Annotated in this window: 54 protein-coding genes (2 of these 54 only partly in view); 32 read left to right on the forward strand and 22 right to left on the reverse strand. The window is 71.2% G+C overall.

The window, feature by feature from the left end; translation table 11 throughout:
- Positions 1-1,213, reverse strand: partial view of a hypothetical protein gene (locus tag OG210_RS24585; protein WP_328325587.1) — the 5' portion only. It extends 581 nt beyond the left edge of the window; only the first 1,213 of its 1,794 coding nucleotides appear in the window; it begins with the start codon at positions 1,211-1,213; its stop codon lies off the left edge, out of view.
- A gap of 259 nt (positions 1,214-1,472) precedes the next feature.
- On the opposite strand from OG210_RS24585, the gene OG210_RS24590 reads away from it, so the two are divergent.
- On the forward strand, positions 1,473-3,059 hold the full coding sequence (locus tag OG210_RS24590; protein ID WP_328325586.1) for a Na+/H+ antiporter: 1,587 nt from the start codon (positions 1,473-1,475) through the stop codon (positions 3,057-3,059).
- A gap of 81 nt (positions 3,060-3,140) precedes the next feature.
- On the opposite strand, the gene OG210_RS24595 is transcribed toward OG210_RS24590, so the two are convergent.
- Positions 3,141-4,241 carry a mechanosensitive ion channel domain-containing protein gene (locus OG210_RS24595; protein ID WP_328335380.1) on the reverse strand — a complete coding sequence of 367 codons (1,101 nt, stop codon included), beginning with the start codon at positions 4,239-4,241 and terminating at the stop codon, positions 3,141-3,143.
- Between the two features lie 30 nt (positions 4,242-4,271).
- On the opposite strand from OG210_RS24595, the gene OG210_RS24600 reads away from it, so the two are divergent.
- Entirely contained in the window at positions 4,272-4,841 is a 570-nt protein-coding gene (locus OG210_RS24600) for a dienelactone hydrolase family protein (RefSeq protein ID WP_328325585.1), read from the forward strand.
- Between the two features lie 14 nt (positions 4,842-4,855).
- Here OG210_RS24600 and OG210_RS24605 read toward each other — a convergent pair whose 3' ends face one another.
- The 3 genes from OG210_RS24605 to OG210_RS24615 are packed head-to-tail and all read right to left on the reverse strand — an operon-like array spanning position 4,856 to position 7,779.
- Entirely contained in the window at positions 4,856-5,665 is an 810-nt protein-coding gene (locus OG210_RS24605) for a thioredoxin domain-containing protein (RefSeq protein ID WP_328325584.1), read from the reverse strand.
- Between the two features lie 51 nt (positions 5,666-5,716).
- Entirely contained in the window at positions 5,717-6,400 is a 684-nt protein-coding gene (locus tag OG210_RS24610; RefSeq protein WP_371538699.1) for a hypothetical protein, read from the reverse strand.
- A gap of 53 nt (positions 6,401-6,453) precedes the next feature.
- The gene (locus OG210_RS24615) at positions 6,454-7,779 is read right to left on the reverse strand and encodes a DUF2252 domain-containing protein (RefSeq protein WP_371540468.1); all 1,326 of its coding nucleotides are present in this window, start codon (positions 7,777-7,779) and stop codon (positions 6,454-6,456) included.
- A 146-nt stretch (positions 7,780-7,925) separates the two neighbouring features.
- Here OG210_RS24615 and dnaE point away from each other — a divergent pair, with 146 nt between their 5' ends.
- Positions 7,926-11,462: a DNA polymerase III subunit alpha gene (gene dnaE / locus OG210_RS24620; protein WP_328325582.1), complete on the forward strand. Its 3,537-nt coding sequence runs from the start codon at positions 7,926-7,928 to the stop codon at positions 11,460-11,462.
- Positions 11,463-11,537: 75 nt separating this feature from the next.
- Here the strand turns inward: dnaE and OG210_RS24625 are convergent, their stop codons facing one another.
- Positions 11,538-11,723 (reverse strand): hypothetical protein, encoded by a 186-nt coding sequence (locus OG210_RS24625; protein ID WP_328325581.1) that lies wholly within the window; start codon positions 11,721-11,723, stop codon positions 11,538-11,540.
- Positions 11,724-11,961: 238 nt separating this feature from the next.
- On the opposite strand from OG210_RS24625, the gene OG210_RS24630 reads away from it, so the two are divergent.
- The 4 genes from OG210_RS24630 to OG210_RS24645 all read left to right on the forward strand — a co-directional run bounded on the left by OG210_RS24630 (position 11,962) and on the right by OG210_RS24645 (position 15,906).
- Complete coding sequence (locus tag OG210_RS24630) at positions 11,962-13,227, forward strand: NYN domain-containing protein (RefSeq protein WP_328325580.1); 1,266 nt, start codon at positions 11,962-11,964, stop codon at positions 13,225-13,227.
- Positions 13,228-13,326: 99 nt separating this feature from the next.
- Complete coding sequence (locus OG210_RS24635) at positions 13,327-14,298, forward strand: ABC transporter ATP-binding protein (RefSeq protein ID WP_328335378.1); 972 nt, start codon at positions 13,327-13,329, stop codon at positions 14,296-14,298.
- 38 nt (positions 14,299-14,336) lie between these two features.
- Entirely contained in the window at positions 14,337-15,182 is an 846-nt protein-coding gene (locus tag OG210_RS24640; RefSeq protein WP_371540471.1) for an ABC transporter permease, read from the forward strand.
- 34 nt (positions 15,183-15,216) lie between these two features.
- Positions 15,217-15,906, forward strand: coding sequence for a hypothetical protein (locus OG210_RS24645; RefSeq protein ID WP_328325579.1), 690 nt, complete (start codon positions 15,217-15,219; stop codon positions 15,904-15,906).
- A gap of 32 nt (positions 15,907-15,938) precedes the next feature.
- Here the strand turns inward: OG210_RS24645 and ybaK are convergent, their stop codons facing one another.
- From ybaK to OG210_RS24665, 4 genes are all read right to left on the reverse strand, one after another.
- A complete protein-coding gene (gene ybaK, locus OG210_RS24650; RefSeq protein WP_328325578.1) occupies positions 15,939-16,472 on the reverse strand; it encodes a Cys-tRNA(Pro) deacylase in 534 nt (177 codons plus the stop codon).
- A 16-nt stretch (positions 16,473-16,488) separates the two neighbouring features.
- A complete protein-coding gene (locus OG210_RS24655; RefSeq protein WP_328325577.1) occupies positions 16,489-17,232 on the reverse strand; it encodes an LON peptidase substrate-binding domain-containing protein in 744 nt (247 codons plus the stop codon).
- 5 nt (positions 17,233-17,237) lie between these two features.
- Positions 17,238-18,296, reverse strand: coding sequence for a hypothetical protein (locus tag OG210_RS24660; RefSeq protein WP_371538702.1), 1,059 nt, complete (start codon positions 18,294-18,296; stop codon positions 17,238-17,240).
- Between the two features lie 277 nt (positions 18,297-18,573).
- Positions 18,574-20,166: an oxidoreductase gene (locus OG210_RS24665; protein WP_328325575.1), complete on the reverse strand. Its 1,593-nt coding sequence runs from the start codon at positions 20,164-20,166 to the stop codon at positions 18,574-18,576.
- 124 nt (positions 20,167-20,290) lie between these two features.
- On the opposite strand from OG210_RS24665, the gene hisD reads away from it, so the two are divergent.
- Genes hisD through hisF form a run of 8 tightly spaced genes read left to right on the forward strand, consistent with a single transcriptional unit; the run spans position 20,291 to position 26,022 of the window.
- Positions 20,291-21,613 (forward strand): histidinol dehydrogenase, encoded by a 1,323-nt coding sequence (gene hisD / locus OG210_RS24670; RefSeq protein ID WP_328325574.1) that lies wholly within the window; start codon positions 20,291-20,293, stop codon positions 21,611-21,613.
- Entirely contained in the window at positions 21,610-22,716 is a 1,107-nt protein-coding gene (locus tag OG210_RS24675; protein WP_328325572.1) for a histidinol-phosphate transaminase, read from the forward strand. Before hisD ends, OG210_RS24675 begins: the two co-directional genes overlap by 4 nt.
- A gap of 5 nt (positions 22,717-22,721) precedes the next feature.
- Positions 22,722-23,315, forward strand: coding sequence for an imidazoleglycerol-phosphate dehydratase HisB (gene hisB, locus OG210_RS24680; RefSeq protein WP_164265436.1), 594 nt, complete (start codon positions 22,722-22,724; stop codon positions 23,313-23,315).
- 2 nt (positions 23,316-23,317) lie between these two features.
- On the forward strand, positions 23,318-23,485 hold the full coding sequence (locus OG210_RS24685; protein WP_203599910.1) for a hypothetical protein: 168 nt from the start codon (positions 23,318-23,320) through the stop codon (positions 23,483-23,485).
- Positions 23,482-24,123 carry an imidazole glycerol phosphate synthase subunit HisH gene (gene hisH, locus OG210_RS24690; RefSeq protein WP_371538707.1) on the forward strand — a complete coding sequence of 214 codons (642 nt, stop codon included), beginning with the start codon at positions 23,482-23,484 and terminating at the stop codon, positions 24,121-24,123. Before OG210_RS24685 ends, hisH begins: the two co-directional genes overlap by 4 nt.
- A complete protein-coding gene (gene priA / locus OG210_RS24695; protein WP_328325570.1) occupies positions 24,123-24,860 on the forward strand; it encodes a bifunctional 1-(5-phosphoribosyl)-5-((5-phosphoribosylamino)methylideneamino)imidazole-4-carboxamide isomerase/phosphoribosylanthranilate isomerase PriA in 738 nt (245 codons plus the stop codon). Before hisH ends, priA begins: the two co-directional genes overlap by 1 nt.
- The gene (locus tag OG210_RS24700) at positions 24,857-25,270 is read left to right on the forward strand and encodes a RidA family protein (protein ID WP_328325569.1); all 414 of its coding nucleotides are present in this window, start codon (positions 24,857-24,859) and stop codon (positions 25,268-25,270) included. Before priA ends, OG210_RS24700 begins: the two co-directional genes overlap by 4 nt.
- A complete protein-coding gene (hisF, locus tag OG210_RS24705; RefSeq protein WP_328325568.1) occupies positions 25,267-26,022 on the forward strand; it encodes an imidazole glycerol phosphate synthase subunit HisF in 756 nt (251 codons plus the stop codon). The genes OG210_RS24700 and hisF overlap by 4 nt, the downstream gene beginning before the upstream one ends.
- A gap of 45 nt (positions 26,023-26,067) precedes the next feature.
- Here the strand turns inward: hisF and OG210_RS24710 are convergent, their stop codons facing one another.
- Positions 26,068-26,700 carry a TIGR03085 family metal-binding protein gene (locus OG210_RS24710; protein ID WP_328325567.1) on the reverse strand — a complete coding sequence of 211 codons (633 nt, stop codon included), beginning with the start codon at positions 26,698-26,700 and terminating at the stop codon, positions 26,068-26,070.
- Between the two features lie 92 nt (positions 26,701-26,792).
- Between OG210_RS24710 and hisI the strand changes: the two genes are divergently transcribed.
- From hisI to lgt, 11 genes are all read left to right on the forward strand, one after another.
- Positions 26,793-27,161, forward strand: a complete 369-nt coding sequence (hisI, locus tag OG210_RS24715) for a phosphoribosyl-AMP cyclohydrolase (RefSeq protein WP_328325566.1) — start codon at positions 26,793-26,795, stop codon at positions 27,159-27,161.
- Between the two features lie 42 nt (positions 27,162-27,203).
- Positions 27,204-28,706, forward strand: a complete 1,503-nt coding sequence (locus OG210_RS24720; protein WP_328325565.1) for an anthranilate synthase component I — start codon at positions 27,204-27,206, stop codon at positions 28,704-28,706.
- Positions 28,706-29,356 (forward strand): TIGR02234 family membrane protein, encoded by a 651-nt coding sequence (locus tag OG210_RS24725; protein WP_328325564.1) that lies wholly within the window; start codon positions 28,706-28,708, stop codon positions 29,354-29,356. The genes OG210_RS24720 and OG210_RS24725 overlap by 1 nt, the downstream gene beginning before the upstream one ends.
- A gap of 151 nt (positions 29,357-29,507) precedes the next feature.
- Positions 29,508-29,756: an HGxxPAAW family protein gene (locus OG210_RS24730; protein WP_328325563.1), complete on the forward strand. Its 249-nt coding sequence runs from the start codon at positions 29,508-29,510 to the stop codon at positions 29,754-29,756.
- 104 nt (positions 29,757-29,860) lie between these two features.
- Positions 29,861-30,376: a DUF2752 domain-containing protein gene (locus tag OG210_RS24735; RefSeq protein WP_371538713.1), complete on the forward strand. Its 516-nt coding sequence runs from the start codon at positions 29,861-29,863 to the stop codon at positions 30,374-30,376.
- 114 nt (positions 30,377-30,490) lie between these two features.
- A complete protein-coding gene (gene trpC / locus OG210_RS24740; protein ID WP_328325562.1) occupies positions 30,491-31,300 on the forward strand; it encodes an indole-3-glycerol phosphate synthase TrpC in 810 nt (269 codons plus the stop codon).
- Positions 31,301-31,306: 6 nt separating this feature from the next.
- The gene (trpM, locus tag OG210_RS24745) at positions 31,307-31,444 is read left to right on the forward strand and encodes a tryptophan biosynthesis modulator TrpM (RefSeq protein ID WP_371538716.1); all 138 of its coding nucleotides are present in this window, start codon (positions 31,307-31,309) and stop codon (positions 31,442-31,444) included.
- A gap of 64 nt (positions 31,445-31,508) precedes the next feature.
- Positions 31,509-32,756, forward strand: a complete 1,248-nt coding sequence (trpB, locus tag OG210_RS24750; RefSeq protein WP_371538719.1) for a tryptophan synthase subunit beta — start codon at positions 31,509-31,511, stop codon at positions 32,754-32,756.
- Complete coding sequence (gene trpA, locus OG210_RS24755; RefSeq protein WP_328325560.1) at positions 32,753-33,592, forward strand: tryptophan synthase subunit alpha; 840 nt, start codon at positions 32,753-32,755, stop codon at positions 33,590-33,592. The genes trpB and trpA overlap by 4 nt, the downstream gene beginning before the upstream one ends.
- A 72-nt stretch (positions 33,593-33,664) precedes the next feature.
- On the forward strand, positions 33,665-34,489 hold the full coding sequence (locus tag OG210_RS24760) for a thioredoxin domain-containing protein (protein WP_328325559.1): 825 nt from the start codon (positions 33,665-33,667) through the stop codon (positions 34,487-34,489).
- A gap of 85 nt (positions 34,490-34,574) precedes the next feature.
- Entirely contained in the window at positions 34,575-35,654 is a 1,080-nt protein-coding gene (lgt, locus tag OG210_RS24765) for a prolipoprotein diacylglyceryl transferase (protein WP_371538723.1), read from the forward strand.
- A gap of 24 nt (positions 35,655-35,678) precedes the next feature.
- Here lgt and OG210_RS24770 read toward each other — a convergent pair whose 3' ends face one another.
- From OG210_RS24770 to OG210_RS24815, 10 genes are read right to left on the reverse strand one after another with little or no spacing between them, the layout of a single operon-like run.
- Positions 35,679-36,554, reverse strand: coding sequence for a CoA ester lyase (locus tag OG210_RS24770; protein WP_328325557.1), 876 nt, complete (start codon positions 36,552-36,554; stop codon positions 35,679-35,681).
- A complete protein-coding gene (locus tag OG210_RS24775; protein WP_371540474.1) occupies positions 36,551-37,798 on the reverse strand; it encodes a CaiB/BaiF CoA transferase family protein in 1,248 nt (415 codons plus the stop codon). The genes OG210_RS24770 and OG210_RS24775 overlap by 4 nt, the downstream gene beginning before the upstream one ends.
- A gap of 41 nt (positions 37,799-37,839) precedes the next feature.
- Positions 37,840-39,270, reverse strand: coding sequence for an ADP-ribosylglycohydrolase family protein (locus OG210_RS24780; RefSeq protein ID WP_371538726.1), 1,431 nt, complete (start codon positions 39,268-39,270; stop codon positions 37,840-37,842).
- Entirely contained in the window at positions 39,267-40,424 is a 1,158-nt protein-coding gene (locus OG210_RS24785; RefSeq protein ID WP_328325554.1) for an ADP-ribosylglycohydrolase family protein, read from the reverse strand. Before OG210_RS24785 ends, OG210_RS24780 begins: the two co-directional genes overlap by 4 nt.
- Positions 40,421-41,614: an ADP-ribosylglycohydrolase family protein gene (locus tag OG210_RS24790; RefSeq protein WP_328325553.1), complete on the reverse strand. Its 1,194-nt coding sequence runs from the start codon at positions 41,612-41,614 to the stop codon at positions 40,421-40,423. Before OG210_RS24790 ends, OG210_RS24785 begins: the two co-directional genes overlap by 4 nt.
- Entirely contained in the window at positions 41,611-42,741 is a 1,131-nt protein-coding gene (locus OG210_RS24795) for an ADP-ribosylglycohydrolase family protein (RefSeq protein ID WP_371538729.1), read from the reverse strand. Before OG210_RS24795 ends, OG210_RS24790 begins: the two co-directional genes overlap by 4 nt.
- Before the next feature lie 51 nt (positions 42,742-42,792).
- Complete coding sequence (locus OG210_RS24800) at positions 42,793-44,118, reverse strand: sugar ABC transporter substrate-binding protein (RefSeq protein ID WP_371538732.1); 1,326 nt, start codon at positions 44,116-44,118, stop codon at positions 42,793-42,795.
- Positions 44,118-44,972 (reverse strand): carbohydrate ABC transporter permease, encoded by an 855-nt coding sequence (locus OG210_RS24805; protein ID WP_328325550.1) that lies wholly within the window; start codon positions 44,970-44,972, stop codon positions 44,118-44,120. Before OG210_RS24805 ends, OG210_RS24800 begins: the two co-directional genes overlap by 1 nt.
- Positions 44,969-45,928 carry a sugar ABC transporter permease gene (locus OG210_RS24810; RefSeq protein WP_328325549.1) on the reverse strand — a complete coding sequence of 320 codons (960 nt, stop codon included), beginning with the start codon at positions 45,926-45,928 and terminating at the stop codon, positions 44,969-44,971. Before OG210_RS24810 ends, OG210_RS24805 begins: the two co-directional genes overlap by 4 nt.
- On the reverse strand, positions 45,925-46,962 hold the full coding sequence (locus OG210_RS24815; protein ID WP_328325548.1) for a LacI family DNA-binding transcriptional regulator: 1,038 nt from the start codon (positions 46,960-46,962) through the stop codon (positions 45,925-45,927). Before OG210_RS24815 ends, OG210_RS24810 begins: the two co-directional genes overlap by 4 nt.
- Before the next feature lie 299 nt (positions 46,963-47,261).
- Between OG210_RS24815 and OG210_RS24820 the strand changes: the two genes are divergently transcribed.
- The 5 genes from OG210_RS24820 (at position 47,262) to OG210_RS24840 (ending at position 55,642) form a co-directional block, all read left to right on the forward strand.
- The gene (locus OG210_RS24820; protein ID WP_328325547.1) at positions 47,262-47,993 is read left to right on the forward strand and encodes a VIT1/CCC1 transporter family protein; all 732 of its coding nucleotides are present in this window, start codon (positions 47,262-47,264) and stop codon (positions 47,991-47,993) included.
- 390 nt (positions 47,994-48,383) lie between these two features.
- The gene (gene gltB / locus OG210_RS24825; protein WP_371538736.1) at positions 48,384-52,961 is read left to right on the forward strand and encodes a glutamate synthase large subunit; all 4,578 of its coding nucleotides are present in this window, start codon (positions 48,384-48,386) and stop codon (positions 52,959-52,961) included.
- A complete protein-coding gene (locus OG210_RS24830; RefSeq protein ID WP_328325545.1) occupies positions 52,954-54,432 on the forward strand; it encodes a glutamate synthase subunit beta in 1,479 nt (492 codons plus the stop codon). Before gltB ends, OG210_RS24830 begins: the two co-directional genes overlap by 8 nt.
- Positions 54,433-54,648: 216 nt before the next feature.
- Positions 54,649-55,224, forward strand: coding sequence for a HutD family protein (locus tag OG210_RS24835; RefSeq protein WP_328325544.1), 576 nt, complete (start codon positions 54,649-54,651; stop codon positions 55,222-55,224).
- 40 nt (positions 55,225-55,264) lie between these two features.
- Positions 55,265-55,642 (forward strand): VOC family protein, encoded by a 378-nt coding sequence (locus tag OG210_RS24840; RefSeq protein ID WP_327298203.1) that lies wholly within the window; start codon positions 55,265-55,267, stop codon positions 55,640-55,642.
- Between the two features lie 45 nt (positions 55,643-55,687).
- Here the strand turns inward: OG210_RS24840 and OG210_RS24845 are convergent, their stop codons facing one another.
- Complete coding sequence (locus tag OG210_RS24845) at positions 55,688-56,059, reverse strand: VOC family protein (RefSeq protein WP_328325543.1); 372 nt, start codon at positions 56,057-56,059, stop codon at positions 55,688-55,690.
- A gap of 474 nt (positions 56,060-56,533) precedes the next feature.
- Between OG210_RS24845 and OG210_RS24850 the strand changes: the two genes are divergently transcribed.
- A protein-coding gene (locus OG210_RS24850) for a cold-shock protein (RefSeq protein WP_015607926.1) crosses the window boundary here: on the forward strand, positions 56,534-56,721 show its 5' portion. Its footprint extends 16 nt past the window's final position; 188 of the gene's 204 nt are visible here — the first part of the coding sequence; the start codon lies at positions 56,534-56,536; its stop codon lies off the right edge, out of view.

The following is a 56,721-nucleotide window of genomic DNA, read 5'->3' on the forward strand; positions in this document are numbered from 1 at the left end:
GCCCGGCTCGGTGGGCGTACGCACGGAAGGCGCCCGCCTCGCCGAGCCCGGTGTCACGGGTCCAGCGGGCCATCACCCACATGTTCAGGTCGCACCAGAGCTCGTTGGTGATGTACGGGCCGCGCCAGCCACCGCCGCGGGACCAGGTCCACACCCCGGCGAACAGCGGGTTGCCGGCGAGATCCGCGAGACCCTGCGGGCCGGGCAGACCGTCGTACTCCTCGAAGCCGTTGATGACGCCGTCACCGATGTAGTCCGGGCAGGCGCCCTTCGCCTCGTACTCGCGGGCGCACTCCACTTCGGCGATCTGCCGGTGGTTCCCGATGCCGAGCGTCGGGTTGAAGGCGACGGTCCGCCAGAAGTCGACCGCCGTGTGCTTCACCGAGAACAGCAGGTTCCGGTGCGGCTCGATCGCGTCCGTGACGGTGCGGTAGAACGCCGGGTCGTTGGTGAGGGGGTCGCCGCCGGTGGACCAGGTGCGGTAGAAGAGCCGCTTCCCCGCGCGGACGCACACCTCGTCGCGGAGCAGGCCGATCAGCAGGTGGTGGCTGTCCTTCCCTTCGGTGATCGGGTTGTTGCCCGTGTGGTACGGCACGTTCTGCAGATAGGTCTCACCGGTCCGGATGACCAGACCGTCGATGCCGGGGAAGCGGGCGAAGACCTCACGGAGCATCAGCCGGTGGATCTCCAGGGTGCGCGGGCGGTGCAGGCTGATCCGGCCCTGGTCGTCCAGGACCTCGTCGCCGTACAGCTCGACCAGCCGTTTCGGCAGCACGATGATGTCGGTGAAGAAGTACGAGTCGATCCCCGCGGCGTGCGAGCGCCGGATGTGCTCGTCGATGCCCCTGGCGTTCTCCTCGACCCAGGCACGCGCCTCGGACCCCGCCGGAAAGATCCGATCGTCCACGGTGTCGAAGGTGACTCCGGTGTGCGGCGGGCGGAACTCGTTGATGACCTGGCCGTCATATCCGTACGAGGCAAGGGTGCGCGGGTCGTTGTAGCGGGACTCGGTCATCGGCTCGCCCGGGTTCGCCTGGACCATGTCCATGAGGAAGGGCAGCCGCCTCCCCGGGGAGCGGGCGGGCGGCCGGGCCGGTGCGGTGGAGGCGTACGCGTGCGGGGCGGCGCCGAGGCTGAGCAGCGCGCCCGCACCCGTCGCCGCCGCGGTGCCCAGGACTGCTCTCCTGGACGGCGGTTGATGCGCGGAGGGCATATGAGCTCCAGTCAGGTATGTGTCGACAGTTCTCGTCCCTGAATCCATGCACCCTGCATAGTGCCCGCGCCTCAACCGGACGGGAAGACCTCGCGCACCATATACATCGGATGAAAGTCGGAGTGTGACGAAGGTGGAGCCGGAACGACTGGGGCTATTGGGCTGATACGCACGTATTGCATGGCACGCTTGAGCCACTGATCGTCAAGGTTTCGGCAGCGATGCCGGCGGAGACTCCAACAGCCCCGGAGGGCACCTCGTGGACCAATTGGCACTGCTGCTCCTGCTGTTGATCGGGGCGGTGGTCTCCGTACCGATCGGTGAGCGGCTCGGACTGCCGGCCCCGGTCCTGATGACGCTCGGCGGGATCTGCCTCGCCCTGCTGCCCTTCGTGCCGAACGTCAGCATCCCCTCGGGCTTCATCCTTCCGCTGGTGCTGCCGCCGCTGCTGTACGCGGCCGTACAGCGCACCTCCTGGCGGCAGTTCACCGCCAACTTCCGGCCGATCCTGCTGCTCGCCGTGGCGCTGGTCTTCGTGACGACGGCCGCGGTGGCCGCCGTCGCGAGCGCGATGGTGCCGGGTCTGCCGATCGCCGCGGCCGTCGCGCTGGGTGCGCTGGTGGCGCCGCCCGACCCGGTGGCGGCGACTGCTGTCGCCGGGTCGCTCGGGCTGCCCCGCCGGCTCGTCTCGATCCTGGAGGGCGAAGGGCTGTTCAACGACGTGACGGCGATCGTGCTCTACCACGTGGCGATCGCGGCCGCCGTCACCGGAACCTTCTCCTGGCCGGTCGCGGCAGGCCAGTTGGTGCTCTCCGCCGTGGTGGCCGTGGTGGTGGGCCTCGCCCTCGGCTGGCTCACCAACAAGCTGATGGGGCTGCTGGGCGACACCACCCTGCAGATCGGCCTGACCCTGCTGGTGCCCTTCCTCAGCTATGTACTGGCCGAGGAGCTGATGGGCTCGGGCGTGCTGGCCGTGCTCACCTCCGCACTGTTCCTCGCCGAACACACCGCCGACGCCGACGACGTACGCGGCCGGCTGGAGGGCAACGCCTTCTGGGAGATCGTCGACACCCTCGTCACCGGGGTGACCTTCGGCCTCATCGGGCTCGAACTGCATGTGGTCTTCGGCACCGCGAACGGGCATCTGGGCGAGATGGTCGGCTGGGGCGCGGCAGCCGTGGGAGTGGTCGTCGCGCTGCGCCTGGTGTATCTGCTGCCCGCCACCTGGCTGGCGAAGAGACTGCACACCCTGCGGGACTACGACGAGGACATCCCCACCAGCTGGCGCGAGACCATCGTCATGTGGTGGGCCGGGATGCGCGGCGTCGCCTCGGTCGCGCTGGCCCTCGCCATCCCGATGACCAAGGACGACGGCAGCCCCTTCCCGGCGCGCAGCGAGATCGTCTTCATCGCCTTCGCCGTGGTCATGGTCACCCTGGTCTTCCAAGGGCTGACGCTGCCCTGGCTGGTGAAGAAACTGGGGGTCCGCGCGGACGCCGGCGCCGAGCGCGAACTCGAACGGAGCCTGGCGGTACGGGCTGCCAAAGCTGCCAGACACCGGCTCAAGGAGATCCAGGACGTCGAGGAGCTGCCCGAGGAGGTCATGGAACGGCTGGCCCGCGGCGCTTTCGAGATCGGCGTCAGGATCAGCCCCGACATGGTCGACGAGGAGCGGCACGCCGCGTATCTGAAGCGGGCCGAACGGGTCAGGACCACCCAGCGGATCCAGCGGGAGATGATGTCGGCGGCCCGCCACGAAGTGCTCTCCGCGCGCAACGAGCCCGGCGCGGACCCGGAGATCGTCGACCGGGTGCTGCGCCACCTGGACGTGCGCAGCCTGCGGTAGCGCGCGCCGCTCCTCTGCGGCTTCGGCCGTCAGCCCCGGTGCTCAGCCCCGGTGCTCAGCCCCGGTGCTCGGCGCCGGTCCTCAGCCCCGGCCGGTCCTGGGAGTGGGGTCGTGCTTGAACAGATCCGGCCCCCAGTGGTTCTTCGCGAGCTCGGCCGGTGCGGTCGAGATCTTCGGCAGGGCGTACGGGTGCTCGTCGCGCAGCCAGGCGATCAGCTGCTCCCGTACGGCGCAGCGCACGGTCCAGATGTCGTCCGAGTCCTTCGCGGTGACCACGGCCCGCACCTGGATGGTGCTCGCGGTGGTGTCCGTGACGGCCAGCGACCAGTTCCTGCCGTCCCAGGACGGGATCTCGCGCAGGATCTCCCGCAGCTTCTCGCGCATCTGCGGGACCGGCGTCGAGTGGTCGAGCTGGAAGAAGACCGTGCCGGACATCTGCGCACCGCCGCGCGACCAGTTCTCGAAGGGCTTGCTGGTGAAGTACGACACCGGCATGGTGATCCGGCGCTCGTCCCAGGTGCGCACCGCGAGGAAGGTCAGCGTGATCTCCTCGACGGTGCCCCACTCGCCGTCCACGACCACCGTGTCCCCGATGCGGACCATGTCGCCGAAGGCGATCTGCAGCCCGGCGAACAGGTTGCCCAGAGTGGACTGGGCGGCGACACCGGCGACGATGCCGAGGAGTCCGGCGGAGGCCAGCAGCGAGGTCCCCGCGGTACGCATCGCGGGGAAGGTCAGCAGCATCGCCGACGCGGCCACCGTCCCGACGATCGCCGTCACCACCCGCTGGATGAGAGTGACCTGGGTACGGACCCGGCGGAGCCTGGCCGGGTCGCGGGTGGTCGCCGCGTAGCGGGCGTACGAGGAGTCGACGATGGCCGTGGCGATCCGCAGGGCCAGCCAGGACGTGAAGCCGATCAGGACCAGGGTGAGGACCTGCCCGATCCCGGTGGCGTGGTGCTCCACCGCCTTCAGCCGCACCTGCTGGTAACTGCCGCGCAGCAGCCCGGTGATCAGCACCGACTGCAGCGGCACCCGGCAGCGCCGCAGCAGTCCCCAGAGCGGGGTCTCGTGATGGCGTGCGTCGGTTCGCTTGAGCGCGCGGTCGACCAGCCAGCCCACCGCGAGCGTCAGCAGCACCGAGCCGCCGATGACGATCAGGGGACGCAGGACGGTCTCCATGCTTCCGGCCGAAGCTGGCACCATGGCCACGTGAACATCATCCTTTTCCATTCGACGTACGGGTTGCGGCCTGCCGTCCACGCGGCGGCCGACCGGCTGCGTGCGGCCGGTCATCAGGTGTGGGTGCCCGATCTTTTCGACGGTAAGACTTTTGAGACCGTCGAGGAAGGCATGGCCTTCCAGGAGGAAATCGGCTCCGAAGAGCTGCTGAAGCGCGCTGTGACAGCCGCCGCTCCCCACTCGGACGAGGGCCTCGTCTACGCCGGGTTCTCACTCGGCGGCTCCCTCGCGCAGAATCTGGCCATCGCCGACGAGAAGGCCCGCGGGCTGCTGCTTCTGCACGGTACGTCGGACATCGCCGACGACGCGTCGGTGGACGAGCTGCCCGTACAGCTGCATGTCGCCGACCCCGACCCGTTCGAGCCGCACGACTGGCTGAACGCCTGGTATCTGCGGATGCAGCGGACCGGGGCCGATGTGGAGGTGCACCGCTACGCGGGCGCGGGCCACCTCTACACCGACCCCGGGCTGCCCGACTACGACGCCGAGGCAGCCGAGCGGACCTGGCGGGTCGCGCTCGGCTTCCTCGAAACGCTCTAGGCTTTCCGTTCGGATCAGGCCTTGAGGGCCTTGTCCAGCGCGGTGTTGAAGTCGGCGACGGTCATGGGCGCGTTGTCACTGCCGGGGGTGGTCAGCTTCTTGCCGTCCATCTTGAGGGTGGGCGTGCCCTGGACCCCGCTCTTGTCGAACTTCGCGGACATCTTCATCGCCCACGCGTCATAGGTGCCGTCGTTGACGGCCTTCTGGAAGGCCTTGTTGTCCTTCAGCTCGGGCACGGTCTGCGCGATCTTGATGAGATACGAGTCGTCCTTGAACGTGTCCGTGGTCTCGTCGGGGTGCCACTTCGCCGAGTACATCGCGGTCTTGTAGTGCTCGAAGGCGGTGGGACTCACGTTGAGCGCGGCGCCCAGAGCGCTCAGACCGTTCTTCGAGCCCTCGCCGCCGTTGTTGTCGATGAACGTGGCACCGATGTACTGGATCTTGAACTTGCCCGCGTCGAGGTCCTTCTGGACCGTCGACCCGACCGTCTGGTCGAACGTCGCGCAGATCGGGCAGCGCGGGTCCTCGTACATCTGCAGCGTCTTCTTGGCGGACGCCTTGCCGACGGTGACCGTGGTGCCGTCCGTGCCCGTGGTGTTCTTCGGCGCGACGACCTTGGCGCTCTTCGCGGCCTCCCAGCCGGAGGGCTTGTTCAGCTGCATGACGCCGTAACCGACGCCCGCGGCGATCGCGAGGACGACGACGATGGACCCGGCGACGACGATCTGCCGGCGGGTCTTGTCCTTCTTCGCCTGGCGCTCGCGCTCGGCGCGCAGCCGCTCGCGGGCCGCTGCCTTGTTGGTCTGGTTGTTGCGTGCACTCATGGTGGGGTTCTCCGTGGGGGACGTGGTCGGGGCAGGACGGAACTGCGTACTTCAGCTCAGGACAGCGGCCGGGTACGGAGGTCCGCGCAGTCCCACGGAGTGCACGAGGAGCAGGGTGCGCGAGGTGCGCGGGCGGTGTGCGGGGAGCGCCCCGTTCCGCACGGAGGTGCAGGCCGCTCCGACGACGGCCACCGCGACGAGCAGCGGCCGGAAGGCGAGGGCGCCGACCGAGCGGGCCACCGATGCCAGCGCGCTCTCGCCGCGCCGCAGCCAGAGCGCGGCCAGCAGCCCGACGGCGACATGCGCGCCGAGCAGCAGCCAGGGCAGTGCCGGGGCCGGTGAGTCGAGCAGCGCCACCGCGTCCTTGCCGGGGCCGGTCACGGAGGCCAGCGGGGTGCCGACCTGGCCGCCGCAGAGCACGTCGACCCCGACCGAGCGCAGGGCGCCCGCGACGGGGCCGCCCGACGGGCCGTAACAGACATGCTGGCCGGTGGTGAAGACGGTGTCGGCGGCGAGTTCGAGCGGAATGAGCACACCCGCGATCGCCCCGAAACCCCGCTCGCGGCCGGCCAGCGCGAAGGCCACGGTGAAGACGGCGGCGGCGAGTGCCGCCACGGTGACCGGCGGCAGCGGGACCTGCGAGAGGAGCACATGGGACGCAGCGGAGAGGGTCACGACCAGCGCTGTGAAAAGCGCCGCGCGAACCGCTCTGAGCTGCGTCCCTGATATGTCCATCGGCCCCGAGTGTGCCATGGGCGCAGGTAAGAGACCCTTAAAGGTTCCTGAGACTAGAGACCAGGAATCTGCCCATTACGGAACAATTCCACGAATATCGCGTGGTCACGGCGGGTCTGGGCCCCGTACGTGTGCGCGAAGTCCACCAGCATCTTGGCGAAGCCGTCCTCGTCGGCAGCGATGGCCGCGTCGATGGCGCGCTCCGTCGAGAACGGCACCAGTGAGTGGCCGCTCTCGTCGTCCGCCGCCGCGTGCATGGTGGCCGTGGCCCGGCCGAGGTCGGCGACGACCGCCGCGATCTCCTCGGGGTCGTCCAGGTCCGACCAGTCGAGATCCACCGCGTACGGCGAGACCTCCGCCACCAGCTGCCCGGCCCCGTCCAGCTCCGTCCAGCCGAGCCACGGGTCGGCGTGTGCCTGCAGGGCGCGCTGCGAGATCACCGTGCGATGGCCCTCGTGCCGGAAGTACCCGCGGACCGCCGGGTCCGTGATGTGCCGGGAGACCGCCGGGGTCTGCCCCTGCTTCATGTAGATGATCACGTCGTTCTCCAGGGCGTCGCTGTGGCCCTCCAGGAGAATGTTGTACGAGGGCAGCCCGGCCGAGCCGATCCCGATGCCCCTGCGGCCCACGACGTCCTTCACCCGGTACGAGTCGGGGCGGCCCAGGCTCTCCTCGGGCAGCGTCTCCAGATAGCCGTCGAAGGCGGCGAGGATCTTGTACCGCGTCGCGGCGTCGAGCTCGACCGCACTGCTGTCGGCGGTGAAGCGGCGCTCGTGGTCGCGGATCTCCGTCATCGAGCCGAGGAGCGCGAACCTGGTGCGCGACCTGGCCGCGCGCAGCGCGCCGAGCAGCGGCCCCTCCGCGGTGTCCAGCGTGAACGGGGGTACGTCGTCGTCCTGGGCGCCGGACGCCAGGACCCGGATGCGCTCGCGGTAGGCGACGGCATAGGTCTCCACGAGACCGGTGATCTGGTCGTCGCTGAGCGCCTTGGCGTGGCCGAGCAGGGCGAGCGAGGCCGCGAAGCGCTGGACGTCCCAGGTGAAGGGGCCCACATAGGCCTCGTCGAAGTCGTTCACATTGAAGATCAGCCGGCCGTTGGCGTCCAGATAGGTGCCGAAGTTCTCCGCGTGCAGATCGCCGTGCACCCAGACCCGGCCGGTCCGCTCGTCCAGATACGGACCGCCCTCCGTGCTCTCGCCCAGGTCCTCGTAGAAGAGGCAGGCCGCACCCCGGTAGAAGGCGAAGGCCGAGGCCGCCATCTTCCGGAACTTGACCCGGAAGGCAGCCGGATCGGCGGCCAGGAGCTCGCCGAACGCGGTGCCGAAAACGGCGAGAATCTGCTCGCCGCGCTCCTCGGAGCTGGGCTGCGGGACCGACATCGCGGGTGCCTCCAGGTGCATCACATAAGGGACAGCTGTTCCAACGGGCTCAACGCACGGAGCCACCCGGGAGTGCCCCGCGGCTGTCGGTGGGCCGACGTAGACTCCAACGCTGTTCCCTCACTCGTCCCGCAGGAGGCATCCCCGTGACCAAGCCGCCTTTCACGCACCTTCACGTCCACACGCAGTACTCCATGCTGGACGGTGCCGCGCGGCTCAAGGACATGTTCGAGGCCTGCAACGAGATGGGCATGTCGCACATCGCCATGTCCGACCACGGCAACCTCCACGGGGCGTACGACTTCTTCCATTCGGCGAAGAAGGCGGGCGTGACGCCGATCATCGGCATCGAGGCGTACGTCGCCCCGGAGTCCCGGCGGAACAAGCGCAAGGTCAAGTGGGGCCAGCCGCATCAGAAGCGGGACGATGTGTCCGGTTCGGGTGGTTACACGCACAAGACGATCTGGGCGGCGAACAGCACGGGCCTGCACAACCTCTTCAAGCTGTCGTCCGACGCGTACGCCGAGGGCTGGCTGCAGAAGTGGCCGCGCATGGACAAGGAGACGATCTCCCAGTGGTCCGAGGGCCTGATCGCGTCCACCGGCTGCCCGTCGGGCGAGGTGCAGACCCGGCTGCGGCTCGGGCAGTTCGACGAGGCGATGCAGGCGGCGTCCGACTACAAGGACATCTTCGGTGAGGGCCGGTACTTCCTGGAGCTGATGGACCACGGCATCGAGATCGAACGCCGGGTCCGCGACGGCCTGGTGGAGATCGGCCAGAAGCTCGGCATCCCGCCGCTGGTGACGAACGACTCGCACTACACCTACGCGCACGAGGCGAGCGCGCACGACGCCCTGCTCTGCATCCAGACCGGCAAGAACCTCTCGGACCCGGACCGCTTCCGCTTCGACGGGACCGGCTACTACCTCAAGACGACCGACGAGATGTACGCCATCGACTCGTCGGACGCCTGGCAGCAGGGGTGCGCCAACACCCTCCTGGTCGCCGAGCAGATCGACACCAGCGGCATGTTCGAAAAGCGCGACCTGATGCCGAAGTTCGACATCCCGGACGGCTACACCGAGATCACCTGGTTCCAGGAAGAGGTCCGGGTCGGCATGGAGCGCCGGTACCCGGGAGGTGTCCCCGAGGACCGCCAGAAGCAGGCGGCGTACGAGATGGACATCATCATCCAGATGGGGTTCCCGGGGTACTTCCTCGTCGTGGCCGACTTCATCATGTGGGCCAAGAACAACGGCATCGCGGTCGGCCCCGGCCGTGGCTCGGCGGCCGGTTCGATCGTGTCGTACGCCATGGGCATCACCGACCTCGACCCGATCACGCACGGGCTGATCTTCGAGCGGTTCCTCAACCCCGAGCGCGTCTCCATGCCCGATGTCGACATCGACTTCGACGAGCGCAGGCGCGTCGAGGTGATCCGGTACGTGACCGAGAAGTACGGCGCCGACAAGGTCGCCATGATCGGCACCTACGGAAAGATCAAGGCCAAGAACGCGATCAAGGATTCCGCGCGCGTCCTCGGCTACCCGTACGCGATGGGTGACCGCCTCACCAAGGCGATGCCCGCCGACGTCCTCGGCAAGGGGATCGACCTCAGCGGCATCACCGACCCCAAGCACCCCCGTTACAGCGAGGCGGGCGAGATCCGGGGGATGTACGAGAACGAACCGGACGTCAAGAAGGTCATCGACACCGCCACCGGCGTCGAGGGCCTGGTCCGGCAGATGGGTGTGCACGCGGCCGGCGTGATCATGTCCAGCGAGCCCATCGTCGACCACGCCCCGGTCTGGGTCAGGCACACGGACAACGTCACCATCACGCAGTGGGACTACCCGCAGTGCGAGTCGCTCGGCCTGCTGAAGATGGACTTCCTGGGCCTGCGCAACCTGACGATCATGGACGACGCCGTCAAGATGGTGAAGGCCAACAAGGGCGTCGACCTGGAGATGCTGTCCCTCCCGCTGGACGACGCCAAGACCTTCGAACTGCTCTGCCGGGGCGACACACTCGGGGTGTTCCAGTTCGACGGCGGCCCGATGCGCTCCCTGCTGCGCCAGATGCAGCCCGACAACTTCGAGGACATTTCCGCCGTCTCGGCCCTGTACCGGCCGGGCCCGATGGGCATGAACTCGCACACGAACTACGCGGAGCGCAAGAACAACCGCCAGGAGATCACCCCGATCCACCCGGAGCTGGAGGAGCCTCTCAAGGAGGTCCTCGGCCTCACCTACGGCCTGATCGTGTACCAGGAGCAGGTGCAGAAGGCCGCCCAGATCGTCGCCGGCTACTCGCTCGGCGAGGCCGACATCCTGCGCCGCGTGATGGGCAAGAAGAAGGCCGACGAACTCGCGAAGAACTTCGTGCTGTTCGAGGCTGGAGCCAAGAAGCAGGGCTTCTCGGACGCGGCGATCAAGGCGCTCTGGGACGTCCTGGTGCCGTTCGCCGGATACGCGTTCAACAAGGCGCACTCCTCCGCGTACGGCCTGGTCACCTACTGGACCGCCTACCTCAAGGCCAACTACCCGGCCGAGTACATGGCGGCGCTGCTCACCTCGGTGCGCGACGACAAGGACAAGTCGGCGATCTACCTCAACGAGTGCCGCCGCATGGGCATCAAGGTGCTGCCGCCCAATGTGAACGAGTCCGAGTCCAACTTCGCCGCCCAGGGCGACGACGTGATCCTCTTCGGCCTCTCCGCGGTCCGCAACGTCGGTACGAACGTGGTGGAGTCGATCATCCGCTCCCGCAAGGCCAAGGGGAAGTACAGCTCCTTCCCCGACTACCTCGACAAGGTCGAGGCCGTGGCCTGCAACAAGCGCACCACCGAATCGCTCATCAAGGCGGGCGCATTCGACGAGATGGGACACACCCGCAAGGGCCTCACCGCGCACTTCGAGCCGATGATCGACAACGTGGTCGCGGTCAAGCGCAAGGAGGCTGAGGGGCAGTTCGACCTCTTCGGCGGCGGCGAGGAGGACAGCTCCGAGCCGGGCTTCGGGCTCGACGTGGAGTTCTCCGACATCGAGTGGGAGAAGTCGTATCTGCTCGCGCAGGAGCGGGAGATGCTCGGTCTCTACGTCTCCGACCACCCGCTCTTCGGTCTGGAGCATGTGCTCTCGGACAAGAGCGACGCCGCCATCGCCGCGCTCACCGGCGGGGAGCACTCGGATGGCGCGGTGGTCACCATCGGCGGCATCATCTCCGGCCTCCAGCGCAAGATGACCAAGCAGGGCAACGCCTGGGCCATCGCGACCGTCGAGGACCTCGCGGGCACCATCGAGTGCATGTTCTTCCCGGCCACCTACCAGTTGGTGTCGACCCAGCTGGTCGAGGACACCGTGGTGTTCGTCAAGGGCCGTCTCGACAAGCGCGAGGACATCCCGCGGCTGGTCGCGATGGAACTCCAGGTCCCCGACCTGTCGTCCGCCGGGACCAACGCCCCGGTGACGATCACCATCCCCACCGTGAAGGTCACCCCGCCGATGGTCAGCAGGCTCGGCGAGATCCTCTCCCACCACCGGGGCAACTCCGAGGTACGGATCAAGCTTCAGGGCTCCCGCAAGACCACGGTGCTCCGGCTCGACCGGCACCGGGTGCAGCCCGACCCGGCGCTCTTCGGCGATCTGAAGGTGCTGCTGGGCCCGTCCTGTCTGGCGGGCTGACACCGGCCCGGACCGGGGACCGCTTGAGGGGCGCGCTGTGCACGGCGCGCCCCTCGAACATCATTACGGCGAAGATCAGTTGTGGCCGAAGCGCTTCTGGTGCTTACGTGCGACATCTGACGGGCTGCCCTGCGGCATCGACTGCTGGGACTCACTCTGCGACTCGTACGAGCTGGACCGGGCGTCCTGGCTGCCGCGCTCCGCGGCGGACGAGCGGTCCTGCTGACTGTCGTGCTTATGACGGTTCTTGTGCTTGGCCATGGTGATGCCTCCTTGAGGGGGACTAGGGGCCAGGGCCGCGACCAGATTCACATATCGCACAGACTGCCGCATTTTGGATCATTACCGTGCGTAATGAAGGCTTGTCCCGCGCCACTTCGGACCAACTTCGCGCTGCGCCACGCCGATGATCGAGTTCCGGCCGTTAACCCCCGCGCGGTCGGGCAGACTCGAAGGAAACCCGAAGTACTTCCCCTTCTCCCGAGGTACCCGAAAGAGGGTGGATCGCGTGGACCGCTGCGTCGTCCTGGTGGACGCCGGATACCTGCTGGGAGCCGCTGCGAGTCTCCTCGCAGGAGAACCTGCCCGCTCCCGCATCACTGTCGACCACGCGGCGCTCATCCAGGGCCTGCGCGAGCGCGCCGAGGGCGACACGGAGCAACCGCTGCTGCGGATCTACTGGTTCGACGGCGCCCCCGACCGGGTGCCACAGCCCGAACACCGCAGGCTGCGGGTGATGCCCCGGGTGACCGTCCGGCTGGGCGCACTGACCAGGAGCGACGGCCGCTGGGCGCAGAAGGGCGTCGACGCCGCGATGCACGCCGAGCTCACCGAACTGGCCAGAAATCGCGCCTGTTCGGACATCGTGCTGGTCACCGGCGACGGAGATCTGCTGCCCGGCCTGATGTCCGCGAAGGAGCACGGCGTGGCCGTGCACCTGTGGGCGGTGCAGGCGGGCGACGGGGACTACAACCAGTCCGAGGACCTGGTCGCCGAGGCCGACGAACGCCGGGTGCTGGACCGGGCCTGGATCACCAAGGCCGTACGGGCCAAGGAGACCGGCGGGGTCTGCGCACCGGCGTCGGCGTCCCGCCCGGAGATCGCCGCGATCCTCTCCGCCCCGCTCCCGGAGTCGGCGCTCGCCGCGTCGGCCGAGCGGGCCGCACAGGCCGCGGCCGTGCACAACGTCACGGCATCGGGCCCCGCCACCGAGCAGCCGACCGATGAGGAGCGGGCACACGCGGCGGCTGCGGCCAGAGGGGGCGTCCCCACGCCCAAGGACCTCGCGGGCCTGCGCGGCCCCGGAGCGCAGCCCGCCCAGCAGCCGGCGAACGCGACGCTGCGCTGGTCGTCCGAGCGCGGCTGGATCGAGCGCCCCGGCGGCCAGACCGGTGAACCCGCGGAGACCGCTTCGCTGCCGACGCTCGCCCAGGTCACCACCGCGGAGCAGCGGTGGGCGGACCGCGAGGAGGACATCACCACGGTCGGCGGCGACCCCTTCGAGGTGGGGCAGGTCTTCGCCAGGCGGTGGATGGAGCGGCTGCCGGACCCCGGGCATGTGCAGAAGCTGTCCGGGATGTACCCGCGGATCCCGCACCGGATCGACGGTGAGCTGCTGCGGTACGCGGCCCGGTTCGGGCTGCTCGCCCACAAGGACGACCAGATCGACGAGCACGACCGGTACGCGATCAGGGCCGGGTTCTGGCGGGAGATCGACGTACGGGCCGCTGAGCCCGCGCCCGCGGGGGAGCAGACCGGGCGCTGAGGCGCGCCGACGGCCCCTGCCGGAAGCGGGCGCAACCGGCCCCGGCGCCCTTCCGGGCCGCCCAACCCCGTAGGCTCGTCCCTCGTGAGTACGGGCAATGTGTGCGTGGTGCGCGAGCTGGTGAAGACGTACCCGGCCGCGCGCGGCAGACGGGGGACTCCCGCCACGCCCGAGGTGCGGGCCACCGACGGGATCTCCCTGACCGTGCGCCGCGGCGAGATCTTCGGACTGCTCGGACCCAACGGCGCCGGCAAGTCCACCCTCGTACGCCAGCTCACCGGGCTGATGCGGCCCGACTCCGGCCGGGTCGAGGTGCTCGGCCACGATCTCGTACGCCATCCCGAACGCGCCGCGCGGCTGCTCGGCTATCTGGGCCAGGAGTCCACCGCACTCGACGAACTGACCGTCGCCCTCGCGGCGGAGACCACCGGCCGGCTGCGCGGGCTCTCCGTGCCGGACGCCCGCCGGGAGCGGGACGCCGTGCTGGAGGAGCTGGGGATCACCGAGCTCGCCGGGCGGCCGCTCAGGAAGCTCTCAGGCGGCCAGCGGCGGCTCGCCTGTTTCGCCGCGACGCTCGTCGGTGAGCGCTCGCTGCTCGTCCTGGACGAGCCCACCACCGGGATGGACCCCGTCGCGCGGCGCGCCGTGTGGGCCGCGGTCGACCGGCGGCGGGCCGAGCGCGGCGCGACCGTCCTGCTGGTCACCCACAACGTCATCGAGGCCGAGACCGTACTGGACCGGGTCGCCGTCATCGAACGCGGCCGGGTGATCGCCTGCGACACCCCGGCCGGGCTGAAGGCCCAGGTCGCGGGCGAGGTCCGGGTCGAGCTGGTCTGGCGGGAGCGGGCGCCGCTCGACATCCCGGAGGTCGCCGCGCTGCGCGAGTCCGCGCAGGAGTCCGGGCGCCGCTGGCTGCTGCGGCTGGCACCCGACGAGGCACGGGCAGCCGTCGCCACGGTGACCGGCGGGCCCGCCTTCGCCGCACTCGACGACTTCACGCTGTCCACACCGAGCCTGGAGGACGTGTACATGGCGCTGGGCGGCCGTACCAAGGGGCTGGTGAAGGCGTGACCGCAGTGGTCTCCGCGCAGTCGCAGCCGTACCCGGAGATCCCGCCGCGCGGCGAGTCCCGCACCTCGGACGGCTCCGGCGCCCAGGACGGCCCGTCCGGTGCCGCCGACGACGGCGCGGTCACCGAGGCCGAGCCGCTCGCGCCGCGCGCCCGGCTGCTGCCCGCGCTCGCCGCTGTCTACCGGGCCCAGCTGTCGCGGGCCCGGGTGGCACGCATCCCGCTGCTCTTCGTGGCGACGTTCCAGTCCGTCGGGATCATGATCCTGATGCGCGGGGTTGTCGACGGCGGCGACGAGGCCCGCGCCGTGGTGGCGGGCTCGGCCGTTCTGGTCGTGGCGTTCGTCGCGCTCAATCTGCTCGCGCAGTACTTCGGGCAGCTGCGCGCCAGCGGTGGACTCGACCACTACGCCACCCTGCCGGTGCCTCCCGCCTCCGTGGTGCTCGGGACGGCCGGGGCGTACGCCTCCTTCACGGTGCCCGGCACGGTCGTCACCGCCGTCGTCGGTTCCGTGCTCTTCCAGCTGCCGCTGGCACATCTGTGGGTGCTCGCCGCTGTCGTCCCGCTCGCGGGAGCGGCGCTCGCCGGGCTCGGCGCCGCCCTCGGGCTGCTCGCGCCGCGCCAGGAACTCGCCACCCTGCTCGGGCAACTCGGGATGTCCGCCGCGCTGCTGCTGGGCGTGCTCCCGGCCGGCCGGCTGCCCGAGCCGATCGCGTACGCCCGCGACCTGCTGCCGTCCACCTACGGGGTCGAGGCGCTGGCCCGTACCTTCGGCGACCACCCGGACTGGTCTGCGGTCGGCGCCGACCTCGCTGTCTGCGCGGCGGTCGGAGTCGTCTCGCTGGCCGTGGCGACCTGGGCCTACCGGCGGGCGGCGGTCCGGTGAGGCGGCACACAGGGCCGCCTGGCACGATGGCAGAGTGACCGCGCCACTGACACCTCCGCACCAGCCGCCGAACGACGACCCGTGGCAGAAGGGTCCTTCGGGAGCCACCCCCTGGCCGGGTCCGGAGCAGGCAGCCGACGACGGCCCCGGGCTCCGTACCGAGCTGGTGCAGGCCGCGGTCGTAGCCGTCGTACTGACGGTCCTGGGGGTCCTGCTCGGCCTGCTGTGGATGTGGCTCGCGCCGCGCGTTCCGCTGATCTCCGACGGCAAGGCCGTCTACCTCAAGAACTCGGAGGGCGAGCAGGCGATCGGCGGGGATGGCACGTTCGCGCTGCTCGGGCTGGCGTTCGGCGTGGTGAGCGCGGCCGCCGTCTTCCTCTTCCGCAGGCGCGGCGGGGTGCCGCTGGTCCTCGCACTCGCCGTCGGCGGCCTGCTCGGTTCGCTGCTCGCCTGGCGTGTCGGGATCTGGCTCGGCCCGTCGCAGGACGTGGTCGCGGCCGCGAAGCACGCGGGTAACGGCGTCACCTTCGACGCACCGCTGAAGCTGGCCGCGAAGGGCGCGCTGCTCGCGTGGCCGGTGGCGGCGATGATCATTCACCTGGGGGTGACCGCCGTGTTCGGACCGCGCGACCCGGAGCCGGAGTGGACTCCGCCGTCCTCGCCCGTCACGCTGCCTCCGCCGTCGTACGAGGACCCCGCTCCGGAGCCGGGCGAACGGCGCTAGGGCTGCCGCGGCACTAGCGCCGCCCGCCCGGATCAGGCCGGGTCCGGATCCAGCCGGGATCCCTGGGCGGCCCGCCCCACCGCGGCCAGCAACGCCCCGGTGAGCCCGGCCAGGTCCGCCGGGGACAGCTCCACCTCCAGCCCCCTGCGCCCCGCCGACACGCAGATGGTCCCGTGCGCCGACGCCGACGCGTCCAGCACCGTACGGAGGCGCTTGCGCTGGCCCAGGGGGGAGATGCCGCCCAGGACATACCCCGTGGTGCGTTCCGCCACGGCCGGGTCCGCCATCGTGGCGCGCTTGCCGCCCACCGCGGCGGCCAGGGCCTTGAGGTCCAGGCTGCCTGCGACCGGAACGACGGCCACGGTCAGTTCGCCGTCCACATCGGCCACCAGCGTCTTGAAGACCCGGTCGGGGGCGACCCCGAGCGCCTCGGCCGCCTCCCCGCCGTAGGAGGCGGCGGCCGGGTCGTGCTCGTAGGTGTGCAGCGTGTACGCCGTGCCTGCCGCGGTCAGCGCCGCCGTGGCGGGCGTGCCGCCCGACTGCTTCTTCTTCGCCTTCTTCGCCACGTGCGCGCTCCTCGGGTCAGTTGAGGTGGGTCGGGGCCCGGGTCAGGTCCGTGGCGGGCAGCGACGGCAGATGCCGGATCACCGCGGTCTCCGACCGCAGCAGCTTCAGCTCCTCGCGCAGCCGGGTCGCGATGTCCGGCGCTTCGAGCAGCTTCTGCTTGGCGGGCACATCGAGCACGGCGGCAGCCGCGACCAGGTACGAGACCACCGAGGGCTCGTCGGGAAGCTCGGCCCCCGTGGTGAGCGAGCGTTCGCGCGCACCGGCCAGCCGCTTCTGATAGGCGCGGAAGGCGCGCAGCACACCCTCCGCGAGTGCGCCCGCGTCGTCCCCGGCTTCCTCGGGCAGTTCCTCGACCTCGGCGGTCAGATACGGGCCGCTCGCGTCCAGCGAGTGGATCCGCACCCGCGCGGTGCCGGTTGCGAGCACCTCGAAGCTGCCGTCGTCGCGCTCACGGATCGTCGCCGCGTCGGCGATGCAGCCGATGTGGTGCAGGGCGGTGGCCGGGTCGTCGCCGAAACCGGCGGCCGGGCCCGGCTCGGGCAGCGCGGCGCGGCCGGGCAGTCCGGGCAGCGTGGGCGCCACCTCGGAACCGTCGCGGATGGCGACGACGGCGAAGCGCCGTGGCTCGGCCTCGTCGTCCACCTTGAGCAGGTCGCGCATCATGGCGCGATAACGCTCCTCGAAGATGTTCAGAGGCAGCACGAGGCCCGGGAACAGCACCGTGTTCAGCGGGAACAGAGGGAGGCGCGCGGTGGTCACAGCGGTCAAGCGTAATGGCCGCGGCCGCGGGCGCGCCCCGTCCCGTCCCGCCGCGCGCCCCCCGGGGCGGCCAGCAGGCGTGCCGCGCCGCGCAGTTCGAGGAACCGGCCCAGTGGATCGTCACTCAGCCGGGCCCACGGGAACGAGGTCACGTCCGGGCCGATCAGCCGGAACTGCTCCACCGCGTCGGCCCACCTCTCCCGGCTGACCAGCACGTACACCAGCAGATTCCGGATCTCCGCGAGCAGCGCGTCGCCCGGCCCGTACCCGGCGGACAGCGCGATGGCGCGGTCTGCGGCCCCGTCGATCCGCTCCCGGACGGCGGCCGGCTGCCCGCCGCCGGCGAGGTACGCGAACGCAGCCCGTACCGGCAGTGCCCGCACCAGCGATCCGGGCGGTGCGTCGTCGGCGGCCTGCTCCGCGAAGTCGAAGCACTCGGGGTGCGAGCCGTGCCACTGCGCCGACAGGTAGCGCAGGGCGGCCACATGGCAGCCGTAGTGCCACGGGGAGCGGCGCAGCGCCTGCTCCCAGAGGGATTCGAAGCCGGTGTGCGTGGCGTGCACACCGCGGGCGTGGTCCAGGGCGATGCGCCACGGCACCGGGTCCCGGGGATCGCCGTCGGCCGCCGCGTCGACCAGCGGGCGGATCTCCCGCAGCAGTTCGGCCCGGGCGGGGGAGTCCCAGGCCCTGAGAACCGCGAGGCCGGCCGCGAGGAGCAGCGCGTCCGGATCGTGCGGCGAGGCCGCGAGCCAGCCGGAGAGCCACTCGTCTCTGCTCAACGCGAAGGCGGCGAGCCGGGTGAGGTAGCGGTCGCGGTCCTCCCACCCGGACGTGGCGCGGGTGGCGGCCAGCAGTCCGGCCGCCGGCCCGTGGTCCCCCTCGGCCGCCGCCACGAGCACCGGCGCCAGCCGGGCGTCGGGGACGTCGAGCAGCACCTCGTCGTCGCGGTGGTCGGCCGCCCCGGCGGCGGGCCGGAGCGGCGAGCGGCGCCCCGTCCCGGCCAGGGAGCGCAGCGAACGCAGGGGCATGGTGCGGAGGGAGGGCAGAGACGTAATGAGGGACATGGTGCGGACCATTGAAAACCGCAGGTGAGGAGGGCGCCAGGGGCAGGACGTGAAGCTTTCGTATCGGGGTGATGGTTGTACGCGGGGTGGTCAAGGAGCGGTAAAGAGGTGGAGCGGTAAAGAGGTAAGGGGGCGGACCGGACTTCCCGGACGCGGGGACGTGTCCGCGGGACTGCCCGGACGTTGGGGACGTGTCCGCGGGACTTCCCGGACGCGGAGCTGTCCGCCGTGGGCTCCACCGCCCCGGACGGCACGCACCGCCACCGCGCCCGGCCCGTCAGCTCCGGCGCAGCAGACGCGTGGCGCCCGTCGCGACCGTCGTGGCCAGGATCCAGCCGAGCACGATCAGCGCGGCGGCCGCCCACTGCCAGCCGCCGCACAGCTTCCAGTAGCCGTCCTGGCCGAGGTTGACCACCGGGATCAGCAGGTCCAGCGCGTAGAGCGCCGCGTTCCACTGCGGATGCCCGTCCCGGCTCATCGGCTCCGGTCGGTAGCGCGAGAACGCGACCGTGCCCGCCGCCCACAGCACCGCCATCCAGAGCGCGGCCCGGCCCGGCCGGTAGCCGTACGCCACCGTCCAGTCCTGGAGGTACCCCCACACCTTGGCCGCCAGCGGCAGCGTCTCGCGGCGTCTGCGCTGCTTCGCCAGCAGCACCTCGCGGGCGTCCGCGTCCTCACCGCTGTTGCGCAGCACCGACGCCAGCCGTTCGTACGGCTCCGGCGCGTACTCCGGAGTCGCCGCCGTCACCCACTCCAGCCGCTGCTCCAGCGGGAAGCTGCCGACCGGGATGAGGTTCTCGTAACTGAAGCCCCCCATCGCCAGACCGCCGGGGCCCGGCCAGCTGGCCGACATGTCGACCAGATTGACCACCTTGGCACCCGAGAGCACCACCCGGCCCTGCTCGGGGCGGTCCCCGAGGAACCGCAGCTCGGGGGTCTGGATGCGGCGCAGCGACAGCTCCTGGTCGCGATGCATACGGAACTTCGCACTCCGCAGGTCGAGTGCGTCCCCGAACCGCCCGTCGTCCAGCCGTATCCCGCCGACACACTCGAAAGGCTGAAGTCTCGTCCCATAGGGCGGTGTCGGTCCGGTGCCGTACGGGGGAGTGGTGCCGCCGCCGTCCGGTGCCACCCCGGCCGCCGACAGGTAGAGCGTGCGCTCCACGGAGAGCTGTGGCGCGTTCAGCGCCCGCCGGCCGTCCGGATTGAGCAGCCGGCTGCCGTTGAAGCTCAGCGAGACCCCGATCCGCGCCGAGCGCAGACTCACCTCGCCGTGCGACTCGATCATCTCGGCCTGCAGGTCCTGCGCCACGTACAGCCCGTCGGCCGCGATGGAGCGGCCCTTGCGGTCCGGGTGCACCACGATCATGTTGATCAGCAGATCCGTGCCGATCTGCGCGTCGGTCAGCCGGATACCGCCCGCCACCCGGCAGCGCGGCAGATGCAGATCGCCCTCGCTGTGCAGCCGGGCCGCCTCAAGACGCGGCATCGCGCAGCCGACCATCCGGACCGTGGTGACCCGGCACTCCGGCAGGAGTACCTCGTCCTCGAACCGGCAGCCGGTCAGCTCCACGTACGGCTTGACCGTGCCGCCCGCGAGATCCAGTGCGCCGGTGATCTGCACCCCGGTCAGCTTGAGCGAGGAGACCCGGCCCGCCAGCGCCGGCGGCCCGCTGAGCAGCAGCAGAGCCACCACGCGCGCACGGACCGTGCGCTCGGGGCCCCAGGTGCGGGCCGAGAGCGGATTGTCCATAACCGGGTTGCGGGTGCGCAGATCGTACGTACTGCCGTTGCGGAAGGCCTCCCACATGCCCAGCTCGGCGCCGGTCAGCCAGTCGGGCGCATGCTCGTCGTGCTGCGCCTCTGTCACTGCCGCCCCTCCCTGCCCACGAGTGATGAAGTGAACGCTAGCGGTCACCGACAGGGGGCCAGTTGTGTATCAGCCACTGATACGGGCGACCGGAGGCCATAACCGGTCTGAGAGAATTGGTGTCATGATCTCCCGAATCGATCTGCGCGGCGACGCCCTCCCCGAGGGCGGCGCCCTGCGCGACCTGCTGCCCCGTGCCGACTTCGACGTACAGGCCGCCCTGGAAAAGGTGCGGCCGATCTGCGAGGACGTGCACCATCGCGGTGACGCGGCGCTCATCGAGTACGCGGAGAAGTTCGACGGTGTGCGGCTGGAGCAGGTGCGGGTGCCCGCAGCCGCCCTCGCCGACGCCCTGGCCGGGCTCGACCCGGCGGTCCGGGCGGCCCTTGAGGAGTCGATCAGGCGCGCCAGGATGGTCCACCGCGCCCAGCGACGCGCCGAGCACACCACCCAGGTTGTCCCCGGCGGCAAAGTGACCGAGAAGTGGGTACCGGTCGAGCGTGTCGGGCTGTACGCGCCGGGCGGACGCTCCGTCTACCCCTCGTCCGTGGTCATGAACGTGGTCCCCGCGCAGGAGGCCGGAGTCGAGTCGATCGCCCTCGCGTCCCCGGCGCAGAAGGAGTTCGACGGCCTGCCGCACCCGACGATCCTGGCCGCCTGCGCGCTGCTCGGCATCGACGAGGTGTACGCGGCGGGCGGCGCCACCGCCGTCGCGATGTTCGCCCACGGCACCGAGTCCTGCCCGCCGGCCAACATGGTCACAGGCCCCGGCAACATCTGGGTCGCCGCGGCCAAGCGGTACTTCACCGGCCGGATCGGCATCGACGCCGAGGCGGGCCCGACCGAGATCGCCGTACTCGCCGACGACACCGCCGACCCCGCGCACGTCGCGGCCGACCTGATCAGCCAGGCCGAGCACGACCCGATGGCCGCCGCCGTCCTCGTCACCGACTCGGCCGAGCTGGCCGACGCGGTGGAGAAGGAGCTGGCGCCGCAGGTCGCCGCCACCAAGCACATCACCGAGCGGATCGTCCCCGCGCTTGAGGGCAAGCAGTCCGCGATCGTCCTCGTCGACTCGGTCGAGGACGGTCTGAAGGTCGTGGACGCGTACGGCGCCGAGCACCTGGAGATCCAGACCGCCGACGCGGCCGCGGTCGCCGCCCGGGTCCGCAACGCCGGAGCCGTCTTCGTCGGCCCCTGGGCCCCGGTCTCCCTCGGCGACTACTGCGCCGGGTCCAACCACGTCCTGCCCACCGGCGGCTGCGCCTGCCACTCCTCGGGCCTCTCGGTCCAGTCGTTCCTGCGCGGCATCCACATCGTCGACTACACCCGGGACGCGCTCGCCGAGGTCACCCACCACGTGGTGACGCTCGCCGAGGCCGAGGACCTGCCCGCGCACGGCGCGGCCCTCAAGGCGAGGTTCGGATGGCAGGTGCCCACCGCATGACAGGCATCGACGACCTGCCCGTACGGGACGAACTGCGCGGCAAGTCCCCCTACGGCGCGCCCCAACTGGACGTCCCCGTACGGCTGAACACCAACGAGAACCCGTACCCGCTGCCCGAGGCGCTGGTCGACCGGATCGCCGAGCGCGTCCGGGAGGCGGCCCGCACCCTCAACCGCTACCCCGACCGGGACGCCGTCGAGCTCCGCACCGAGCTGGCCCGCTACCTCACCAGGACCGCCGGGCACCCGGTCGGCAAGGCCAACGTCTGGGCGGCGAACGGCTCGAACGAGGTCATCCAGCAGCTGCTCCAGACCTTCGGCGGCCCCGGCCGCACGGCCATCGGCTTCGAGCCCTCGTACTCGATGCACGCCCTCATCGCCCGTGGCACCGGCACCGGCTGGATCTCCGGGCCCCGCAACGAGGACTTCACCATCGACATCGCGGCGGCCGAGCGCTCCATCGCCGAGAACCGGCCGGACGTCGTCTTCATCACCTCGCCCAACAACCCCACCGGCACCGCGGTCGACACCGAGACGGTCCTCGCGCTCTACGAGGCGGCGCAGGCTGCGGGCCCCTCGATGGTCGTGGTGGACGAGGCGTACGGCGAGTTCAGCCACGCGCCCTCGCTGCTCCCGCTGATCGAGGGCCGGCCCCGTCTGGTCCTCTCCCGGACCATGTCCAAGGCGTTCGGCGCCGCCGGGCTGCGGCTCGGCTACCTCGCGGCCGACCCGGCCGTGGTCGACGCCGTCCAGCTCGTACGGCTGCCGTACCACCTGTCGTCCGTCACCCAGGCCACCGCGCTCGCCGCCCTGGAGCACACCGATACCCTGTTGCGGTACGTCGAGCAGCTGAAGGCCGAGCGCGACAGGCTCGTCGGCGAGCTGCGCTCCATCGGATACGACGTGACGCAGTCCGATGCCAACTTCATCCAGTTCGGCCGCTTCCAGGACGCACCGGCTGCCTGGCGGGCGATGCTCGATCACGGTGTCCTGATCAGGGACAACGGGGTCCCCGGATGGCTGCGGGTCTCCGTGGGCACTCCGGCCGAGAACGACGCGTTCCTCGAAGCGGCACGCACACTGCACAAGGAGATCACCGCATGACTCGCGTGGGCCGCATCGGACGGGTGGAACGCACCACCAAGGAGACCTCGGTCGTGGTCGAGATCGATCTCGACGGCACCGGCAAGGTCGACGTGTCGACGGGGGTCGGCTTCTACGACCACATGCTCGACCAGCTGGGCCGCCACGGCCTCTTCGACCTCACGGTCAAGACGGACGGCGACCTGCACATCGACTCGCACCACACCATCGAGGACACCGCCCTGGCGATCGGCGCCGCCTTCAAGCAGGCGCTCGGCGACAAGGTGGGCATCTACCGGTTCGGCAACTGCACGGTGCCGCTGGACGAGTCGCTCGCGCAGGTCACCGTCGACCTGTCGGGCCGCCCCTACCTGGTGCACACCGAGCCGGAGAACATGGCGCCGATGATCGGCGAGTACGACACGACGATGACCCGGCACATCCTGGAGTCGTTCGTCGCGCAGGCCCAGATCGCGCTGCACGTCCACGTGCCGTACGGGCGCAACGCCCACCACATCGTGGAGTGCCAGTTCAAGGCCCTGGCCCGCGCGCTGCGTTACGCGTCCGAGCACGACCCGCGGGCAGCGGGCATTCTTCCTTCGACCAAGGGCGCCCTGTAAGCATGACTGGCCTCAACACCATCCTCATCGTCGTCGGCCTCTTCCTGGCCGGCGGCGTCTACTCCTTCGCCAAGCAGAAGATGCCCGCGAGCCTCATCGTGCTGCTCTCCATCGGAGCCGTGATGTGCCTGGCGGCGGGCGTGATGCGCATTCAGGGAATCTGGACATGACCGCTCGCAGGAAGGTCGTGGTCTTCGACTACGGCTTCGGCAACGTCCGCTCCGCCGAGCGCGCGCTCGCGCACGCCGGCGCGGACGTCGAGATCACCCGTGACTACGACCGCGCCATGAACGCCGACGGTCTGCTTGTCCCCGGCGTCGGCGCCTTCTCCGCCTGTATGAAGGGGCTCAAGGAGGCCCGCGGCGACTGGATCGTCGGCCGCAGGCTGGCCGGCGGCCGTCCGGTCATGGGCATCTGCGTCGGGATGCAGATCCTCTTCGAGCGCGGCATCGAGCACGGCGTGGAGACCGAGGGCCTCGACGAGTGGCCCGGCACGGTCGGCCCGCTCAAGGCCGACGTCGTACCGCACATGGGGTGGAACACCGTGGAAGCCCCGGCGGACACCGCGCTCTTCGCCGGGCTCGACGCGGGGGCGCGCTTCTACTTCGTGCACTCCTACGCGGCACACGACTGGTCCCTCGAAGTCACCAACGCCAGGATCCGCGCCCCGCGCGTCACCTGGGCCACGCACGGTGAACGCTTCGTCGCGGCCGTCGAGAACGGCCCCCTGTCGGCCACCCAGTTCCACCCCGAGAAGTCCGGCGACGCCGGCGCCCAGCTGCTGACCAACTGGATCGGAACCCTCTGATGTCCGCCTTGCAGAAGAAGCTCGAACTCCTCCCCGCCGTCGATGTCCGGGACGGCCAGGCGGTCCGCCTCGTCCACGGCGAGTCCGGCTCCGAGACCTCCTACGGCTCACCGCTGGAAGCCGCGCTCGCCTGGCAGCGGTCGGGCGCCGAGTGGCTGCACCTGGTCGACCTCGACGCCGCCTTCGGCACCGGCGACAACCGCAAGCTGATCTCCGAGGTCACATCGGCGATGGACATCAAGGTGGAACTCTCCGGCGGTATCCGCGACGACGCCTCCCTGGCCGCCGCGCTCGCCACCGGCTGCACCCGGGTCAATCTCGGCACCGCGGCGCTGGAGACCCCCGAGTGGGTCGCGAAGATCATCGCCGAGCACGGCGACAAGATCGCGGTCGGCCTCGACGTACGCGGTACGACCCTGCGGGGCCGCGGCTGGACCCGGGACGGCGGCGACCTCTACGAGACGCTCGCCCGCCTCGACTCCGAGGGCTGCGCCCGCTACGTGGTCACCGACATCGCCAAGGACGGCACGCTCCAGGGCCCCAACCTGGAGCTCCTGAAGAACGTCTGCGCGGCCACCGACAAGCCCGTCGTCGCCTCCGGCGGCGTCTCCTCGCTCGACGACCTGCGGGCCATCTCCTCGCTCGTACCCTCGGGCGTCGAGGGCGCGATCGTCGGCAAGGCGCTGTACGCCAAGGCGTTCACCCTGGAAGAGGCACTCGGAGCGGTGGCGGCATGAGCGGAAGCGCCACGGACGACGGCGTACGCCGTATCGCGTCCGGCGGCCCGTGGGAGGAGTCCATCGGCTACTCCCGCGCGGTGGAGCTGCCCAACGGCCTCGTCCTGGTATCCGGCTGCACCGCGGTGGCCGGGGGACGGATCGCCGAGGGCGGCCCGTACGAACAGGCCATCACCTCCTTCGGCGTCGCCATCGACGCGCTCAAGGAGCTCGGCCTGGGTGCCGAGCACGTGGTCCGCACCCGGATGTACGTCACGCACGCCCGTGACACGGACCAGGTCGGCCGCGCCCACAAGGAACTGTTCGACGCGGTGCGGCCCGCCGCATCCATGATCATCGTCTCCGGCTTCATCGACCCCAGCCTGGTGGTCGAGGTCGAGGTGGAGGCGTACCGGGGGAAGCACTCATGACACTCGCCGTACGGGTCATCCCCTGCCTGGACGTGGACAACGGCCGCGTCGTCAAGGGCGTCAACTTCCAGAACCTCCGGGACGCGGGCGACCCCGTCGAGATGGCCAGGCTCTACGACGCCGAGGGCGCCGACGAGCTGACCTTCCTCGACATCACCGCCTCGTCCGGCAACCGCGAGACGACCTACGACGTGGTGCGCCGCACCGCCGAGCAGGTCTTCATCCCGCTCACCGTCGGCGGCGGCGTCCGCACCACCGAGGACGTCGACAAGCTGCTGCGCGCGGGCGCGGACAAGGTCGGCGTCAACACCGCGGCCATCGCCCGCCCCGAGCTCATCAGCGAGATCGCCGAGCGCTTCGGGCGCCAGGTACTCGTCCTCTCGGTCGACGCGCGCCGCACCGCCGCAGGCACCTTCGAGGTCACCACGCACGGCGGCCGCCGGGGCACCGGTATCGACGCCGTCGAGTGGGCGCACCGGGCGGCCGAACTGGGGGCGGGCGAGATCCTGCTCAACTCCATGGACGCCGACGGCACCAAGGACGGCTACGACACCGAGATGATCGCGGCGGTACGCACACACGTCACCGTCCCGGTCATCGCGAGCGGTGGCGCGGGCGCCCTGCAACACTTCCCCCCGGCCGTCGGCGCGGGCGCCGACGCGGTGCTCGCCGCATCGGTCTTCCACTTCGGCGACCTGCGGATCTCCCAGGTCAAGGACGAGCTGCGGCAGGCCGGGCACCCGGTCAGGTAACGCCGCTGCCGTCGGCCGGCCGCCTCCTCAGGGGCGGCCGGCCGCTCACAGCCCGAGCCTGGCCTCGATGGCCTTGGCCGACGCCTCGGCGTCCCCGTCGACCTCCACCTTCGCCGCGTCCTGCCGGCCGGACGCGAACATCATCAGCTCGCCCGGCTCCCCGGTGACCGTCACCACCGGCGTACCGCGGTGCGCGACCGCGGTCTGTCCGTCGGGCCGCCGCAGCACGAGCCCCACCGGCGCCTTGCGCCCCATCAGCCGGGCCCCCTTCTCCAGCCGCCGCCACAGGGCCTCGGAGAAGACCGGGTCCACCTCACGGGGCGACCAGTCGGGCTGCGCCCGCCGGACGTCCTCGGCGTGCACGAAGAACTCGACGGCGTTGGCGCCCTCGTCCACCTGCTTGAGCGAGTACGGCGAGAACTTGGGCGGCCCCGTACGGATCAGCTGGATCAGCTCCTCGTACGGCTTCGCGGTGAATTCGCCCTGCACCCGGTCGAGACGTCCCTTGAGCGCGCCGATCATGATCCCGCCCGCCGCGTCGAGCCGCCGCTCGCGTACCACCACATGGGCGGCGAGATCGCGGGTCTTCCAGCCCTCGCAGAGCGTCGGTGCGCCGGGACCCGCGGCCTCCAACAGGTCGGCGAGGAGAAGTCGTTCGCGTTTGGCATGGGTCGACATGCCCGCCAGCGTACGACCGCGCGCACTGTTCCGCCCAGTGGACCGGGGCGGGCCGGGTCCGCGGGGCCGCGCGGGCGCGGCACAATGGCCCCATGCACAGCACGCCCAGCACGCCGCAGTCCACCGGTCTCGACCCCGCGATCGCCGCACGCCTCAAGCGAGGCGCGGACGGTCTGGTGCCGGCTGTCGCCCAGCAGTACGACACCGGTGAGGTACTGATGCTCGGCTGGATGGACGACGAGGCCCTGCACCGCACCCTCACCACCGGCCGCTGCACGTACTGGTCGCGCAGCCGCCAGGAGTACTGGGTCAAGGGCGATACGTCCGGGCACGTGCAGCACGTCAAGTCGGTCGCACTCGACTGCGACGCCGACACGCTCCTGGTCAAGGTGGACCAGGTCGGCGCCGCCTGCCACACGGGCGAGCGAACCTGCTTCGACGCGGACGTCCTGCTGGGCTGAGACGGCGGCCGGGGCCCCCGCCGCGGCCCCTAGACTTCCGCCATGGACCTGGAGACCTTCCGCAAGCTCGCCGCCGACCGCCGCGTCATCCCCGTGAGCCGCACCCTTCTCGCCGACGGAGACACCCCGGTGGGCCTCTACCGGAAGCTCGCGGCGGAGCGCCCGGGCACCTTCCTCCTGGAGTCCGCCGAGAACGGGCGCACCTGGTCCCGCTACTCCTTCATCGGCGTACGGTCCGCCGCCACCCTCACCGAGCGCGACGGCGCCACCCACTGGGAGGGCACCCCGCCGGTCGGCGTCCCGGTCGACGGCGACCCGCTGCAGGCGCTGCGCGCCACCGTCGAGGCGCTGCACACCCCGCGCGACCTGGCGGGCGGGCTGCCGCCCTTCACCGGCGGCATGGTCGGCTACCTCGGATACGACATCGTGCGCCGGCTCGAGAAGGTCGGACCCGGCGAGCGCGACGACCTGAAACTCCCCGAGCTGACCATGCTGCTCACCTCGGACCTCGCCGTGCTCGACCACTGGGCGGGCACCGTCATGCTGATCGCCAACGCGATCAACCACAACGACCTCGACACCGGGGTGGACGAGGCGTACGCGGACGCCGTGGCCCGGCTCGACGCCATGGAGGCCGACCTCGTGCGCCCCGCTGGGACCGCGCCCGCCGTACTGCCCGCGTCCGAGCTGCCCGAGTACACCGCGCTCTGGGGAGGCAAGGACTACCAGGACGTGGTCGAGGACATCAAGGAGCGCATCAGGGCGGGTGAGGCCTTCCAGGTCGTGCCGTCCCAGCGCTTCGAAACGGCCTGCACGGCGAGCGCGCTGGACGTCTACCGGGTGCTGCGCGCCACCAACCCGTCGCCGTACATGTACCTCTTCCGTTTCGACGGCTTCGATGTCGTCGGCTCCAGCCCCGAGGCGCTGGTCAAGGTCGAGGACGGGCGCGCCATGGTGCACCCCATCGCCGGGACCCGGCACCGCGGCGCGACCCCGCGCGAGGACCAGGCGCTCGCCGACGAACTGCTCGCCGACCCGAAGGAGCGCGCCGAGCACCTGATGCTGGTCGACCTCGGCCGCAACGACCTCGGGCGGGTCTGCGAGCCGGGCTCCGTCGAGGTCGTCGACTTCATGTCGGTCGAGAAGTACTCCCACGTCATGCACATCGTCTCCACCGTGACCGGCCGGGTCGCCGAGGGGCGCACCGCCTTCGACGTCCTCACCTCGTGCTTCCCGGCCGGCACCCTCTCCGGTGCTCCCAAGCCCCGCGCGCTGCAGATCATCGACGAGCTGGAGCCCACCCGGCGCGGGCTCTACGGCGGCTGCGTCGGCTACCTCGACTTCGCCGGCGACTCCGACACCGCCATCGCCATCCGTACGGCGCTGCTGCGCGACGGCACCGCCTACGTCCAGGCCGGGGCCGGGGTGGTCGCCGATTCCGACCCGGTCTCCGAGGACAACGAGTGCCGCAACAAGGCGGCGGCCGTGCTGCGCGCCGTCGGTTCGGCCAACCGCCTCACCGGTCCTTCGGGGCGTAGGGGATAGTGGGGGACGTGAGTGCCGTACCCCCGCCCCGATCCGAATCAGGACCGGCCGCAGCCTCTCCGGGCAGCCGCCGCAGTCTTGCCACCGCTCTGCTGCTCGGCGCAGTCGGCGCTGCCGTCGTCCTGCTGGCCTCCGGGCAGACCTGGGCCCGGGGCAACGCCCCGGTCGGCGGCGGAGTCCTGCCGCTGACGGCCGACGGGGGTGATGTCACCGGAGTGCCCACAGCCCTCGCCATCGTCGGTCTGGCCGCTCTCGTCGCGGTCTTCGCGGTACGCAGCGCGGGCCGCGTCTTCGTCTCCGCGCTGCTCGCCCTCTGCGGGGCGGGCGCGGCCGTGGCGGCGGTCGCCGGAGCGGGCGACAGCGCCGCACTGAACGAGAAGGCGGCCACCAGCGCCGGCAACACCGCCACCACCATCGAGGCGCTCTCCCACACGGCCTGGCCCTACGTGTCGGCGTTCGGCAGCCTGCTGATCCTCTTCGCGGGCCTGCTCGCCCTCCGCTACGGCAAGCAGTGGCCCGCCATGTCGAGCCGGTACGAGCGCGACGGCACCCCGCGACCGCGCCGGCCGCGCAGGGCACCGGACCCCGAGCGGCCCGAGGAGATCTGGAAGGCGCTCGACCGCGGCGAGGACCCCACACGCGAAGCGTGACGGACAGCTCACCCCCCAGCTCGTCGCCCGGTGCGGGGGTGCGCGACAATGGGCGTGAGCTTCCGGCGCCCGGCCGGGCCACGGCTGGGACGGGCGACCGCGGAACACGGCTCGCATCAGGGCCTGGACACACAGCAACGAGGAGCAACTCATGGCGGGCACCAGCCACGGACACACCCCGGCCGCCTGGACCGGCGTCATCATCGCCTTCATCGGCTTCTGCGTCTCGGGCGCCTTCATGGTGATGGCCAGCCCGATCGGGGTCATCGCCGGACTCGTCGTCGTGGTCATCGGCGGCGTCGTCGGACTCGCCATGAAGGCCGCGGGCCTCGGTATGCCGAAGGAGTCCGAGGCCAGCATCCAGGCCAGGGCCCGGGCCGCCCAGGCGCAGGCACACTGACGGCCTACTCCGCGAGCATTTTCCGGCAGGGCGCAGTCCGGTTCTCCGGGCTGCGCCTTCCCGTATGAGCTGCGCCTTCCCGTACGAACAGGGAGAATCGCCGAGTGGACCCCAACGCAGCCCCTGCCGCTCTCCGCGCCGCGGCCCAGCCGCCGGCCTGGCTCCCGGTGCCCGGACACCCCGGGCCCCCGGCCCCCGGACACTCGGCGCCCCCGGCCCCCGAGCCGCTCGTACGCCGGCTTCTCGTACCGCTCGGCACGCTGGCCGCGGTCGTCGCCGCCTTCACCTATGTCGGCGCCGTCGACCCCAACCACCCCGGTCACTACCCGGTCTGCCCGCTGTACGCGGTCACCGGCATCTACTGTCCGGGCTGCGGCGGTCTGCGGAGCGCCCACGCCGTCGCCCACGGCGACTTCGCGGCGGCCATCGGTGACAACGCGCTCGCGGTCGTCGGGTACGGCGTCTTCGCCGTGGTGATGGTGGTGTGGCTGATTCGCGCTGTTCAGGGACGGTCCGCGCGGTTCACGATCCCGCCGGCCCTCTGGTGGGGGATCGGCACCGTCGCCCTGGTCTTCAGCGTGCTGCGCAACCTCCCCGTCGGGTCCTTCCTGGCCCCGTGAGCGTCCACGGAGCGGAACTCGCACCGGCCGGATGCGGGGCCCGGGGGCTACTACGGATAACATCACCATGGCTGATCCTGATCCATCCACACGTCCCGGAAGGGGGCCGCTCGCGTGAGTGTGCTCGACGAGATCATCGAAGGCGTACGCGCCGACCTCGCGGAGCGGCAGGCGAGCGTCAGCCTCGACGAGCTCAAGGACCGCGCCGCGAAGGCACCCCAGGCCAAGGACGGCGTCGCGGCGCTCCGCGGTGACAGCGTCAAGGTCATCTGCGAGGTCAAGCGCTCCAGCCCCTCGAAGGGCGCGCTGGCGGCCATCGCCGACCCCGCGGCGCTCGCCGCCGACTACGAGGCGGGCGGCGCTTCCGTCATCTCCGTACTGACCGAGCAGCGCCGCTTCGGAGGTTCGCTGGCCGACCTGGAGGCCGTCCGGGCCAAGGTCGACATCCCGATCCTGCGCAAGGACTTCATCGTCACCGCGTACCAGCTCTGGGAGGCACGGGCGTACGGAGCCGACCTGGTGCTCCTGATCGTGGCGGCCCTGGAGCAGGAGGCGCTCGTCTCGCTGATCGAGCGCGCCGAGTCCATCGGGCTCACCCCGCTGGTCGAGGTCCACGACGAGGACGAGGCCGAGCGGGCGGTCGCCGCCGGAGCCCGGATCATCGGGGTCAACGCGCGCAACCTCAAGGACCTCAAGGTCGACCGCGGCACGTTCGAGCGCGTCGCACCCGAGATTCCCTCGACCATCGTCAGGGTCGCCGAGTCCGGTGTCCGCGGGCCGCACGACCTGATCGCCTACGCCAACGAGGGCGCCGACGCCGTGCTGGTCGGCGAGTCCCTGGTCACCGGCCGCGACCCGAAGGGTGCCGTCGCCGACCTGGTCGCCGCGGGCGCCCACCCCGCCCTGCGGCACGGGCGGGACTGACCCCCCATGGCCATAGTCCGTCTCGCGCGCGGGTGCCGGCCCCGCGGCTGCCGTGCGCCCGCACGGCGCGTGCACGGGCGGCGGGTGCGGTACCACATCGGGTCCGAACCCGGCCAGATCAACGGCATGCGATGGCGTCGCTGAGCAGCTGCTCAGCCATACCCTGCCCTCCTGCGTACCCCTACTTACGTACCTGCGGAGATCACGCATGCCTTCAGAGTTCTTCATCCCGGATCCGGACGGCCGGATCCCCAGCGCCGAGGGCTACTTCGGCGCCTTCGGCGGCAAGTTCATCCCCGAGGCGCTCGTCGCCGCGGTGGACGAGGTCGCCGTCGAGTACGACAAGGCCAAGGCCGACCCGGCCTTCGCGGCCGAACTGAACGACCTCATGGTCAACTACACCGGCAGGCCGAGCTCCCTCACCGAGGTGCCGCGGTTCGCCGAACACGCCGGTGGCGTACGGATGTTCCTCAAGCGCGAGGACCTCAACCACACCGGATCACACAAGATCAACAACGTGCTCGGCCAGGCCCTGCTCACCAAGCGCATGGGTAAGACCCGGGTCATCGCGGAGACGGGGGCCGGCCAGCACGGCGTCGCCACGGCGACCGCCTGCGCCCTCTTCGGTCTCGAATGCACCGTCTACATGGGCGAGATCGACACCGAGCGCCAGGCGCTCAACGTCGCCAGGATGCGGATGCTCGGCGCCGAGGTCGTCGCCGTGAAGTCCGGCAGCCGCACCCTCAAGGACGCCATCAACGAGGCGTTCCGCGACTGGGTCGCCAACGTGGACCGCACGCACTACCTCTTCGGCACGGTCGCCGGGCCGCACCCCTTCCCGGCGATGGTGCGCGACTTCCACCGGGTGATCGGCGTCGAGGCGCGACGGCAGATCCTGGAGCGCGCGGGCCGGCTCCCCGACGCCGTCGCCGCGTGCGTCGGCGGCGGCTCCAACGCCATCGGGCTCTTCCACGCGTTCATCCCGGACACCTCGGTGCGGCTGGTCGGCTTCGAGCCCGCCGGACACGGCATCGCGACCGGCGAGCACGCGGCGACGCTCTCCGCCGGTGAGCCGGGGATCCTGCACGGCTCCCGCTCGTACGTACTCCAGGACGAGGAGGGCCAGATCACCGAGCCCTACTCGATCTCCGCCGGGCTCGACTACCCCGGCATCGGCCCGGAGCACGCCTATCTGAAGGACGCCGGCCGCGGTGAGTACCGCGCGGTGACCGACGACGAGGCGATGCAGGCGCTGCGGCTGCTGTCGCGCACCGAGGGAATCATTCCGGCCATCGAGTCGGCGCACGCGCTGGCCGGTGCGCTGGACCTCGGCAAGGAGCTGGGCAAGGACGGGCTGATCGTGGTCAACCTGTCCGGCCGCGGGGACAAGGACATGGACACGGCTGCCCGTTACTTCGGGCTGTACAGCGCGGACGCGGAGGTGGCAGCCAAGTGAGCGGGACCAGCAAGAACAGCGGGCACGGCGGAAACGCAGAGCTCCTCAGTACGGCCCTGGCCGGGGCGAAGGCGGAGGACCGGGCGGCGCTCATCGCGTACCTCCCGGCCGGCTTCCCCACGGTCGACGGCGGGATCGCGGCGGTGAAGGCCGTCATCGAAGGCGGCGCCGACATCGTCGAGGTGGGGCTGCCGCACAGCGACCCGGTCCTCGACGGCCCGGTCATCCAGACCGCCGACGACATCGCGCTCAAGGGCGGGGTGAAGATCGCCGACGTGCTGCGCACGGTGCGCGAGGGGTTCGCGGCCACGGGCGCGCCCATCCTCGTCATGACGTACTGGAACCCCATCGACCGGTACGGCGTCGAGCGGTTCACCGCCGAACTGGCCGAGGCGGGCGGCGCCGGCTGCATCCTGCCCGACCTGCCGGTCCAGGAGTCCGCGCTGTGGCGCGAGCACGCGGAGAAGCACGGTCTCGCGACCGTCTTCGTCGTCGCGCCGAGCAGCAGGGACGAACGGCTGGCGACGATCACCGCGGCCGGGTCCGGCTTTGTCTACGCGGCCTCGCTGATGGGGGTCACCGGCACCAGGAACTCCGTGGGCGAGCAGGCCCAGGAGCTCGTACGGCGCACCCGCGCCACCACCGAGCTGCCGGTGTGCGTGGGGCTCGGGGTCTCCAACGCCGAACAGGCCGCCGAGGTCGCGGGATTCGCCGACGGAGTGATCGTCGGATCCGCGTTCGTCAAGCGCATGCTCGACGCGGAGAACGCGGCCGCAGGTCTGGACAGCATCCGCGAACTGGCGGGCGACCTGGCCAAGGGCGTACGCCGAAGCTGACGCCGTCGCTCGTACGGGTGGAACTGGGACCGGGGAGGCACGCTCGTGCCTCCCCGGTTCGTTGCTGCGGGTGTGAGCGAGAAGAACCGAGACGCGAAGAGGGCCGCCCGAGAGCGGCTCATCGAAGAGCGCGAGAAGCAGAAGGCCCGTGACCGGCGCAAGCGGGGAATCATCGTCGGCGGCTCCGTGGTGGGGGTGCTGGCGCTGGCCGCGGTGATCGGAGTGGTCGCGGCCAACTCCGGCTCGGACAGCGGAAGTGACAGCGCGAGCAGCCCCCTCACCGTGCCGAGCGGTGCGACCGGAAAGGACAGCCTGGCGGTCCCGGTGGGCGCGAGCGACGCACCGTCCACGCTCACCGTCTGGGAGGACTTCCGCTGCCCGGCCTGCGGCCAGTTCGAGAACGGCTTCCGCAGCACGATCCACGAGCTGGAGAATTCCGGGCAGCTGAAGGTCGAGTACCACCTCGCCACGCTCATCGACAGCAACATGGGCGGCACGGGCTCGCTGCGCGCGGCCAACGCGGCCGCCTGCGCGCAGGACGAGCGGAAGTACCCCGCCTACCACGACGTGCTCTACGAGAACCAGCCCGAGGAGACCCAGGACCCCTATGCGAACAACAGCAAGCTGATCGAGCTGGCGGGGAAGGTCAAGGGGCTGAAGACGGCCGCCTTCACCTCCTGTGTGAACAACGGGAAGCACGACAGCTGGGTGAAGCGGTCGAACGCGGCCTTCCAGAAGGGCGGCTTCAGCGGCACCCCGACGGTCGAGCTCAACGGCTCTTCGGTCTTCCCCAAGAAGGGCAACGAGCAGATCTCGCCCGCCAATCTGAAGAAGTGGGTGACCGAGGCCAACCAGGGCAAGAAGGCGGGCACGGTCTCACCGGCGCCCGCGGCCTGAGCCCGCCGGGACAGGGCCTTGTTACGCATACGTTGCCGGGTGGGTGGTCCGACGGCCCGCCCGGCCATGTAGCGTCTGCGGTGCCATGAACCTTGCCTTCATTCCCAGTCCGTCGACCGGCGTGGTCCATCTCGGGCCGATTCCGCTGCGCGGCTACGCGTTCTGCATCATCATCGGTGTCTTCGTCGCCGTCTGGTACGGCAACAAGCGCTGGGTCGCCAGAGGCGGCAGCGCGGGCACGGTGGCCGACATCGCGGTCTGGGCCGTGCCCTTCGGCCTGGTCGGCGGACGGCTCTACCACGTCATCACCGACTACGAGCTGTACTTCAGCAGTGGCCGGGACTGGGTCGACGCCTTCAAGATCTGGCAAGGCGGCCTCGGTATCTGGGGCGCGGTCGCGCTCGGCGCCGTCGGTGCCTGGATCGGCTGCCGCCGCCGCGGTATCCCGCTGCCCGCGTGGGCCGACACACTGGCCCCGGGCCTCGCCTTCGCCCAGGCCATCGGCCGCTGGGGCAACTGGTTCAACCAGGAGCTGTACGGCAAGCCGACCGATCTGCCCTGGGCGCTGAAGATCAGTGCGGGCCCCGACAGGGTCGCCGGGACGTACCACCCGACCTTCCTCTACGAATCGCTCTGGTGCGTCGGCGTCGGCCTCCTCGTCATCTGGGCCGGCCGTCGCTTCCAGCTCGGCCACGGGCGGGCGTTCGCGCTGTATGTCGCTTCGTACTGTGTGGGCCGCGCCTGGATCGAGCACATGCGGGTCGACTACGCGCACCGCATCCTGGGGCTGCGGCTCAACGACTGGACCGCGCTGGTCATGTTCCTGCTCGCCGTGACGTACCTCGTCGTCTCGGCGAAACTGCGGCCGGGCCGCGAGGAGATCGTCGAGCCCGCCGCCGTGGAGGCGGACCGGGAAGCCCGGGCCGAGGACGAGACCGAGGCCACTGGGACCACCGAGGACACGGACGCCAAGGATGCCAAGGCCAAGGCCAAGGCTGAGGACGCTGACGGTCACGCCGGCACCGAGGCCGATGGTGCCGATCCCGACGTCCCGGCCGGTGAAGGCAAGAGCGGCGGCCCGGCTGCGGCCGATGTGCCGGACGAGGCGCCCGCGACCGCCGAGCCGGTCGGCGTCAAGGCGGAGGCGCAGGCCGAGAAGGGCTGACCGGCCCGCTCCGTGCCCCGGGTCTCAGGCGCGCCGGCGCTCCGCGAGATCCAGCGTGCGCCTGGCCCCCGCCACCACCGCCGCGTCCACGAAGCGGCCGTCGGGGAGCGCCAGCGCCCCCTCGTCGGCCGACCCGGCCAGCACGATGTCCCGCGCCGCCCGGACCTCCGCGGCTGTGGGCAGATACGCCTGCTCGATCACCGGCAGCTGCCTCGGATGGATCGCCGCGCGCCCCAGGAATCCCAGCGCCCGGCCCCGTGCGCAGGACGCCGCGAGCCCGTCCAGATCGCGTACGTCCGCGTACACCGACTGAGCGGGCGGGGCCAGTCCCGCCGCCCGGGCCGCGACCACCGCGCGGCTCCGGGGCCAGGCGAGGCCCGCCTCGTCGTACACCCCCAGATCCGCCCTGAGATCCGCCTCGCCGAGAGCCAGCCCGCACACCGTGGGGGTGGCCGTGGCAATCTCGTAGGCACGTTCCACGCCGAGCGCCGACTCCAGTATCGGATAGAGCGGGACACCCGTCCGGCCAGCGGCGGCCGCCCAGCCGGCCACTCTGCGCACCTCCGCTGACCCGTTGGCCTTCGGCAGCCGCAGCCCGGCGAGACCCGGCAGTCCGGCGACGGCCCGTACGTCCGCCTCGGCGAGCGGGCCGTCCAGCGCGTTGATGCGGACATGGACCGGCGAAGGTCCGGGGGCCGGGTCCGCGAGGAGTTCGGCGGTGGCGTCGCGTGCGTACGCCTTGCGGTCGGGCGCGACCGCGTCCTCCAGGTCGACCAGCACCACATCGGCGCCTGCCGCCAGCGCCCGCGCCACCACAGCGGGCCGGTCGCCGGGTACGTACAACCAGGTCAGTACGGTCTGTACCGGCCTGCGCGCGGGCAGTTCCTCCGACACGCTCACCGGACCGCACCCGACTCCCGCAGGGCCGCGATGTCAGCGGGCTCCAGGCCGATCCCGGTCAGTACGGCGTCGGTGTCGGCGCCGTGCGGCCGCCCCGCCCACTTGATGGCGCCCGGCGTGCCGGACAGCCGGAAGAGGACGTTCTGCATCCTGATGGTGCCCAGCTCCTCGTCGGGGACCTCCGCGATCGTGCCCAGCGCCTTGTACTGCGGGTCGGCCATGACATCGCCGATCTCGTAGACCGGCGCGATGGCCGCCTGCGCTTCCTCGAACGCCTTCACCACATCGGCCCGGTCGTGCCGGGCTATCCAGTCGCCGACCGCCCCGTCCAGCTCGTCGGCGTGCCGGGCGCGCTGCGCCCCGGACGCGAACCACGGCTCGTCGATGAAATCGGGCCGCCCCACCAGCCGCATCACCCGCTCCGCGATCGACTGGGCCGACGTCGAGACAGCCACCCAACTCCCGTCGCGGGTGCGGTAGGTGTTGCGCGGCGCGTTGTTGTTCGACCGGTTGCCGGTGCGCGGCTGTACGTAGCCGAGCTGGTCGTACCAGATGGGCTGCGGGCCCAGCACCGCCAGCATCGGTTCGATGATTGCCATGTCCACGACCTGGCCGCGCCCGGTGCGGTCGCGCCCGGCGATGGCCGCCATCACGGCGTACGCGGTGGAGAGCGCGGCGATCGAGTCGGCGAGGCCGAAGGGCGGGAGCGTCGGCGGCCCTTCCGGCTCGCCGGTCATGGCGGCGAAACCGCTCATGGCCTCGGCGAGCGTGCCGAACCCGGGGCGCCGGGAGTACGGCCCGAACTGGCCGAACCCGGTCACCCGCGCCAGCACGAGGCGGGGGTTGGCGGCGGACAGCTCCGGCCAGCCGAGGCCCCACTTCTCCAGGGTGCCGGGCCGGAAGTTCTCGATGACCACGTCCGCTTCGGCGGCCAGCCGCAGCAGCACGTCACGGCCGCCGGGCGACGAGAGGTCGAGCGTGATGTTCCGCTTGTTCCTGCCCAGCAGCTTCCACCACAGCCCCACGCCGTCCTTGCTGGGACCGTGCCCGCGTGAGGGGTCGGGCCTGCGGGGGTGCTCCACCTTGATGACCTCGGCTCCGAAGTCGCCGAGCAGGGTCGCGGCCAGCGGCCCGGCGAAGAGCGTCGCCAGGTCGAGGACGCGCAGCCCTCCGAGGGAGGACGGCTGAGGGCCTGCTGTGTCTGTCGCGTCCGTGGTGTCTTCCGCGTCCGTCGTGTGTGTCATGTCGTCGTCGTGCATGAGTCGTTGCTCCTCCGCTGCCCTGCTCATACCGCCCTGTCCCTCCGCCGCACATGGCGCAGCGTGCGCTCGGCGAGCGTGTCGAAGCCGATGCCGTCCAGGCCGCCGACCGTGGTGGCCAGCCGGTTCCGCAGTGGCGCGGTCCAGCGGGCCGGCACCGCGCGCGGGCTGCCCGCGAGCAGTCCGGCGACGCTGCCCGCCGTCGCCCCGTTGGAATCGGTGTCCCAGCCTCCGGACACCGCACGGCAGATGGAGCCGGTGAAGTCGCCGTCCGCATGGGTGAGCGCGGCCGCGAGGAGCGCCGCGTTCGGCAGTACGTGCACCCAGTGGTGGTCGCCGTACGCCGTGTGCAGCTCGTCCACGACCGACTCGAACGCGGCTGCGGTGCCCAGCGGTTCGGCGGCGGCCCGGCCGATACCGAAGCGCACGGCGGCCGCGTAGCGGGAACCGGGCGGGACGACCGAGAGGCCGGCCCGCAGACACGCGTGGATGTCCTCGCCGCCGCCGGCGGCCGCCGCGATGACCGCGGCGGCGAACATCTCGCCGTACACCCCGTTCGCCGTATGGGTGAGCACCGCGTCCCGCCAGGCCGCGCCGGCGGCCGCGCCCGGATCGCCCGGGTGGGTCCAGCCGAAGACATCGGCCCTGATCTGCGCACCGATCCACTCGCGGAACGGATTGCGGTACGTGGCGGTGTCCGGAGGTTCGGCCCCGGCGAGCAGATTGCGGTACGCGACCCGCTCGGCGGTGAAGGTGCGGCCGGCCGGCAGTTCGTCGAGCCACAGCTGTGCCACGTCCGCGGTGCTGAACTCCGGCCCGTACCGGTCGAGCAGCAGCAGCCCGAGCAGCGGGTAGTTGAGGTCGTCGTCCTCGGGGGCCCCGTCGATGTTCTCGGCGAGCGAGGTGGGGCGCGAGCGGCGGTTCCACGGATGGGCGGCGGCCACCTCCGGGTCGAGACCCACCTCGGTGAACCAGCTGTCCAGCGGCCAGTTGCCGGTGGAGCGGGCGATGGCCCGGATGCCGTCCAGCGTCAGCTTCTCGACCGGCTTGCCGAGCACACACCCCGCGGCGCGGCCCAGCCAGGACGCCTCAAGCCGTGGGCGCAGCGCGTCCCGGTCCACCGGACCGTCCGCGGGGGCGGGCCACTCGGGGCACAGCGCCCTGATCGCGGGCAGTCCGGTCGGCTCGTCGGCCGCCAACGGCGAGGCGGTCGCGCCCAGTTCGTCCAGGAGTTCGCAGGCGAGCGCGCGCAGCTCCGGCGCGGCCGGTGCGGCGGACGCGCCCGCGCGGGCCGGTGCCAGATGGCCGCCCGCCGCCGTCCACCGCTGCTCGGCCGCCGCCGGATCGCGCCCGTCCTGCGCCGCCTGGCGCAGCTCGTGCCCCACCAGATCCTCGGGCTGCACCCAGGTCAGCCGCAGCGGACGGCCGGCCGCCGCCGGGGAGCCGGGGCCCGTCACCGGGCACCCGCGATGGCGCCGAACAGCGCCTCGTGCTCCCGGCGCCGCTCCAGATCACGGGCGAACACCTCGCGGGTGACGGCCGCGAGCGCGGCGGCCGGGGTGTGCAGATCGAGACGGCTCGCCGTGGCGACCTCGCCGGCCCAGTCGGCGGGGACCGCGCCCTCGCCGTACAGCGCGCCGGTGATCGCCCCGCTCATGGTCGCGATGGAGTCGCAGTCCCGGCCGTAGTTGACGGAGCCGAGTACGGTCTCACGGAAGTCGCCGCCCCCCGCGAGCAGCATCCCGAGCGCCACCGGCAGCTCCTCGATGGAGTGCAGCCGCGACGGGCGGCGGGCGCCCAGCGACGGCTTGCGGTACTCGGGGCCCACCGTGTCGAAGGGGGCCACCGCCTCGCGCAGCGGCTTCAGCGCCGACTCGAACCCGTCGTGCGCCGCGGCCACTTCGCACACCGCCTCGATCGCCGCGCGGGTGCCGTCCTTCGCCAGCCCGAGCACATCGCCGACCACCGATTCGGGGGTCGCGCCCGGCTTGCAGGCAGCGGCCACCGCCGCGGCGAAGACCGCCGCGGCCTCCCGGCCGTAACTGGACTGGTGGGCGCCCGAGATGTCGAGGGCCTCGGCGTACGCGTTCGCCGGGCTGCCCGCGTTGACCAGGCCGACCGGCGCCATGTACATCGCGGCGCCGCAGTTGACGATGTTGCCGACCCCGGCCTCGCGCGGGTCGACGTGCCCGTAGTGCAGCCGCGCGACGATCCACTTCTCGGCGAGGAAGATCCGCTGCAACGGCAGTGCCTCCGCCTCCAGTTCGGGGATCCAGCGCGGTGTGCCCATCAGGTCGGGCACCAGGTGGTCGGCGACCGCGTACGCGTCGAGGTGGTCGCGCACGGTCTCGTAGACGCGGATCAGCGCATGGGTCATCAGGGTGTCGTCGGTGACGTGCCCGTCGCCCTTGTGGTACGGGGCGATCGGCCGGGCCGTACGCCACTCCTCCTTGTAGAAGGGCTCCACGATGCCCCGCACGCGGCCGCCGTGCCGCTCGCTGATGGCCTCCGGGGTCCAGCCCTCGACCGGGCCGCCGAGCGCGTCCCCGACGGCCGCGCCGATCAGGGCTCCGGTGGTGCGGTCCTCCAGGGAGGGGATGGGCGCGGTCATGAGCGGTTTCCTTCCGGGAGGACATGCAGATGGGAGGAGAGCCGTGCGGCGACCTCGACGAGGTCGGTGCCGGCCAGCTGGGGCAGGGCGCAGCCGACGAGGGTGCGGCAGCTGTCCCGCCAGGTGTCGGGCAGGGATCCGGCGCCGCCGATGGCACCGGTGAGGGCTCCCGCCAGGGCGGGCGCCGAGTCGGCGACCCGGGACAGACAGGCGGCGGTCGGCACTGCCTCGGCGAGCGCGCCGCCGGCCGCGAGCGTCATGGCCAGCGCGACGGGCACCGTCTCGGCGGCGGCGATCCCGTAGCTGTACACGTGGTCGACGATCTCGTGCTCCAGTACGGGGACCAGCGCGAACGCACTGCCGGGGCGGCCCGTTCCGGCGGCCGTCGCGGTCCGGGCGAGCGTCACCGCGTGCAGGGCGTTGCGGCGGATCTCGCTGCCGTCGGGGAGCTGCGCGAGCGCCTCGTCCACACAGGCCGAGGCTGTCGCTCCGCCCAGTGCGGCGGCGACCGCCGCGGCCATCGCGCGGGCGCCGTGCACCCCGTCGCCGTCCTGGGTGTAGCGGGCGTCGAACTCCGCGAGGTCGGCGGCGGCTGCCGGGTCGCCGGGGTGCACCACGGCGAGTACCGCGGCCCGCACACAGGCGGCGTCGTCGAAGTGGTGCGGATTGTCATGGCCGGTGGCGGGGGGCCGTAGCCCCGCCGCCAGATTCCCGAGACCGGCCCGTACGGAGATCCGGGCGCGCAGCGGCATCAGCGCCGACTCGATCTCGTCGGCCTGCGCGGACGCGGCGGCCACCTCGTCGGCGAGCGCGTTCCAGGCCAGTGCCAGCGCGGAACGCACCCGTTGCTGCGGGGAGAGGTCGCTGTGCCCCGACGCGGCGGCCGACAGGATGGCCTGCGCGGTGAACGTGGCCCACTCGGCGTCGTCGGATGGTCCCAGCTGGAGCGGGGCCGGCGGCTGGTTCAGGGCGATGGGCACCGGCAGCGTGGTGGTGGCGTTCTGCTCGGCGAAGGTGTCCAGCTCGCGGGTGAGCCTGCGGGTCCAGTTGGGCAGCAGCGCCGCACGGTGCCGCCCGGCCGGCCAGCCCGCGGCATCGCCCGCGGCGATCCCCAGGAGCAGGCCCTCCACCCGGCGGTGCGGATCGCGGCCGGAGAGTTCGGCGGCGGGACGGGTCAGCTGTGTCGTCACGAGGCGGCCTGCCTGTTGTCGTTCGCTGCGTCGCTGCTGTCCGCTGCCTGCCGCGGCAGGAGACCGTCGGCGACGTCGAGGATGTGGCGTCCGGCCATGGCGGGCAGACAGCTGCCGCGCACCGGCCCGATGGCGTCGGCCCAGTGGGCGGGAATGCCGCTCTCGCCGCCGAGAGCCCCGGCGAGGGAGCCCGCGACGGCCGCCGTGGTGTCGGCGTCGCGGCCCATGTTCACGGCCGTCAGCACCGAGCCCCGGAAGTCGCCGCGTGCGGCGATGAACGCCCCGAAGGCGAGGCCCACCGCCTCGGGTGCCAGATCGGTCCACGGGTACCCGCCGATCACGACGGCCGAGCGCACCGCGCGTTCGACCGGGAGCGGCGAGCCGTCCGGGCCCGGTACCGCCCGGCGGGCCGCGCTGACCGCGCGGTGCAGTGAGCGGGCGGTCCAGGAGTCCTCGGGGATCACCGAGAGCGCGGCCTGCACCACCGCGTCGGGGCTGTCGCTCACCATGGCGGCGGCCACTCCGGCGGCGACGGCCTGTCCTCCGTAGATCCCCTCGCCGTCATGGCTGACCGTGCCGTCCACCGCGACCAGCCGGGCCGCCTCGGCGGGCCGGCCCGTCGCGTACACCCCGAACGGCGCGGCCCGCATGGCGAGTCCGTCGCTCCACGCGTGCCGGTGCTGGGCGGAGATTGGGGCGGCAAGACCGCGCCGCAGGTTCTCCAGAGTGCCGCGCTCACTGAACCCCGCGCCGCGGAACGGGCCTTCGTCGCGGTCGGCGATCCACAGGTGCCACGCCGCCTCGACATGGGCGACGGTCAGCGCCGAACCGTGCTCGGCGAGCAGCATCCCCGAGAAGATCGCGTACTCGGTGTCGTCCGTACCCGCGGGCTCGTCCAGGACGAAGCCCTCGATACGGCCCCAGCGCTCCCTGATCCGGGAGGGCTTCATGTTCTCGGCGGGGGCACCCAGGGCGTCACCCACGGCGAGGCCGAGGAGGGCGCCGCGGGCGCGGTCCCGGAGCGTACCGGGGAGACCGGGGAGACCGCGCCGCTCGCGCCGGAGCCGGGCCGGGGGTGGTCCGTTCGCCGTGTCTGCTTCGGGGGCCGGTCCTGGGCTGCCGCTCATGGGCTGATCGTGCTCATTTCTGGGGTTGTGCGGGCGCGGGCGCGGGAGGCGTCAGCGCTGGTACCGGTCGAGGACCCGCTGGCCGTCGCCGGTCAGCTTGGAGCGCAGCGAGCTCAGACCGATCGAGCCGTTGTAGTACTCCTGGAAGGCGGGGGTGGCGATCTTGTCCTTCCACTCGGCGTAACCGCGCACCCCGAGTACGGGGGAGGGGACCAGGGCGCCGGCCATCTCGCTGCCGGTGCGCCAGCCGTTCTCGGGGGTGCGCAGCGCCGGGTCCTGCAGCGCCGAGCGGCTGTCGGGCAGCAGCCAGTCGCCGAGGGCGAGACGCGCGGCGTTCTTGCCCTGAGCGAGGAAGGAGATGAAGTCGACCGCCGCCTGTTTGTGCCGGGAGTCCTGCGAGACCGACAGGGTCTGCGGCACGACCCCCTGCGAGCTGCCGCGCGGTCCGCTTCCCGCCGGCATCGGCAGGACCGTCCAGCCGAAGCCCTTCGGCGCCTGCTGCTGGACCTGCTGCCGGAAGGAGAAGTTCAGCGGCACCATGGCGTACTTGCCGGCGAAGAACCCGGGCAGGGTGTCCGAACCGCCCATGCCCAGGCTGCTTTTGGGGGCGGTGTGGTCCTGGTTGATCTGCCGGTTGATGACCTGGGACACCGCCGAGTCGGCGGCGTCGAAGCTCACCTTGTTCTTGCCGTCCGCCTTTTTGAAGATCTGCCCGCCGGTGGACGCGGAGCTGTTGACGGACTGGCTCACCGGCTCCTTCATCGACCAGGCGACGCCGTACTGCCGGGTCCTCCCGCCCGGCCCCCGGACCGTCAGCTTCTTGGCGGCCTGCTCGAACTCCCGCCAGTTCCAGGGGTGGGCGACGGTCGGGATCCGTACGCCCGACGCCTTGAGCAGCCTGGTGTTCGCGACCATGACGCGCGGCTCCTGGAGGAACGGCACGCCGTAGATCCCCTTGCCGAAGGTGGCCATGTCCCACGACTGCCGGGGGATGTCCTTCCGCAGCGACGCGGGCAGCATCCCGCGGATGTCGGCGAGGTAGCCGCCGTACGCGAAGTCCGTGAGGTCCGACGCGTCGTCATGGATGATGTCCGGCGCCTGGCCGCCCTCGAAGGAGGTGAGCAGCTGGTCGTGGATCCCCTCCCAGCTGCCCTGCACGTACTTGACCTGCACATCGGGGTGCTGCCTGTTCCACTGCGCGACCAGTGCCCTGTTGGCGGCCACGGAGTCCTTCTGCCAGGCCAGGCTGAGGAATTGGAGCGTGACACGGCCGGATGAGCTGTCGCTGCTGCCCTGGCCGCAGCCGGTGACGAGGACCAGCCCGGCAGCGGCGGCCAGCGCCGTCACCGCGGTACGGATCCGGGTACGGGTGCGCATCAGCCCTTCACCGCCCCTGCGAGCATCCCGCCGACCAGCCTGCGCTGAAGCAGCGCGAAGAAGAGCAGGCTGGGGATGGTGGCGACGACGGAGGCCGCGGCGAGCGGCCCCAGGTCGGCGACGCCCTCGGCGCCGAGGAAACGGGTCAGGATCACGGACATCGTCTGGTTCTCCGGGGACTTGAGCAGCACGAGGGCGAAGAAGAACTCGTTCCAGGCGGTGACGAAGGTGAACATCGCCGTCGCGACCAGACCCGGGGTGAGCAGCGGGAAGACCACGCTGACCAGGGTCCGCAGCCGCCCGGCGCCGTCGACGGCCGCGGCCTCCTCCAGCGTGACCGGGACGGCCTTGACGTACCCCTGGAGCATCCAGAGCGAGAACGGCAGGTTCCAGACCACGTACACCGCGATCAGACCGGCGAGCGAATTGATCAGGTGCAGGTTCTTCAGCACCAGGAACAGCGGGATGATGATCAGTACGAACGGGAACATCTGGCTGACCAGCACCCAGCCGTTGGCCACCGTGGACATCCGGCTGCGGAAGCGGACCAGCGCGTACGCGGCGGGCACCGCGAGCGCGACCGAGATGACCGTCGCGCTGCCCGCCACGATCAGACTGTTGAGCGCGGAGTGCAGCAGCGGCTGCGCGTCGAAGGCGGCCCTGAAGTTGTCCAGGGTCGGGTGCCGGGGGAGCCAGGTCGGGCTGATGGACCCCAGTTCCCGGGGGGACTTGAACGCGGTGGACACCAGCCACACCAGCGGGAACGCCAGGAAGACCAGGTAGCACAGGAGGGCCAGGTACTGACCGGTGCGGCCGGCCGTCCGGCGGGCGCGGAGCCGTGCGGGGACACTCATGCCGCCTCCTCCTTGAGCTTCTTGCGCAGGAACACGGTGAGGAACACCGCGATGAGGGCGACCATCACCAGGCCCATCGCGGCCGCGTAGCCGAACTGGCCGTACTTGAAGGCCTCTTCGTACGAGAAGAGCATCGGCAGCCGGGTCTTGCCGCCGGGTCCGCCCTGGGTCAGCACATAGACCAGACCGAACGAGTTGAAGTTCCAGATGAAGTTCAGCGCGGTCACCGCGACCACCACCGGCCTGATGGCGGGCCAGGTCACGGTGGCGAAGCGGCGCCACAGCCCGGCGCCGTCGAGCTGCGCGGCCTCCTTCAGCTCCACCGGCACGTTCTGCAGCCCGGCCAGCAGCACCACGGTGGTCTGCGGCATCCCCGCCCACACACCGACGACGATCACGGCCGGGAGCGCCACCGAGAGGCTGGTCAGCCAGTCGACGTTGTCGCTGATCAGGTGCAGCTGCGTGAGCGTCTTGTTGAGGATGCCCGCGTCCGGGTGGTACACGAGCCGCCACATGATCCCGACGACCACCTCGGGCATCGCCCACGGGACCAGCGCGAGCGTGCGGGCCAGCCAGCGGAAGCGCAGGTTCTCGTTGAGCAGCAGAGCGAGGCCCATGGCCGTCGCGAACTGCAGCACGGTGACGCTGACGGCCCACACGATGCCGATCCGGAACGACTCCCAGAACAGCGAGTCGTGCAGCAGATCGCCGAAGTTGGCGAGGCCGGTGAACTGCGTCGACGTGGTGCGCCCGGCCTGCGAGTCGGTGAAGGCGAGCGAGAAGCCGTACAGCAGCGGCCCCACGCTGAGCACCAGGATCGGTATCAGGGCGGGCGCCAGCAGGAACCAGGCCCCCCGGTCCAGACCGAGCGCCCGTTTGCGCTGGTCGGGGGTGCGGGGCGGTGGGGTGCCCCGGTGGCCCGCGGCGTCTTTGCCACGGGCTGCGGTGAGACTCATACGGACCTCGGGTTCTCCAGGTCGGTCGCCGGCGCGGTGGAGGCGCGTACGACGAGGCGGGGTACGGCGGTGCTGTGCTGCGGGGCTTCGGGGGCCGCGCCCTGGCCGAGCCGGGCGAGCAGCAGTCCGGCCGCCCGCCTGCCGCGCTCGACGGAGCCCAGGTCGACGCTGGTCAGCGGCGGCCAGGCGGCCTGGGCCAGGGTGCTGTCGTCCATCCCCGCCACGGCGATGTCGTCGGGGATGCGCAGCCCGCGCGAGTGCAGGGTGCGGACCGCGCCGACCGCCAGCTGGTCGTTGGCGCAGAACAGCGCGTCGGGGGAGGCGGCGAGCAGCCGCTCGGCCGCAGCGGCGCCGGACTCGGTGGCGAAGTCGGTGCTCACCACGAGCGCCTCGTCGTAGGGGAGGCCCAGCTCTTCGAGGGCCTTGCGGTAGCCGGTCGCGCGGTTGCGTCCCGGCACCGTGTCGAGCGGGCCGTTGATGAAGGCGATCCTGCGCCGCCCCGTGCCGTACAGATGGCGTACGGCGAGCCCGACGCCGCGCACGGAGTCGGCGCGCACGCTGTCGACCGGGACGTTCTCGGGCAGTGAGCCGATGATCACGACCGGGGCCGCCGCCGAGCTGAGCACCTTCGCGTAGGCGCCGGTGATGCGGATGGGGCAGAGGATCAGCCCGTCGCTGGTGCGGTCGCCCAGACTGCGGATCGCGGCGAGCTCGTCCTCCACGACCGCGTCGGTGGAGTGCAGCAGCAGCCGGTATCCGGCGGCCCGGGTGACGGACTGGATCCCGCGGACCATCGCCACGTACACGGGGTTGCCGATGTCCTCCATCGCGAAGGTCAGCTGCCGGGTCCTGCCGCCCTTGAGCGAGCGGGCCACGGCGTTCGGTACGTAACCGAGCTCCGCGACCGCGCGCTCGACCCGGGAGACGGTGTCGGGGCGTGCGCCGACACCGTTGAGCACCCGGGAGACGGACGCGATGGACACCCCGGCGCGCTGGGCGATCGACACGATGGTCGGTGTCCCGTTCTGCGGCATGCCTGCCCCCTGTGCATCCGTGACGTGGTGGGAAGTGCGAGCTGTAAACGTTTCCAGCAACTGGAAACGTTTACAGATACTGGGGACCCGGTTCCGGGACGTCAATGCGCCTGTCGTGTGATCCACGTCTCTTCGGAGTTCCCGGAAGGTCGCATCCGGGCTGGTCCCGGCCCTTCGCACCCCTGGTAAGTACGGCCTTCCTTGCTGGCGAGAGCCATTTTTCGTGCGTACTTTCGACTGTGTTCCCGGGTCCGCTGCGCGGAACGGGGGCGCTGACGCAAGAGAGAGGGCGGGGACCGATGTCCATCATGGAGAACGAGGCGGCGCTGCATGAGGCGCACCGCGACAACCACACCCACCGGGACGTCAACGGCGGCTGGCTGCGCCCCGCCGTCTTCGGTGCGATGGACGGACTGGTCTCCAACCTCGCGCTGATGACCGGGGTCGCGGGCGGCGATGTCTCGCACCGCACCATCGTGATCACAGGACTGGTGGGGCTGGCGGCCGGGGCCTTCTCGATGGCCGCAGGCGAGTACACGTCGGTCGCCTCGCAGCGCGAGCTCGTCCAGGCCGAACTCGAAGTCGAGCGGGGGGAGTTGCGCAAGCACCCGCTGGACGAGATGAAGGAGCTCGCGGCGCTCTACGTGTCGCGCGGGGTGGAGCCCCAGCTGGCGGCCGCGGTCGCCGAGCAGCTCTCCAGGGACCCCGAGCAGGCGCTGGAGATCCATGCCAGGGAGGAACTGGGCATCGACCCGGACGACCTCCCGTCCCCGCTGGTCGCCGCGCTGTCGTCCTTCGGTGCCTTCGCGCTGGGCGCGCTGCTCCCGCTGCTTCCGTATCTGCTCGGCGCCACCGCACTGTGGCCCGCCCTGCTGCTGGCCCTGATCGGTCTCTTCGGCTGCGGCGCCGTGGTGGCGCGGGTCACCGCGCGCTCCTGGTGGTACAGCGGGCTCCGGCAGCTGGCGCTGGGAGGGGCGGCGGCCGGGATCACCTACGCGCTGGGCGCGCTGTTCGGCACCGCCGTGGGCTGACGGGCGGGCTGAGAGAGATGGGCCGAGAGACGGGCTGAGAGACGGGCCCGAGAGGCCCCCGGGCCGTCACATGCCTCACTCCGCCGGCCCGGCGGAGTGAGGCATTATGCATTGAGTGTCATAGGTATCGGTTACCCGGCGGTTTTGAGTGCCGGGCCACCGGGCATAAGGCGGGAACGCCGCAGGCAACGCCGCCTGCTCCGTTCCGGGTCCACGGACGCCGATCCCGGCCGTGTCGCCCCCGCCTCCACCGCTCTGCGGTGTCCGCATGCTGGAATGAAACATCCGCTTTTCGAGAAGCATTCCATCATGTAACCTGCTCAAAATTTCGCAGAGGGCCAACGTCGTCCCTATGCACTTGCATATGCCACGACGACGACGGGAGAGCCGATGCGCATCCACGCCTGGTCGCCCATGGAGGGTCGCCCCGCCCCGCAGGGGATGTACGACCCCAGCAACGAACACGACGCCTGCGGTGTCGGGTTCGTGGCCACTCTTACCGGCGTGGCCAGCCACGAGCTGGTCGAGCAGGCGCTGACCGTACTGCGCAATCTCGAACACCGCGGCGCCACCGGATCAGAGCCGGACTCCGGCGACGGAGCGGGAATCCTGCTCCAGGTGCCCGACGCCTTCCTGCGTGAGGCCACCGGATTCGAGCTCCCCGAAGCGGGCGCGTACGCCGTCGGCATCGGCTTCCTGCCGCTCGACGACAGCCCCGCCGCCGTCTCGCGGATCGAGACGCTGGCCGCCGATGAAGGCCTCACCGTCCTCGGCTGGCGCGAGGTCCCGGTCACCCCGGACCTGCTGGGCAGCGGCGCCCGCGCCACCATGCCCGAGTTCCGCCAGCTCTTCGTCGCGGACGCGCCGCAGGGTCAGGACGCCCCCGCCACGGGCATCGCGCTCGACCGCAAGGCCTTCGTCCTGCGCAAGCGCGCCGAGCGCGAGGCCGGGGTCTACTTCCCCTCGCTCTCCGCCCGCACGATCGTCTACAAGGGCATGCTCACGACGGGGCAGCTGGAGCCGTTCTTCCCGGACCTCTCCGACCGCCGCTTCGCCACCGCAATCGCCCTGGTGCACTCGCGCTTCTCGACCAACACCTTCCCGAGCTGGCCGCTCGCCCACCCGTACCGCTTCGTCGCGCACAACGGCGAGATCAACACGGTCAAGGGCAACCGCAACTGGATGAAGGCCCGCGAGTCCCAGCTCGCGTCCGACCTCTTCGGACCGCAGAAGCTGGACCGGATCTTCCCCCTCTGCACCCCCGACGCCTCGGACTCCGCCTCCTTCGACGAGGTCCTGGAGCTCCTGCACCTCGGTGGCCGCTCGCTCCCGCACTCCGTGCTGATGATGGTCCCCGAGGCGTGGGAGAACCACGAGACGATGGACCCGGCACGCCGGGCCTTCTACCAGTACCACGCGACGATGATGGAGCCCTGGGACGGCCCCGCCTGCGTCACCTTCACCGACGGCACCCAGGTCGGCGCGGTCCTCGACCGCAACGGTCTGCGCCCCGGCCGCTACTGGGTGACCGACGACGGCCTCGTCGTCCTCTCCTCCGAGGTCGGCGTCCTGGACATCGACCCCGCGAAGGTGGTCCGCAAGGGCCGCCTGCAGCCCGGCCGGATGTTCCTCGTGGACACCGCCGAGCACCGCATCATCGAGGACGACGAGATCAAGGCCGGCCTCGCCGCCGAGCAGCCGTACGAGGAGTGGCTGGAGAGCGGCGAGATCGAGCTGGAGGACCTCCCCGAGCGCGAGCACATCGTGCACACCCACGCCTCGGTCACCCGCCGCCAGCAGACCTTCGGCTACACCGAGGAGGAGCTGCGCGTCATCCTCGCGCCCATGGCCCGCACCTCGGGCGAGCCGCTCGGCTCCATGGGCACGGACTCTCCGATCGCCGCGCTCTCCGCGCGCCCCCGGCTGCTCTTCGACTACTTCACCCAGCTCTTCGCACAGGTCACCAACCCGCCGCTGGACGCCATCCGCGAGGAGCTCGTCACCTCGCTGCGCTCCACACTCGGGCCCGCGGGCAACATCCTGGAACCCACAGCGGCCGCCTGCCGCAGCGTCACGCTGCCCTTCCCGGTGATCGACAACGACGAGCTGGCCAAGCTCATACACATCAACGCCGACGGCGACATGCCGGGGATGAAGGCCGCGACGCTCGCCGGTCTCTACCGGGTCGGCGGCGGCGGCGAGGCCCTCGCCGCCCGGCTCAAGGACATCTGCGACGAGACCGAGGCCGCCATCGAGGCGGGTGCCCGGCTGATCGTCCTCTCCGACCGGCACTCCGACGCCGAGCACGCCCCGATCCCCTCGCTGCTGCTCACATCGGCCGTCCACCACCACCTCATCCGCACCAAGCAGCGCACCCAGGTGGGTCTCCTTGTCGAGGCCGGTGACGTACGCGAGGTGCACCACATCGCCCTGCTCATCGGGTACGGCGCCGCCGCCGTCAACCCGTACCTCGCCATGGAGTCCGTCGAGGACCTGGTCCGCGCCGGCACCTTCATCGAGGGCCTGGAGCCCGAGCAGGCCATCCGCAACCTGATCTACGCCCTGGGCAAGGGTGTCCTGAAGGTCATGTCCAAGATGGGCATCTCGACCGTGGCCTCCTACCGGGGCGCGCAGGTCTTCGAGGCCGTCGGACTCGACCAGTCCTTCGTCGACACGTACTTCAACGGCACCGCGACCAAGATCGGCGGCGCCGGACTCGACGTCGTCGCCACCGAGGTCGCCGCCCGGCACGCCAAGGCGTACCCCCCGTCCGGCATCTCCGCCTCGCACCGCAAGCTGGAGATCGGCGGCGAGTACCAGTGGCGCCGCGAGGGCGAGCCGCACCTCTTCGACCCGGACACGGTCTTCCGCCTCCAGCACGCCGCGCGCTCCGGCCGGTACGACATCTTCAAGAAGTACACGGACCGGGTCAACGAGCAGTCCGAGCGGCTGATGACGCTGCGCGGCCTGTTCGGCTTCGCCACCGGCCGCACACCGGTCCCGCTCGACGAGGTGGAGCCCGCATCCGAGATCGTCAAGCGCTTCTCCACCGGCGCCATGTCGTACGGCTCCATCTCCAAGGAGGCGCACGAGACCCTCGCCATCGCCATGAACCAGCTGGGCGGCAAGTCCAACACCGGTGAGGGCGGCGAGGACGCCGACCGGCTGTACGACCCGGCGCGCCGCTCGTCCATCAAGCAGGTCGCCTCCGGCCGCTTCGGCGTGACCAGCGAGTACCTGGTCAACGCGGACGACATCCAGATCAAGATGGCGCAGGGCGCCAAGCCCGGCGAGGGCGGCCAGCTGCCCGGTCACAAGGTCTACCCGTGGGTCGCCAAGACGCGTCACTCGACGCCGGGCGTCGGCCTCATCTCGCCGCCGCCGCACCACGACATCTACTCCATCGAGGACCTCGCCCAGCTGATCCACGACCTCAAGAACGCCAACCCGGCGGCCCGCATCCATGTGAAGCTGGTCTCCGAGGTCGGTGTCGGCACGGTCGCCGCGGGTGTCTCCAAGGCGCACGCGGACGTCGTCCTCATCTCAGGACACGACGGCGGCACCGGGGCCTCTCCGCTCACCTCGCTGAAGCACGCGGGCGGCCCCTGGGAGCTCGGCCTCGCCGAAACCCAGCAGACGCTGCTGCTCAACGGCCTGCGCGACCGCATCGTCGTACAGACCGACGGCCAGCTGAAGACCGGCCGAGACGTCATCATCGCAGCGCTGCTCGGCGCCGAGGAGTTCGGTTTCGCGACCGCGCCGCTCGTCGTCTCCGGCTGCGTCATGATGCGCGTCTGCCACCTCGACACCTGCCCGGTCGGCATCGCCACCCAGAACCCGGTGCTGCGCGAGCGCTTCTCCGGCAAGGCCGAGTACATCGTCAACTTCTTCCGGTTCATCGCCGAAGAGGTCCGCGAGCTCCTCGCCGAGCTGGGCTTCCGTACGCTCGAAGAGGCCGTCGGCCACGCCGAGCTGCTCGACACCGAGCGGGCCGTGAACCACTGGAAGGCACAGGGGCTCGACCTCAACCCGCTCTTCCACGTTCCGGAACTGCCCGCCGGCTCGGCGCGCCACCGCACCGCCGAGCAGGACCACGGCCTGGAGAAGGCGCTCGACAACCAGCTGATCAAGCTGGCGGCCGACGCGCTGGCCGCCGACTCCGCCGAGGCCGCCCAGCCGGTCCGCGCGCAGGTCGCCATCCGGAACATCAACCGGACCGTCGGCACCATGCTCGGCCACGAGGTGACGAGGAAGTTCGGTGGCGCGGGCCTGCCCGACGACACCATCGACATCACCTTCACCGGCTCCGCAGGCCAGTCCTTCGGCGCCTTCGTCCCGCGCGGGGTCACGCTCCGGCTGGAGGGCGACGCCAACGACTACGTCGGCAAGGGCCTCTCCGGCGGCCGGGTCGTCGTCCGCCCGGACCGCGGCGCCGAGCACCTCGCCGAGTACTCCACCATCGCGGGCAACACCATCGCCTACGGCGCCACCGGAGGCGAGCTGTTCCTGCGCGGCCGCACCGGCGAGCGGTTCTGCGTCCGCAACTCCGGCGCGACGGTCGTCTCGGAAGGCGTGGGCGACCACGGCTGCGAGTACATGACCGGCGGGCACGCCGTGGTCATCGGCGAGACCGGCCGGAACTTCGCCGCCGGTATGTCGGGCGGTGTCGCGTACGTCATCGACCTGGACCGCGACAACGTCAACGCCGGCAACACCGGCGCGGTCGAGCCCGTCGACGACACCGACAAGCAGTGGCTGCACGACGTCGTGCGCCGCCACCAGGAGGAGACCGGCTCCACCGTGGCCGAGAAGCTGCTGGCCGACTGGGACACGTCGGCGGACCGCTTCAGCAAGATCATCCCGACCACCTACAAGGCAGTGCTCGCCGCCAAGGACGCCGCTGAGCTGGCAGGTCTCTCCGAGAACGAGACCACCGAGAAGATGATGGAGGCGGCGACCAATGGCTGACCCCAAGGGCTTTCTGACAACGGACCGCGAGGTCGCGCAGACCCGCCCCGTCGAGGAGCGGGTGAAGGACTGGAACGAGGTCTACGTTCCCGGATCCCTGCTGCCGATCATCAGCAAGCAGGCCGGCCGCTGCATGGACTGCGGTATCCCGTTCTGCCACAACGGCTGTCCGCTGGGGAACCTCATCCCCGAGTGGAACGACTACGCGTACCGCGAGGACTGGTCGGCGGCATCCGAGCGGCTGCACGCCACCAACAACTTCCCGGAGTTCACCGGGCGCCTCTGCCCGGCGCCCTGTGAGTCGGCGTGTGTCCTCGGCATCAACCAGCCCGCCGTCACCATCAAGAACGTCGAAGTCTCGATCATCGACAAGGCGTGGGACAGCGGTGACGTCACCCCGCAGCCGCCCGAGCGGCTCTCCGGCAAGACGGTCGCGGTCATCGGATCGGGTCCGGCGGGACTCGCCGCCGCCCAGCAGCTGACCCGCGCCGGGCACACGGTCGCCGTCTACGAGCGCGCGGACCGCATCGGGGGACTGCTCCGGTACGGCATCCCCGCGTTCAAGATGGAGAAGTCCCACATCAACCGGCGTATCGAGCAGATGCGCGCCGAGGGCACCAAGTTCCGCACCGAGACGGAGATCGGCCGCGACATCGACGCGGCGAAGCTCCGCCGCAGGTACGACGCGGTGGTCATCGCGGCCGGTGCGACGGTCTCCCGCGACCTGCCCGTACCGGGGCGCGAGCTGAACGGCATCCACTTCGCCATGGAGTACCTGCCGCTCGCCAACAAGGTGCAGGAGGGCGACCTCACGGTGGCCCCGATCACCGCCGAGGGCAAGCACGTCGTGGTCATCGGCGGCGGCGACACCGGCGCCGACTGCGTGGGTACCGCCCACCGCCAGGGCGCCAAGTCGGTGACCCAGCTGGAGATCATGCCCCGGCCCGGCGACGAGCGGAACCCGGGCCAGCCCTGGCCGACCTTCCCGATGCTCTACAAGGTCACCTCCGCGCACGAGGAGGGCGGCGAGCGCATCTACGCCGTCTCGACCACGCACTTCGAGGGCTCCGAGCCCGAGGAGGGGGAGACGGTCGGAAACGTCAAGTACCTGCACCTCGTCGAGGTGGAGTTCAAGGACGGCAAGCTGGAGCAGCAGCCCGGCACCGAGCGCCGGATCCCCGCCGAGCTGGTCACCCTGGCCATGGGCTTCACCGGCACCGACCAGGCCAACGGCCTCGTCCAGCAGTTCGGCCTCGAACTCGACGCCCGCGGCAACATCGCCCGTGATGCCGACTACGCGACCAATGTGCCCGGCGTGTACGTTGCTGGTGACGCGGGCCGCGGCCAGTCGCTGATCGTCTGGGCGATCGCCGAGGGCCGCTCGGCGGCGCGCGGCGTGGACCGTTTCCTCACGGGCGCCAGCGAGCTGCACGCCCCGATCAAGCCGACGGACCGGGCACTGACGGTCTGACGGCTCCACCGGAACGTCCCGCACAATGGGGTGCGGAACTGAACACGGCGCCTGCCTTGTCCCCGACCGGACACTGGGTGGGCGCCGTGGCGCGTCCAGCGGCCTTCAGCAGCCTTCGGGACGAGGCGGCGGACGACACGGCCACGAGAGAGCGGACCAGCGGATGGATCAGCGGGCGGACCGGCGGGCGCAGGCGCGGCCGGGGGCGGTGCGGGCATGACCGTACGGATACTGCGGGCCGCCGGCCGGGCCGCCGCGCCCTGGAAGAACGGCGGCGGGGTCACCCGTGAGATCGCCGCCGGGCCCGAGGGCGCCGGGATGGACACCTTCGCCTGGCGGGTGAGCCTGGCGGATGTCGGCGCCGACGGGCCGTTCTCCGTCTTCCCCGAGGTCACCAGGGTGCTGACGGTGGTGGACGGCGCGGGGATGGAGCTGACGGCCGGGGGAGTCCCGCTGCGGGCGGACAAGCGGTTCGTGCCGCACCGCTTCGCCGGCGACGCGGCGACGCACGGACGGCTGCTCGACGGCCCCGTCGTGAACTTCAACGTGATGTACCGCGACACCCTCACCGAAGCGCTCACCTCGGTCGTACGGGGCAGACTCACCGTCGGCGTCCCGCCGGACGCCACCGTGCTGGTCGTCGCGCTGGACGGGACCGCGGCCCTGGAGGACGCCGGCGCCGTCCTGGGGCCGTACGACGCCGCGGTGGTGACCGGTGAGTCACCCGGTGTGCTGCGGGCCGACGGCCACACCGCCCTCGTCACCCTGCGCAGCAGAGCGCGGAGCGCCTGAATTCCCTTGCCTGGCACGCGTGTTGAGGCATGATGCGATCATGACTTCATTCGTACGCCATGTGACGGTCGACTGCGCCAACGCCTACGAGCTCGGCAGTTTCTGGGCCAAGGTCCTCGACATCCCGCTCGCCGACGATGACAAGCCGGGCGATCCCGAGGCGCTGATCCAGGCCACCGGTTTCGGCCTGCTCTTCATCCAGGTGCCCGAGCCCAAGCAGCTCAAGAACCGCTTGCATCTGGACCTCCAGCCGACGGACCGCACCCGGGAGGAGGAGGTCGAACGGCTGCTGACGCTCGGCGCCACGCTCGTCGAGGACCACCGCAGGCCCGACGGCCGGGGGTGGGCGACGCTGGCCGACATCGAGGGCAACGAGTTCTGCGTCGAGCGGAGCACCGCCGAGCGGTCCAGGGGCTGACCGGCCGCGCTCCGCCGGCAGTGGCCCGGTCGTCCCGCTCCTGCGTCAGTGGCGGACCAGGCAGAAGGGGTGCCCCGCGGGGTCCGCGTAGATACGCCAGCCCGGCGCGCTGTCGTCGAGCAGATGGGCGCCCGCGTCGAGCACCTCGACCTCCGCCCGGTCGAGGTCGGGCACGCTGAAGTCCAGATGGAACTGCTGGGGCCGGGTCGGGTCCGGCCAGGCCGGTGCGCGGTGGTTCTCGGCGCGCTGGAAGGCCAGCACCAGACCGGACGCGGTGTGCAGCGTGGACCAGTCGGAGCTGAGCGCCCAGCGGGGGTCGGGCCGGTCGACGCTGCCGCCGAGGACCGCCCGGTAGAACGCGGCCAGGTCTGCGGGGTCGGGGCAGTCCAGCACTATGCACTGCAATTCGGCGATCATGCCCGGAATCCTAGGCTGCGGGCCGCCGCGCCCCGTACGGGGAGGGGGCGTCCCGGACACCACGGGCGCAGGTGAACGTCAATCGAACAGTGCGGGGACTCTCTCATCCTTCCGGTTCGTCCTCGGGGGATCGTCCCGCCTTCCGCCGGCTTCCGGGGCGGGTCCGTCCGCCGGGCAACTGCTCTTTCCGCCCAGGCGAGTTGACCGGCTGCCGGGTCCTGTTCGGGGCGGAACCACCGGTCGGAGGGGTGCACGGAGATCATTCGGGTCCCGTTGGGTCCAGACATCCGGGCGACAAGCGTGCTAGGCTGACGTTGTTGCAGTTTTGGTACCCATGAACTTTATGTGCGCCTGACGGGAATGCTCCGACAGGCGCATTATTGTTTTCCGGCTTTCTCCGGATGGGGTTCAATGCGGCGACGCGGAATTCGTAAAGTGCGAATTTCCGGCACTGCACCTGTTGAGGAGAATGTTATGGCCACCGGTACCGTGAAGTGGTTCAACTCGGAAAAGGGCTTCGGCTTCATCGAGCAGGACGGCGGCGGCGCCGACGTCTTCGCCCACTACTCGAACATCGCCACCCAGGGCTTCCGTGAGCTCCAGGAGGGCCAGAAGGTCTCCTTCGACGTCACGCAGGGCCAGAAGGGCCCGCAGGCGGAGAA

Origin of the sequence: Streptomyces sp. NBC_00466 (genome assembly GCF_041433995.1) — a bacterium.
Taxonomy (GTDB): Bacteria; Actinomycetota; Actinomycetes; order Streptomycetales; family Streptomycetaceae; genus Streptomyces.

Excerpts from the sequence above, each read along its gene's own strand:
- lgt (WP_371538723.1), top strand. The coding sequence starts at position 34,575 with ATGAACCTTGCCTTCATTCCCAGTCCGTCGACCGGCGTGGTCCATCTC.
- OG210_RS24660 (WP_371538702.1), bottom strand. The coding sequence starts at position 18,296 with ATGTCCCTCATTACGTCTCTGCCCTCCCTCCGCACCATGCCCCTGCGT.
- OG210_RS24805 (WP_328325550.1), bottom strand. The coding sequence starts at position 44,972 with ATGAGTGTCCCCGCACGGCTCCGCGCCCGCCGGACGGCCGGCCGCACC.
- OG210_RS24700 (WP_328325569.1), top strand. The coding sequence starts at position 24,857 with ATGAGCGGAAGCGCCACGGACGACGGCGTACGCCGTATCGCGTCCGGC.
- OG210_RS24835 (WP_328325544.1), top strand. The coding sequence starts at position 54,649 with ATGACCGTACGGATACTGCGGGCCGCCGGCCGGGCCGCCGCGCCCTGG.
- OG210_RS24615 (WP_371540468.1), bottom strand. The coding sequence starts at position 7,779 with ATGTCGGTCCCGCAGCCCAGCTCCGAGGAGCGCGGCGAGCAGATTCTC.
- trpM (WP_371538716.1), top strand. The coding sequence starts at position 31,307 with ATGGCCATAGTCCGTCTCGCGCGCGGGTGCCGGCCCCGCGGCTGCCGT.
- OG210_RS24730 (WP_328325563.1), top strand. The coding sequence starts at position 29,508 with ATGGCGGGCACCAGCCACGGACACACCCCGGCCGCCTGGACCGGCGTC.
- OG210_RS24675 (WP_328325572.1), top strand. The coding sequence starts at position 21,610 with ATGACAGGCATCGACGACCTGCCCGTACGGGACGAACTGCGCGGCAAG.
- OG210_RS24605 (WP_328325584.1), bottom strand. The coding sequence starts at position 5,665 with ATGAGTGCACGCAACAACCAGACCAACAAGGCAGCGGCCCGCGAGCGG.
- OG210_RS24830 (WP_328325545.1), top strand. The coding sequence starts at position 52,954 with ATGGCTGACCCCAAGGGCTTTCTGACAACGGACCGCGAGGTCGCGCAG.
- OG210_RS24795 (WP_371538729.1), bottom strand. The coding sequence starts at position 42,741 with ATGAGCGGCAGCCCAGGACCGGCCCCCGAAGCAGACACGGCGAACGGA.
- OG210_RS24840 (WP_327298203.1), top strand. The coding sequence starts at position 55,265 with ATGACTTCATTCGTACGCCATGTGACGGTCGACTGCGCCAACGCCTAC.
- hisI (WP_328325566.1), top strand. The coding sequence starts at position 26,793 with ATGCACAGCACGCCCAGCACGCCGCAGTCCACCGGTCTCGACCCCGCG.
- OG210_RS24800 (WP_371538732.1), bottom strand. The coding sequence starts at position 44,118 with ATGCGCACCCGTACCCGGATCCGTACCGCGGTGACGGCGCTGGCCGCC.
- trpB (WP_371538719.1), top strand. The coding sequence starts at position 31,509 with ATGCCTTCAGAGTTCTTCATCCCGGATCCGGACGGCCGGATCCCCAGC.
- hisD (WP_328325574.1), top strand. The coding sequence starts at position 20,291 with ATGATCTCCCGAATCGATCTGCGCGGCGACGCCCTCCCCGAGGGCGGC.
- priA (WP_328325570.1), top strand. The coding sequence starts at position 24,123 with ATGTCCGCCTTGCAGAAGAAGCTCGAACTCCTCCCCGCCGTCGATGTC.
- hisH (WP_371538707.1), top strand. The coding sequence starts at position 23,482 with ATGACCGCTCGCAGGAAGGTCGTGGTCTTCGACTACGGCTTCGGCAAC.
- OG210_RS24810 (WP_328325549.1), bottom strand. The coding sequence starts at position 45,928 with ATGAGTCTCACCGCAGCCCGTGGCAAAGACGCCGCGGGCCACCGGGGC.
- OG210_RS24845 (WP_328325543.1), bottom strand. The coding sequence starts at position 56,059 with ATGATCGCCGAATTGCAGTGCATAGTGCTGGACTGCCCCGACCCCGCA.
- OG210_RS24785 (WP_328325554.1), bottom strand. The coding sequence starts at position 40,424 with ATGACCGCGCCCATCCCCTCCCTGGAGGACCGCACCACCGGAGCCCTG.
- OG210_RS24625 (WP_328325581.1), bottom strand. The coding sequence starts at position 11,723 with ATGGCCAAGCACAAGAACCGTCATAAGCACGACAGTCAGCAGGACCGC.
- gltB (WP_371538736.1), top strand. The coding sequence starts at position 48,384 with ATGCGCATCCACGCCTGGTCGCCCATGGAGGGTCGCCCCGCCCCGCAG.
- OG210_RS24685 (WP_203599910.1), top strand. The coding sequence starts at position 23,318 with ATGACTGGCCTCAACACCATCCTCATCGTCGTCGGCCTCTTCCTGGCC.
- OG210_RS24720 (WP_328325565.1), top strand. The coding sequence starts at position 27,204 with ATGGACCTGGAGACCTTCCGCAAGCTCGCCGCCGACCGCCGCGTCATC.
- OG210_RS24820 (WP_328325547.1), top strand. The coding sequence starts at position 47,262 with ATGTCCATCATGGAGAACGAGGCGGCGCTGCATGAGGCGCACCGCGAC.
- OG210_RS24595 (WP_328335380.1), bottom strand. The coding sequence starts at position 4,241 with ATGGAGACCGTCCTGCGTCCCCTGATCGTCATCGGCGGCTCGGTGCTG.
- hisF (WP_328325568.1), top strand. The coding sequence starts at position 25,267 with ATGACACTCGCCGTACGGGTCATCCCCTGCCTGGACGTGGACAACGGC.
- OG210_RS24610 (WP_371538699.1), bottom strand. The coding sequence starts at position 6,400 with ATGGACATATCAGGGACGCAGCTCAGAGCGGTTCGCGCGGCGCTTTTC.
- OG210_RS24710 (WP_328325567.1), bottom strand. The coding sequence starts at position 26,700 with ATGTCGACCCATGCCAAACGCGAACGACTTCTCCTCGCCGACCTGTTG.
- OG210_RS24775 (WP_371540474.1), bottom strand. The coding sequence starts at position 37,798 with ATGACACACACGACGGACGCGGAAGACACCACGGACGCGACAGACACA.
- OG210_RS24815 (WP_328325548.1), bottom strand. The coding sequence starts at position 46,962 with ATGCCGCAGAACGGGACACCGACCATCGTGTCGATCGCCCAGCGCGCC.